This is a genomic window from Streptomyces sp. TAA204 (assembly GCF_000424965.1).
Genome location: NZ_AUKW01000009.1, coordinates 115344 through 173014 on the forward strand (window position 1 = coordinate 115344; position 57671 = coordinate 173014).

The 57671-nt window shown below is 71.4% G+C and carries 44 protein-coding genes and 1 tRNA gene (2 of these 45 cut by a window edge); 23 read left to right on the forward strand and 22 right to left on the reverse strand.

Going from position 1 to position 57671, the window contains the following annotated elements:
* From H343_RS0115165 to H343_RS30805, 6 genes are all read right to left on the reverse strand, one after another.
* On the reverse strand, nt 1-1066 hold the 5' portion of the coding sequence (locus H343_RS0115165; protein ID WP_037903942.1) for a tetratricopeptide repeat protein. The gene continues 1532 nt to the left of window position 1, outside the view; the window shows 1066 of its 2598 coding nt (coding positions 1-1066); its start codon is at nt 1064-1066; its stop codon lies off the left edge, out of view.
* A gap of 155 nt (nt 1067-1221) precedes the next feature.
* Complete coding sequence (locus H343_RS0115175) at nt 1222-2541, reverse strand: hypothetical protein (RefSeq protein WP_028431846.1); 1320 nt, start codon at nt 2539-2541, stop codon at nt 1222-1224.
* A gap of 89 nt (nt 2542-2630) precedes the next feature.
* Nucleotides 2631-3725, reverse strand: a complete 1095-nt coding sequence (locus H343_RS30800) for a glutamate ABC transporter substrate-binding protein (protein ID WP_051265287.1) — start codon at nt 3723-3725, stop codon at nt 2631-2633.
* Nucleotides 3726-3736: 11 nt separating this feature from the next.
* Nucleotides 3737-5182: an MATE family efflux transporter gene (locus H343_RS0115185; protein WP_078505669.1), complete on the reverse strand. Its 1446-nt coding sequence runs from the start codon at nt 5180-5182 to the stop codon at nt 3737-3739.
* Between the two features lie 234 nt (nt 5183-5416).
* Nucleotides 5417-6151: a sulfite exporter TauE/SafE family protein gene (locus H343_RS0115190; protein WP_028431848.1), complete on the reverse strand. Its 735-nt coding sequence runs from the start codon at nt 6149-6151 to the stop codon at nt 5417-5419.
* Between the two features lie 254 nt (nt 6152-6405).
* Nucleotides 6406-7356 carry a methyltransferase domain-containing protein gene (locus tag H343_RS30805; protein ID WP_051265290.1) on the reverse strand — a complete coding sequence of 317 codons (951 nt, stop codon included), beginning with the start codon at nt 7354-7356 and terminating at the stop codon, nt 6406-6408.
* A gap of 140 nt (nt 7357-7496) precedes the next feature.
* On the opposite strand from H343_RS30805, the gene H343_RS0115200 reads away from it, so the two are divergent.
* Complete coding sequence (locus tag H343_RS0115200; RefSeq protein WP_199778929.1) at nt 7497-7898, forward strand: globin; 402 nt, start codon at nt 7497-7499, stop codon at nt 7896-7898.
* 113 nt (nt 7899-8011) lie between these two features.
* Here the strand turns inward: H343_RS0115200 and H343_RS0115205 are convergent, their stop codons facing one another.
* From H343_RS0115205 to H343_RS30820, 7 genes are all read right to left on the reverse strand, one after another.
* The gene (locus H343_RS0115205) at nt 8012-8674 is read right to left on the reverse strand and encodes a DUF8185 domain-containing protein (protein WP_028431850.1); all 663 of its coding nucleotides are present in this window, start codon (nt 8672-8674) and stop codon (nt 8012-8014) included.
* Nucleotides 8643-9047, reverse strand: coding sequence for an acyl-CoA thioesterase (locus H343_RS0115210; RefSeq protein ID WP_051265344.1), 405 nt, complete (start codon nt 9045-9047; stop codon nt 8643-8645). Before H343_RS0115210 ends, H343_RS0115205 begins: the two co-directional genes overlap by 32 nt.
* Nucleotides 9048-9105: 58 nt before the next feature.
* Nucleotides 9106-10770 carry an energy-dependent translational throttle protein EttA gene (gene ettA / locus H343_RS0115215; RefSeq protein ID WP_028431852.1) on the reverse strand — a complete coding sequence of 555 codons (1665 nt, stop codon included), beginning with the start codon at nt 10768-10770 and terminating at the stop codon, nt 9106-9108.
* 78 nt (nt 10771-10848) lie between these two features.
* Nucleotides 10849-12393 carry a thioester domain-containing protein gene (locus H343_RS30810; protein WP_078505671.1) on the reverse strand — a complete coding sequence of 515 codons (1545 nt, stop codon included), beginning with the start codon at nt 12391-12393 and terminating at the stop codon, nt 10849-10851.
* A 219-nt stretch (nt 12394-12612) separates the two neighbouring features.
* A complete protein-coding gene (locus H343_RS0115225) occupies nt 12613-13092 on the reverse strand; it encodes a single-stranded DNA-binding protein (RefSeq protein WP_028431853.1) in 480 nt (159 codons plus the stop codon).
* A 203-nt stretch (nt 13093-13295) separates the two neighbouring features.
* Complete coding sequence (locus H343_RS30815) at nt 13296-15602, reverse strand: GTPase (RefSeq protein ID WP_199778930.1); 2307 nt, start codon at nt 15600-15602, stop codon at nt 13296-13298.
* A gap of 5 nt (nt 15603-15607) precedes the next feature.
* Nucleotides 15608-17434, reverse strand: coding sequence for a GTPase domain-containing protein (locus H343_RS30820; RefSeq protein WP_078505732.1), 1827 nt, complete (start codon nt 17432-17434; stop codon nt 15608-15610).
* A 346-nt stretch (nt 17435-17780) separates the two neighbouring features.
* Between H343_RS30820 and H343_RS0115240 the strand changes: the two genes are divergently transcribed.
* Both H343_RS0115240 and H343_RS0115245 read left to right on the forward strand, forming a co-directional pair.
* A tRNA-Arg gene (locus H343_RS0115240) sits at nt 17781-17853 on the forward strand.
* 224 nt (nt 17854-18077) lie between these two features.
* Nucleotides 18078-19121, forward strand: coding sequence for a PP2C family protein-serine/threonine phosphatase (locus tag H343_RS0115245; RefSeq protein WP_106958866.1), 1044 nt, complete (start codon nt 18078-18080; stop codon nt 19119-19121).
* Nucleotides 19122-19315: 194 nt separating this feature from the next.
* On the opposite strand, the gene H343_RS0115250 is transcribed toward H343_RS0115245, so the two are convergent.
* From H343_RS0115250 to H343_RS0115270, 5 genes are all read right to left on the reverse strand, one after another.
* Nucleotides 19316-19534, reverse strand: a complete 219-nt coding sequence (locus tag H343_RS0115250) for a hypothetical protein (RefSeq protein WP_028431855.1) — start codon at nt 19532-19534, stop codon at nt 19316-19318.
* Nucleotides 19535-19634: 100 nt separating this feature from the next.
* Nucleotides 19635-20342, reverse strand: a complete 708-nt coding sequence (locus tag H343_RS0115255; RefSeq protein WP_028431856.1) for an SDR family NAD(P)-dependent oxidoreductase — start codon at nt 20340-20342, stop codon at nt 19635-19637.
* Nucleotides 20343-21239: 897 nt separating this feature from the next.
* Nucleotides 21240-21920: a hypothetical protein gene (locus H343_RS0115260; protein WP_028431857.1), complete on the reverse strand. Its 681-nt coding sequence runs from the start codon at nt 21918-21920 to the stop codon at nt 21240-21242.
* Between the two features lie 60 nt (nt 21921-21980).
* Entirely contained in the window at nt 21981-22667 is a 687-nt protein-coding gene (locus H343_RS35585) for a DUF6114 domain-containing protein (protein WP_199778931.1), read from the reverse strand.
* On the reverse strand, nt 22658-23278 hold the full coding sequence (locus H343_RS0115270; protein WP_037903850.1) for a DUF6230 family protein: 621 nt from the start codon (nt 23276-23278) through the stop codon (nt 22658-22660). Before H343_RS0115270 ends, H343_RS35585 begins: the two co-directional genes overlap by 10 nt.
* A gap of 624 nt (nt 23279-23902) precedes the next feature.
* Between H343_RS0115270 and H343_RS0115280 the strand changes: the two genes are divergently transcribed.
* The 9 genes from H343_RS0115280 to H343_RS30830 all read left to right on the forward strand — a co-directional run bounded on the left by H343_RS0115280 (nt 23903) and on the right by H343_RS30830 (nt 36906).
* Nucleotides 23903-24988, forward strand: coding sequence for a LacI family DNA-binding transcriptional regulator (locus H343_RS0115280; protein WP_051265293.1), 1086 nt, complete (start codon nt 23903-23905; stop codon nt 24986-24988).
* Nucleotides 24989-25096: 108 nt separating this feature from the next.
* Nucleotides 25097-26344, forward strand: coding sequence for a sugar ABC transporter substrate-binding protein (locus H343_RS0115285; RefSeq protein WP_028431861.1), 1248 nt, complete (start codon nt 25097-25099; stop codon nt 26342-26344).
* Between the two features lie 4 nt (nt 26345-26348).
* A complete protein-coding gene (locus tag H343_RS0115290; protein WP_028431862.1) occupies nt 26349-27338 on the forward strand; it encodes a carbohydrate ABC transporter permease in 990 nt (329 codons plus the stop codon).
* The gene (locus H343_RS0115295) at nt 27335-28201 is read left to right on the forward strand and encodes a carbohydrate ABC transporter permease (RefSeq protein ID WP_028431863.1); all 867 of its coding nucleotides are present in this window, start codon (nt 27335-27337) and stop codon (nt 28199-28201) included. Before H343_RS0115290 ends, H343_RS0115295 begins: the two co-directional genes overlap by 4 nt.
* A 105-nt stretch (nt 28202-28306) precedes the next feature.
* The gene (locus tag H343_RS0115300; RefSeq protein ID WP_028431864.1) at nt 28307-30157 is read left to right on the forward strand and encodes a GH39 family glycosyl hydrolase; all 1851 of its coding nucleotides are present in this window, start codon (nt 28307-28309) and stop codon (nt 30155-30157) included.
* Between the two features lie 49 nt (nt 30158-30206).
* Nucleotides 30207-31631 (forward strand): glucoamylase family protein, encoded by a 1425-nt coding sequence (locus tag H343_RS0115305; protein ID WP_028431865.1) that lies wholly within the window; start codon nt 30207-30209, stop codon nt 31629-31631.
* Nucleotides 31632-31723: 92 nt separating this feature from the next.
* Nucleotides 31724-33136 carry a sulfatase-like hydrolase/transferase gene (locus tag H343_RS0115310; RefSeq protein ID WP_028431866.1) on the forward strand — a complete coding sequence of 471 codons (1413 nt, stop codon included), beginning with the start codon at nt 31724-31726 and terminating at the stop codon, nt 33134-33136.
* A gap of 216 nt (nt 33137-33352) precedes the next feature.
* Nucleotides 33353-34228 (forward strand): formylglycine-generating enzyme family protein, encoded by an 876-nt coding sequence (locus H343_RS0115315; protein WP_051265348.1) that lies wholly within the window; start codon nt 33353-33355, stop codon nt 34226-34228.
* Nucleotides 34229-34353: 125 nt separating this feature from the next.
* Nucleotides 34354-36906, forward strand: a complete 2553-nt coding sequence (locus H343_RS30830; RefSeq protein WP_051265297.1) for a beta-galactosidase — start codon at nt 34354-34356, stop codon at nt 36904-36906.
* A 53-nt stretch (nt 36907-36959) separates the two neighbouring features.
* Here the strand turns inward: H343_RS30830 and H343_RS30835 are convergent, their stop codons facing one another.
* Complete coding sequence (locus H343_RS30835; protein WP_051265299.1) at nt 36960-38087, reverse strand: glycoside hydrolase family 15 protein; 1128 nt, start codon at nt 38085-38087, stop codon at nt 36960-36962.
* Nucleotides 38088-38300: 213 nt separating this feature from the next.
* Between H343_RS30835 and H343_RS0115330 the strand changes: the two genes are divergently transcribed.
* Entirely contained in the window at nt 38301-39203 is a 903-nt protein-coding gene (locus tag H343_RS0115330; protein WP_028431868.1) for an SDR family oxidoreductase, read from the forward strand.
* Nucleotides 39204-39240: 37 nt separating this feature from the next.
* Here H343_RS0115330 and H343_RS0115335 read toward each other — a convergent pair whose 3' ends face one another.
* Nucleotides 39241-39858, reverse strand: coding sequence for an SAM-dependent methyltransferase (locus H343_RS0115335; RefSeq protein WP_028431869.1), 618 nt, complete (start codon nt 39856-39858; stop codon nt 39241-39243).
* Nucleotides 39859-40041: 183 nt separating this feature from the next.
* A complete protein-coding gene (gene gad, locus H343_RS0115340; RefSeq protein WP_028431870.1) occupies nt 40042-41466 on the reverse strand; it encodes a glutamate decarboxylase in 1425 nt (474 codons plus the stop codon).
* A gap of 187 nt (nt 41467-41653) precedes the next feature.
* Between gad and H343_RS0115345 the strand changes: the two genes are divergently transcribed.
* Genes H343_RS0115345 through H343_RS0115355 form a run of 3 tightly spaced genes read left to right on the forward strand, consistent with a single transcriptional unit; the run spans nt 41654 to nt 44819 of the window.
* Entirely contained in the window at nt 41654-42049 is a 396-nt protein-coding gene (locus H343_RS0115345; protein ID WP_028431871.1) for a helix-turn-helix transcriptional regulator, read from the forward strand.
* Nucleotides 42050-42066: 17 nt separating this feature from the next.
* A complete protein-coding gene (gene modA / locus H343_RS0115350; RefSeq protein ID WP_486586910.1) occupies nt 42067-42843 on the forward strand; it encodes a molybdate ABC transporter substrate-binding protein in 777 nt (258 codons plus the stop codon).
* A 35-nt stretch (nt 42844-42878) separates the two neighbouring features.
* On the forward strand, nt 42879-44819 hold the full coding sequence (locus H343_RS0115355) for an ABC transporter permease (protein WP_028431873.1): 1941 nt from the start codon (nt 42879-42881) through the stop codon (nt 44817-44819).
* 57 nt (nt 44820-44876) lie between these two features.
* Here H343_RS0115355 and H343_RS0115360 read toward each other — a convergent pair whose 3' ends face one another.
* Nucleotides 44877-45677 (reverse strand): SAM-dependent methyltransferase, encoded by an 801-nt coding sequence (locus H343_RS0115360; protein WP_037903852.1) that lies wholly within the window; start codon nt 45675-45677, stop codon nt 44877-44879.
* A 240-nt stretch (nt 45678-45917) separates the two neighbouring features.
* Here H343_RS0115360 and H343_RS0115365 point away from each other — a divergent pair, with 240 nt between their 5' ends.
* The 7 genes from H343_RS0115365 to H343_RS0115395 form a co-directional block, all read left to right on the forward strand.
* On the forward strand, nt 45918-46457 hold the full coding sequence (locus H343_RS0115365) for a (2Fe-2S)-binding protein (protein WP_028431875.1): 540 nt from the start codon (nt 45918-45920) through the stop codon (nt 46455-46457).
* Between the two features lie 31 nt (nt 46458-46488).
* Nucleotides 46489-47484, forward strand: a complete 996-nt coding sequence (locus tag H343_RS0115370) for an FAD binding domain-containing protein (protein WP_028431876.1) — start codon at nt 46489-46491, stop codon at nt 47482-47484.
* Entirely contained in the window at nt 47481-49763 is a 2283-nt protein-coding gene (locus tag H343_RS0115375; RefSeq protein WP_028431877.1) for a xanthine dehydrogenase family protein molybdopterin-binding subunit, read from the forward strand. The genes H343_RS0115370 and H343_RS0115375 overlap by 4 nt, the downstream gene beginning before the upstream one ends.
* 496 nt (nt 49764-50259) lie before the next feature.
* Nucleotides 50260-50862, forward strand: coding sequence for a response regulator transcription factor (locus H343_RS0115380; RefSeq protein WP_028431878.1), 603 nt, complete (start codon nt 50260-50262; stop codon nt 50860-50862).
* Between the two features lie 280 nt (nt 50863-51142).
* Nucleotides 51143-54460, forward strand: a complete 3318-nt coding sequence (locus H343_RS0115385) for a GH92 family glycosyl hydrolase (RefSeq protein ID WP_486586923.1) — start codon at nt 51143-51145, stop codon at nt 54458-54460.
* A gap of 126 nt (nt 54461-54586) precedes the next feature.
* Nucleotides 54587-55342 carry a beta-phosphoglucomutase family hydrolase gene (locus H343_RS0115390; RefSeq protein WP_028431880.1) on the forward strand — a complete coding sequence of 252 codons (756 nt, stop codon included), beginning with the start codon at nt 54587-54589 and terminating at the stop codon, nt 55340-55342.
* On the forward strand, nt 55339-57671 hold the 5' portion of the coding sequence (locus tag H343_RS0115395; protein WP_028431881.1) for a glycosyl hydrolase family 65 domain-containing protein. Its footprint extends 13 nt past the window's final position; the window shows 2333 of its 2346 coding nt (coding positions 1-2333); the start codon lies at nt 55339-55341; its stop codon lies beyond the right edge, outside the window. Before H343_RS0115390 ends, H343_RS0115395 begins: the two co-directional genes overlap by 4 nt.

Genomic DNA, 57671 nt, shown 5'->3' on the forward strand with positions numbered 1-57671 from the left:
GCGCCTCCAGACCGTACGCGCAGGCCTGCTCGACAGGGACCGGATCGCGCCGGCCGGCCGCGTTGCGGCGGCCGTTGGCGATCTGCTTCAGGGACTTCCCACCGACGTACTCCATGACGATGTAGCCGTCGAGACTGCCGGTGCGCGGGTCGAGGTGTTCCACGAAGTTGTAGATGCGGACGATGTTGGAATGCTCGATCTCCGCGAGGAAGCGCCGCTCCGAGATCGCGGCAGCCATGGCGTCCTGGTCGCCCGTGTCGAGCAGGCCCTTGAGCACGACCCAGCGGTCGGAGACGGCGTGGTCGGCGGCCAGGTAGATCCACCCGAGCCCGCCGTGTGCGAGGCAGCCGGCGACCTCGTACTGACCGTGCACCACATCCCCCGGCCGCAGCTTGGGCACGAAGGAGTACGGGTGCCCGCACCCGGTGCAGAAGCCTTCGGTCCGTCCGGGCCTCTCCCCGCGCGAACGCCCCACCGCGACGCCGCACCCACTGTTCCCGCAGAACCGCTTGCGCTCGGGCACCTCCGGATCGTCCAGCACGACGGTGCCAGGGTCGGCCTTCGGGACCGGCGGTACGGACACCAGGCCGGCACCGAGCTTCGCGCGGCTCGAACCGGTCGCGGACGAGCGGGAGCTGCGTACCGAAACGGCGCGGGCGGTGCCCGGCCGTGACCGCCCCTGGGAGAGCCGGCCGGAGACCGAACGCCGCGACGACCGCGAGCGCGCGGACGAACGGGCGGACGAACGGGCGGACGAACGGCCGGACGGACGGGCGGAGTCGGCGGCTGACGTCACTCCCGGACCCGACGCCGGGTCCGACGCCGGTCCCGACGCCGGCGCAGTCGGTGCGGAATCCCGCTCAGGCGCGGCGTCCGGTCCGGCAGTCTCTGCGGCGGCCGCTCCCGCCGTCCCGCGTATCGCGCTCGTCACCCCGGTCGGGGCGGAGCCGAGCATGCCGCCCGGTGCGACGACGGGCGCCAGCCCGCAGGTGTCACAGCACAGCTCCGCGCTGTCCGTGCCGTCGTAGCGTCCCTCGCAACCGGGGCGCTGACAGGGTTTGTTCAGGGCCGACTCCGAGGCCGGGCCGGCGGTCGGCTCCGGGGCCGGGCCGGCGGCCGAGCCGAGGGCCGGGCGGCCACCGGGAGCGGTGGCGGCGTCTGGCGGTGTGGCGACGCCGGGTGCACCTGTGCCCGGGAGCTCCGCTCGTCCCTGCGTCCCGCTCACGAGTCGGCCATTCCCTCCGCCGGCGTGCCGCTCTCCCGCGGCGCGAGGACGTCCTGTGCCGCACGCTGGTAGCGCAGCACCGCGTCCTCCGCCGCCCGCAGATCGCACGGCGCGCTCCACAGCATCCGGCGTGCCGCGTCGTACCGCTCGCTCAGCATCCGGTCCTCCGCCCTGCCGTGCTGTGCCACCTTCGCCTTGTACGCGTCCAGACGGCCGCGCAGTTCCGCCCGTACGGCCAGTGGCTCCGTCACGGCGGAGAGCTGGGCGCGCGCCCGCTGCAGTTCGTCCTCCGCGCTCTGCTCCAGGCTCTCCAGCAGCGGGGACAACCGGTGCCAGGCGGAGCGCCGCCTCAACTCGGCTGCGGCGGAGAGCTGTTCGTGCAGGGTGGTCGCCGGGCCGCTGACGGCGGGGACCTCGGACGCGGCGATCTTGGCGAGCACCTCGCCGCGCGCCTCGCGGGCCTCGGCGAGCGTACGGTCCGCGCGGGAGAGGACGTCGCGCAGCTTCATCAGGCGCTGTTCGGCGTCCTGGCGCACATTGAGCACGGCGTCGATCTCGCGCCGGATGTCCTCCAGCCCGCGCGCCGCGCTGTCGTAGCGCGAGGTGTCCGGTCGGCCGCCGCCCGGGGCGCTGCTGCCGCCCGCGGGAATCCAGAAGGCGAGCGGGTCGGCGACCACTTCGGCGCGCAGGGCGGTGAGTTCCTCGGTGGTGCGTTCCAGTTCGTCCCCGGAGGGGTGCTCACCGGGGCGCACGCCCACGGAGTGCGCGAGTGAGCGCACGCGCCGCAGTTCGGCGGCCAGCATGTCTATCCGCGCGGGCAGAGCGGACCAGACCGAGTCGGCAGCCGCGACCACGTCCAGGGCCTGCGCGTACCAGTTGTTCATCCACTCGACCAGGCCGCTCAGCGTCGTTTCCCCGGCCGGCCGCGCCCCCTCGGGACCGCTCGCGCCGCTGCCCGCGTCCGCGTCCGGGACGCTTCCCGCAACGGTGCGCGGGCCGCGCAGCAGCTGTGTGAGCTCGACGAGATCCTCACGGCTGGGCCACCGGCGCCTCTCCCGCACCTCCTGTGCCTCGGTGAGGGCCGCGCTGTAGTTCTCGAAGACGTTCCACAGCCGGGTGATCGCCGATTCGGCCTGCGCCCACCGGTGAGCAGTCGTGCCGGTGAGCCGCGCGCCTTCGAGCAGGCGGCGGCCCGCGTGGTCCTGGAGTGCGAACAGCGACGACTCGACCGCTTCGTGCTCAGCGGTCAGCCGCTCCAGCGCACGGTCGGCCTCCTCCCGGCTCATCACCGGGCCGGTGGGTCCCGCGGGCCCCATCGATCACCTCGCTGCTCTGTCGTGACTGCTGTCTCGTCTTCAGCCGGCTCGTGGTCTGCCGGCTCGTGGTCTGCTGTGCTGCCGGGCGGTCAGTCCCGGTACTTCGGCTTCGGCGGCGAGGGTTCCCTCCCGTCGTCCGTACCCATGATGTCGTCGGCGAGCCACTTGTCGTAGGACGTACGCCAGGGACTGTCGTCGCCGCCCTTCCGGTAGTCGTCCAGCACGCTGTTGACCCGGCGCACCAGATCCTCGTCGTCCAGATTCATCGCGACTCCGTACGGTTCGGCCGTCACCGGTTCGCCGATGAGTTCGACGGACGGGTCCTGCGCGGCCTGGCCGGCACCGAGAGCGCTGTCGGTCAGCGTGGCGTCCGCGCGGCCGATCTGGAGCCGCACGAGGCAGTCGAGCTGGTTGGCGACGACGACCGGCCGCGCTCCCAGCTTCCGGTACTCGCCCATCGCCATCAGCGTCTGCGCCGTCGAACCCTCCGCGTAGCACAGCCGTTTGCCGCGCATACTGCCGTCGAAACCGGTGACCCGCGCGTCCCTCTTCGGCACGAGCAGCTGCTGACCCGCCTCGAAGTACGGGGCGGAGAAGGCGACTTCCTCGATCCGTTCGCAGTTGACGGTCATGGTGCGCACGACCATGTCGACCTCGCCCTTCCTGACCGCGGGGATGCGCTGATCGGTGGGGACGGTCTTGTACGTGATCTCGGGGTTCTTCCCGAGCAGGTCCTTGGCGATGGCGCGGACCAGATCGATGTCGAAGCCGTCGATCTCTCCGGTGGAGGGATCGCGGTAGCCCCACAGATAGCTGTTCTGGTCGACGCCGACGACCAGCCGGCCGCGATCCTCGATGCGTTCGACGGCGGGCCCGGCGTCGGAGGAGGGCTTGAGGCTGCGCGCGGGGTCCTCACCGTCGGCGCAGTTCTCGGCGCCGGGGGCGGCCGCTCGGGTCGTCCGGTCCCCGGAGAGTGCGTGGCGGGCGGCTGCCGTACGTCCGTCGGCGTGCGTCCCGCTGACCGAGAGCACGGTCGAGACGAGCACCGCGACGACGAATCCGAGACCGGCTGCGGCGACAGCCAACGGCTTTGCGTGACCGGCCTGTTTGCGGGGTTCGCGGGGTTCGCGGTCCCGGCCCGCAGGTACGGCCGTACCCCGTACCGCCGCCTCGTCCCTTCCCATCCCGTCCCCCCTCACCGGTACTCCGAGAGCCTGCGCCCGATGCCCGCCAGTGCCGAGACCGCACCGAACAGCCCCAGCACGACGGAAGCGCCTGCCACGCTGCCGAGCGCTCCGCGACCGTCGACGGCTTCCGCCTCGAACTCGCCCTGTTCGTGTGCTGTGGCCGCGCGCAGACTGTCGTCGACCCTGTCGAAGGTCTCGTCGGTGCTGCCGCTGCCCCCTATGACCAACTCGACGGCCGCTTCGTGGTCCCCGTCATCGTCCAGCGCGCGGGCCTTCTCGTGCCGTTCACGCCAGAGCGCGACCGACTCCCCGGCCTCCTGCACGGGCCGCCGCGCCCGCGCGTCGTCGGCGAGCGCGGAGGCCCGCCCCAGAAAACCGCCCGCGCCCTCGCCCGTCCCCCCTCGCCGGCCGGCGACCTCGTCCATCTGCTTGCGGTAACTCTCCTCGTACGCGCTGCCCGCGCCTCTCGCGGCGAGCGTCATGTTCTCGTCGCCGCGCGCCTGGAGGGAGCCGATCCATGCCTGGTTGAGGACACGCAGCGACTGCGCGCCCCTCCGGTCGGACTCGTCCAGGGCCGACTTGCCGAGGAGGTGCGCGCCCGTCAGCCACAGCAGCGTGACGAGGCACGCCGCCGTGGCGCCCAGCAGACCGATGTTGAACACCCGGTTCGTGCGTCGGTAGTTGCGCCGCTGGGCCCACACCAGAGCACCGATGACGATGCCGCCGGCGGCGAGCGCGAGCCACGGCCGCTCCGTCGCGTCCGCGTAGTCCGTCTTGAGCCGTGCGGACTGGGCCGTGTACAGCAGCTCGGCGGCGGGCAGCAGTTCGCCGCGCATCTGTTCGTTGGCGTAGCGCAAATAGGCACCGCCGAGCGGCAGGCCCTGCCGGTTGTTGGCACGCGCGGACTCCACCAGCCCCGTGTACACGGGCAGTCCGCGGTTGAGTTCGGCGATCTGCCGCTGCGCGGACTGCGAGCCGCGCGAGTTGGCCGCCGCCGACGCCAGCAGCGAGGACGCCTTCCGCACGTCCCGGTCGTAGCGCTCCCGCATGGCACGGGGTTCGTCGCCACCGGAGAGGAAGCCGCTGGAGGCGGCCGTGTCCGCGTCGGCCAGCGCACGGTAGACGCGCGCCGCGTCCGCACTGAGCGGCTGGCTGTACTCGATGACCGCGTCCGCCGCGTCCGTACGGCCGGAGGACTGCCATGCCGTCACGGCACCGAACACCAGGATCAGCAGCGCCAGTACGGCACCGATCACCCGCAGCCGCCCCGGCTCGGTCGCCGCCCCGGCGCGCAGCCGGCGTACGCCCTCGTTCCACGCGCTGGTGCGTGGCGGCGGCCCGTGCGCGTCATGCGCGCAGTCCGCGTCACCCGCGTCACCCGCGTGATCCGCGTCATGCCCGGGCCCGGGCACGGAGCCGTGCGGCTGCGCCGGTCGCGCCAGCGACTGTGTCACGGCCCGTCCCCTCCCCCCTTGGTCACCGCGGACCCTTCCCGCGCCTACGTTGAGCGACACCCCTGTCGCAACGGGTACGGAGCCCACCGCCAGAGTATGGCCACAGGCGACGCCGGCCACACCACCGCTGCGGGGATCTTGTTCGGATCGGGATCTGTCCGCGCCCGCTCCCCGCCCTCCGCCCTCCGCCCTCCAAACACGCCGCCGGCCCTGCCGGCGGTTCCGGCGTGGCCCTCACAGCAGCAGCCACAGCCCCTTGCCCGCCGTGGCCACACCGCCCGCCAGCGCGAGACCGAGGATCACCCGCCGTGCCCCCTTCTCGGGCGTGCGGGCCGCCAGCAGCCCGCCCAGCAGGATGCCCGCCGCCATGGTCACCGCGACCAGCAGCCAGGCGGGACGGGCAAGTTGGGGAAAACCCTTGGCCATGACCGAGAGCAGGTTGACCACCAGCCCGTAGAACTGGGCGTTGGGCACGAACTCCCGCGCCGTCCACCCCGCGTTGACGGCGTACAGCGAAAGGGCCGGACCGCCCGTCCCCGCCGCGGAGTTCATGAACCCGCTTGCCGCACCCGCCGCGACGGCACCGCCCGTACCGCGCATGGCCCGCAGCCGCGCCCCGGAGATGACAAGTGTCACGGCCACCGTGATCAGTACACCGAAGCCGGTCAGCAGCACCGGCTCGGGCAGACGCAGAGCCAGCCACGCACCCAGCGGGACGGTGACAGCGGCCGCCGCGACCAGCGGCACCATGGTGCGCAGGCGCACCTGCCTCCAGGTGGCGGCGAGTCCGGCCGCACCGATGACCACCCCGGCGCAGTTGACGAGCGCCACGCCCTGCACCGGCCCCATGAGCAGCACGAGGGCGGGCGAGGCGAGCAGCCCGAAGCCGATCCCGGCCAGCCGCTGGACGGACGCGCCCAGCAGCACGATGCCGCCGAGGAGGGCGAGAAGAGGCCAGGTGCTGAGCATCCTCCGAACGTAGACGTCCGCAGGGGCGTACTGGAGGGGTCGGTTCCGGCCGGCTTCCGGCGCAGGCCACCTCCGCCCGGTACACACCACACGCGATGCGCACAATCTTCGTGATTCACCGAGCTGCCCTCGGGGTTCGGCGTGCGGAGCGGGCTCACGCTCCGCACGCGGTGCGCGACGGTCGCGGCACGCGCCCGCGTCAGGCTGCGCCCGAGGCAGGCACCCGGGTCAGTCACCCGCGTCAGGCACCCGCGTCAGGCCGCCCCGCCGAGCGGCCAGGTGTGCGGACCCTCGGGGTCGTCGAGCCAGGCCCACTGCCGCCCGGCCCGGACGGTCACCCCGTAGCGCGTCCGCTCCGGACGGCCAGCGCTGCGCCAGAGGTCGTACACCTCGTTCTGCCCCATGGACCCGGCCGTCAGCCCGAAGAGGAAGTGGAAGGAGTCGTGCCGCTGTGCGTGCCGGGGAATCCCGTGGCGTCCCGGCAACGCGGCGGGCGCCGACGCCCCGCCCCCGCGCAGCGGCACGAAGAAGGCCGGAGTGCCGAGGAAGCGGCCGGAGGCGTCCTCCTCATCCGTCACCTCCAGCGCGACCAGACCGGTGCCGATGGGCACCAGGACCAGCGCCCCCGGCACGCACTGCTCCAGCCAGGCAGCAGGCACGGACGACAGGGCGCAGGTGGCGATGACACGGTCGTAGGGCGCGAACGCGGGGACGCCGAGGGCACCGTCCCCCGTGACGACACGGGGCCGGTGGCCGGCCGCGCCCAAGTGCTCGCGTGCGGTGCCGGTGATGTCGGGATCGAGGTCGACGGTGGTCACCCGGGCATCACCCAGTCGGTGTGAGAGGAGGGCCGCGTTGTAGCCGGACCCGGCGCCGATCTCCAGCACGTTCATGCCGTCCCGCACGCGCAGCGCCTCCAGCATGCGCGCCATCAGGGACGGCTGGCTGCTGGAGGAGACAAGTTCACCGTCGCGCACCCGGGTGGCCAGTGGTACGTCGTCGTAGACGCCGGACAGCCAGCGGCTCCTGCGCGCGGGATCGGGGTCGTACCGCCAGAGCCGTTCCTGACCGCCTCCCGGCGCGGTGACGTAGTAGTAGGGCACGAACAGGGCGCGCGGCACCTCCGCGAAGGCGGCACGCCACGCGGGATCGGTGAGGGCGCCTCCCGCGACGATCTGCCGGAGGAGATCCGGGGGACCTGGCATCCCTCCACTCTCCTGCGCCGGCGCCACGGACGCGAGGCCACAGGCGCAAGAGCGGAGCCGCGAGGGGAGCCGGAGCCGGGAACCGGGGCCCGAGCAGGGACGGCGACCCCGGACGGGGCATCTGCGACCATGGAGGCGTGATGGAGATTCCGCGCGGCAGTTTGCAGACGCAGACCTTCTACGAGCAGGTCGGCGGCGAGGAGACGTTCCGACGGCTCGTGCACCGCTTCTACCAGGGTGTCGCCGAAGACCCCTTGCTGCGCCCGATGTACCCGGAAGAGGACCTCGGGCCGGCCGAGGAACGCCTGACGCTGTTCCTCATCCAGTACTGGGGCGGCCCCCGAACGTACAGCGACACCCGCGGGCACCCCCGACTGCGCATGCGGCACATGCCGTTCAAGGTCGACAGAGCGGCACACGACGCCTGGCTGAAGCACATGCGGGACGCCGTGGACAGCCTCGGACTCGCGCCCGAGCACGAGCGCCAGCTGTGGGACTACCTCGTGTACGCGGCCGGGTCCATGGTCAACTCCCCGGAGTGACGGCCGGATTGCACCGGTGGCCGGCGCCCCGTCCGCGTCCGTACGTGCGGGATCCGGAAGGTCGTACCGCCCGGTGTCATGCGGACGTGACCGCCGGTCTCACACAGGGACCTTCAGACAGGCGTGATGCTCAGCCCCGGCCCCTGGTCCCCTTCCCCCCGCACCGCCACCGACCCGCCCGGGGTGCGCAGCCGCAGCCAGGAACCGGCCTTCAGCAGCCCCAGCGGCTCGTCCCCCACCAGGAGGCCCAGCGCGTGCGCCGCATGGGCGGCACGCAGGGGCAGCTCTGTCCTGCCCAGCGGACGTGACCAGATCTCCTCCGCGATCGCATCCAGCGTCTCCCGGGTGCGCTGCCCGGACCCCAACCGCTCGGCCCGCTCCCGGAATTCGGACACGGCGGCGGCCGCGACCGCGCGGACCGCGTCCGGGGGCACCTCGGCGAACGCCTGCCAGCCCCCGCGGGGCGGCAGCACCCCGGTCCACGGCGGTCCCGTCACCGGGCCGGGCACCGTGACGGCTTCGGCCGGCTCGTCGACTCCTTCGAGGAGTTCCCCCGCGGAGACGGTGGTGTCCACCTCGGCCGGCTCCAGCAGCCGGCCGGTGCGCACCACCACCACGTCGAAACGGGCGGGCTTGGCGAAGATGCCCGCCACGCCGCCACCCGCCTGGATGCGGACGGCGGCGTTCTTCTCCCAGCGCAGCAGACGCGTCAGAAACGCGTCGAGCCCCGCCGCCTCACCGGGGTCAGCGAATACGAGGCGCTTCCGCACTGTCATCGAAATAGCCTTCCAGGAACGCCCGTTCATCAGCGGTGAGCCGCCGGGGGCGCTCCTCCTTCAGGTCGTAGGGGACGATCACGGTCGTGGCCCGTACGTAGACCGTCCCGGCGTCCTTGATCTCGTACGCGAGAGTGGTCGAGGCGGCGTTGAGCTTCGTCACCCACGTCTCGACCGTGACCGGCTCGTACCTGTGGAAGAGCGGACGCAGGTAGTCGATCTCGTGACGGGCCACCACGGAGCCGCCCTTGAAGGGCGGCTGTGACCCGGAGGACGAGACGGACCCGCCGGCCAGCCGGAACATGAAGTCGATCCGCGCCTCCTCCAGATAGCGGAGGTGGACGACGTTGTTGACGTGCCCGTAGGCATCCATGTCCGACCAGCGCAGCGGGCACTGGTATGTGTGACGCACAGTTCCGGTCCGCCCCGCCTCAGCCTCGGGTGAGCTTCTTGTAGGTCGCGCGGTGCGGCCGCGCGGCGTCCGGCCCCAGTCGCTGGACCTTGTTCTTCTCGTAGGACTCGAAGTTGCCCTCGAACCAGAACCACTTGGACTCACCCTCGTAGGCGAGGATGTGCGTCGCGACGCGGTCCAGGAACCAGCGGTCGTGGGAGACGACCACGGCGCAGCCGGGGAAGTCCAGCAGCGCGTTCTCCAGCGACGAGAGGGTCTCGACGTCGAGGTCGTTGGTCGGCTCGTCGAGGAGGAGCAGGTTGCCGCCCTGCTTCAGGGTCAGGGCCAGGTTCAGCCGGTTTCGCTCACCGCCGGAGAGCACGCCCGCGGGCTTCTGCTGGTCCGGGCCCTTGAACCCGAACGCGGAGACGTAGGCACGTGAAGGCATCTCGACCTGGCCGACGTTGATGTAGTCCAGTTCGTCGGAGACGACGGCCCACAGCGTCTTCTTCCCGTCGATGTTCTCCCGGCTCTGGTCGACGTAGGAGACCTTGACCGTGTCACCGACCTTGATGGTGCCGGAGTCCGGCTCCTCCATGCCCTGGATCATCTTGAACAGCGTGGTCTTGCCCGCTCCGTTCGGCCCGATCACTCCGACGATGCCGTTGCGCGGCAGCGAGAAGGAGAGGTCGTCGATGAGGACCTTGTCCCCGAACGCCTTGCTGAGGTGCTCGACCTCCACGACGACGTTGCCCAGACGCGGGCCCGGCGGGATCTGGATCTCCTCGAAGTCCAGCTTCCGGGTCTTCTCGGCCTCCGCGGCCATCTCCTCGTAACGCGTCAGCCTCGCCCGGGACTTGGCCTGCCGTCCCTTGGCGCTGGAGCGCACCCACTCCAGTTCGTCCTTGAGCCTCTTCTGGCGCTTGGCGTCCTTCTGGCCCTCGACCTTCAGACGGGCCTGCTTCTTCTCCAGGTAGGTGGAGTAGTTGCCCTCGTAGCCGATGGCACGGCCCCGGTCCAGCTCCATGATCCAGCCGGCGACGTTGTCAAGGAAGTACCGGTCGTGGGTGATGGCGACGACGGTTCCCGCGTACTGCGCCAGGTGCTGTTCGAGCCACTGGACGGACTCGGCGTCCAGATGGTTGGTGGGCTCGTCGAGGAGGAGCAGATCGGGCTGTTCGAGCAGGAGCTTGCACAGCGCGACGCGGCGGCGCTCACCGCCGGAGAGGGTGGTGACCGGCCAGTCGCCGGGCGGGCAGCCGAGGGCGTCCATGGCCTGTTCGAGCTGGGACTCGAGGTCCCAGGCGCCCGCATGGTCCAGCTGCTCCTGCAGCTTGCCCATCTCCTCCAGCAGTTCGTCCGAGTAGTCGGTCGCCATCTGCTCGGCGATCTCGTTGAACCGGTCGAGCTTCGCCTTCGTCTCCGCGACACCGGCCTCGACGTTCTCCAGGACGGTCTTCGACTCGTCCAGCGGCGGCTCCTGCTGCAGGATGCCGACGCTGTGGCCCGGCGTGAGCTGCGCGTCACCGTTCGAGGGCTGGTCGAGCCCGGCCATGATGCGCAGCACCGTCGACTTGCCGGCGCCGTTGGGTCCCACGACACCGATCTTCGCGCCGGGCAGGAAGCTCAGGGTGACGTCGTCGAGGATCACCTTGTCGCCGTGTGCCTTGCGCGCCTTACGAAGGGTGTAGATGTACTCAGCCAAGAGGAACCGTCCGGCAGTCAGTAGGTGTGTCGAAGTGCGGCCGCGCCGCATGGGCGGACACGACCATCTTGCCGCACGTCACCCCCGAGTCCGAAACGGGGCGGGCGGCGGCACGGATACCGCCCCGTGGCCGGGCGGGTACTCCCCGCTACCGCTCCCTCCCTCCGGAGTCGCCGGGCTCGCCCGGCCGCCCCCCCCGTCCGCATCCTTCCCCGGCCGGTTCCTGCGTACGGCGACCATGGCCAGTGCGCCGATGAGCACCAGCGCGACCGCGACCCCGAGGATCAGCGGCGTGTTGCTCGTCCCCGTCTCCGCCAGGTCACCGCCGCCGTCCACGGCGTCCGGGGCTCCCTCGCCGCCGCCCGCCGCAGCCGGGTGGGACTGCGGAGTCACCCCCTCGCTCTCCCCGCTGTCCACCGCGCTCCTGGTCGCGCAGTCCAGGACGCCGGTGAAGCTCTTGCTCAGCCCTCCCGGTCCGCTGACGGGAAGGCTGTATGCCCGGTCCTCGCCGACCGGCACGGTCACCGCACGGGTGTCTCCCGCCCCGACCTCGTACTCCTCCCCCGCGAGACGGAACCGGGACCCCCGCTCTCCGGCGTCGGTGACGGTGACGGTGACGCCTCCCCCGGCGCAGTCCTTCTCAGCCGTGACGGCGGGTATCGCCCCGCCCTTCGCCCAGTTGACCGTCGCGGTGGCCGAGACAGTGGACTGGCTGGACCCCGCGAGTATCTGAGCCTGACTCCTCCCGTGGCTGCCCAGGCCCGTGAAGGCGCGGCCCACCGAGACCTTGGTAGCGGCCTGCACGGCCAGCGAACCCGAACCGGACTCCCCGGCCTCGTCCGGTACCTCGAAGTAGAGCCGCGCCCCGTCCTTCGCCTCCGTGACCGGCTGACCGTCGGCGTCCACGATCCGCAGGCCCTGCGGTCCGGAGCCGGCGGCCGGGGCGACGGCCACGCCCGCGGCGCCGGTGCGTACGGTCACTGGGCCCAGGCGCTCACCGGGCCTCCCGGAGACCTCCGCGCGTGAGAGGGAGAGCGACGCCCTCGGCTCGGCCGCGGTCCGTGCCTCGCGGTGCAGATGGTCGGCGAGCTTCTCGGCGGCCGGGTCGAGCGCGCTGACCTCCACATCCCCCTCGCCTCCGGCGCCGTCCGAGTACCTCCAGATGGCGACCTGCGTACCGGCCGCGGCCGTCTGCGGGGAGAGCTTCCCGGCCCCGGAGGACTTCGCCAGTGCCTGCAGGTCGTTCACCTGCGGGTACGAGTGCCTGAGTATCCACAGGATCCGGCCGGCGTCCGGATTGTCGTGCAGCGAGGTGTGTTCCCAGTCCGTCTCGCCGTAGCGGGCCTGCTGCTGCGTCGGGTTGTCGACGTCGATGCCGTAGGTCTGCAGGGCACCGCCGCCGTCGACCGCCATCTCGAACAGGCCGGCGCCCGTGGTCAGTTCCTCACCGTCCTGGCGCACGACGGCCTGGCCGTAGGTCTTCAGCCCTTCCAGCGTCGCGGTGGCTCCGCCCTGCCGTGACGGCTCTCCGGCGGCAGCGGCCGGAGCGGCCACCGTGGCGGACGCCAGCAGCCCCGCGGACAGCAGGGCGACGGCGGTCGCCGCCGTGCGGACAAAGCTCATGGTCTTCCCCTCCGGGCGGACTGGTCCGACCGTGATGCGGTCTTCCGGGTCACCGCAGTGACCGGGCGGCCGGACCGGTCGTCACGCCGCAAAAGCACTGAACCCCCGTCAGCCATGCGGAGGATCGTAGGGAGCGGGCGCGACGCGATGCCCACCGATCCGGCCGCACAAGCGTTCCGACTCGTAATCGTTATCCGCGAATCCGGCGCACCGGGACGTTCACGGCGCAGGCGCCTGACCTGGAACCCCCGCTTCCGTGGGGGCGCCGTGAACGCTCTCCGAAGTGCCCGTGAAGGCGGTGTCGTTCTCCTCCGACGCGTCCCCCGGACCGGACCGGGCCACGGCCACCCGGATGAAGGCCGAGGTACCGCGGGAGAGGTCGTGCCCGATGCCCGACGCCATCAGATCGGCGGAGACGAAGCGCCGCCCGTCGCGCTCGGTCTCCTGGATGCGCATCTGCCCGGTGACGATGACCGGCTCCCCGAGCGACACCGACGAGGCGACGTTGGAGGCGAGTGCCCTCCGGGCCCAGACCGTGTAGAAGCTGGTGAAGGCGTCGGCCCAGCCCGCCGTCCTCCGGTCGAAGCGCCGCACCGTACTGGCGAGCCGGAACCGCGCCACCGGAACGCCGGAGGCCGACGTCCGGAAGTCGATCTGTGTCGCGACGTTCCCCATGACCGTCACATGTGCCTCGTTCATACGTCCCCCTCGTCTCCGCCGGTCCTCACGCACCGGCCCGCGGAGACACCCTGCACCGATTCCCGAAAAGCCGCTCCGGGCTGGGCAGTACCGGAGAGTTGTTGACAACCCCCTCACCCGCCAGGGGGATTGGGACATCCGGAAACAGGGACGCCTCGGGACCGGGGACGGGCACCCGGGCACCCGGGGCCCCGCACCGCGACCTACACCCGTGTCTCCGCCGCGACGACCACGTACTGCTCCCGCACCTCGCGATAGCGGAGCAGCTCCGCCGCGACCGGCTCCAGGACCCGTACCTGCCCGCACGCCGCCATGACCCGACGCAGCCGCCGCTCCTCCCGCTGCCCGCACTCCGCCGCGGGACCACGGGCCGCGAAACGGCACCCCCAGGCCAGCAGCGAGGAACCCAGCACTCCGCCGATGAGCAGCGCCACTCCCATCCACTCCTCGCCGAACCTGACCTCCAGCGCCGTCGCGACCACCCACACTGCGCCCAGAATCTGCAGGGCCAGCAGCCCCAGCTGCCCCACGAGGGCCAGCGCCCACCAGACCGGACGGCGCGGGGACCTGGCGTCCTCCGGCGCTCCGGCCCCTTCCGCGCCACCGGGCGCCGCCTCGCAGCGCAGGGCCTCGTCGAGCGCTTCCGGCAGCCCGTCCGCGCCACGCCACGCGGCGTCCCGTACGGACCGCCGCCACGCGTCCGGAAGGCCGGCGGCCGCCTGGTCGACCACCGTGCGTACGGCATGCGCGACGCCCGGGCGTGCCACACGCGGCAGCGGATCACCGGACGCCGCCGGCCCACCGGCCGTCCGACCGTCCACGCTGCCGCCCGCGCTGCCGTGCGTTCCCCCGTCGCCGGCCACGTAACCGGCCCCGTCGTCGGCCGCGTCACCGGCCGCGTCACCGGCCGCTTCCGAGGCGCCGCCGGCCCCGGCGGACGGACCGGAACGCCGCTCGTCGTACCAGTGCTGCAGCTGCGCCCACGGTGTGCCGCAGGCGCGCTCGGCCTTCCGCAGCCACGCACGCTCTGCCGCCTGCCCGGCCGTCACCGCACCGGCGGCGCGGGCGAGTTGGTCCGCGAAGTGCTCCCGCACCTCTTCGGTGAGGCCGGCTGGCGGGTACGCGGCCGGTCCCGGGCCGGGAATCTCGTACACCGGCCGCAGCCGCTCCACCACGGCGTCCAGGTCGGCGCCCAGCCGCAGCACCGCGGCCCTGCGGCCGGCGACGAACCCGCCGATCTCGGAGCGGAGTTCGTCGATGCCCTCCCCCACCAGCGCGGACGTCGCCAGCACACGCGCACCCGGCTCCCCGTGGTCCCCCAGCGCCATGCCGTCCTCGTCCAGCAGCCGCCGCAGGTCGTTGAGGACTGCGTCCTTGGCCTCGCCGGGCAGCCTGTCGGTCTGGTTGAGGACGATGAACGTCACCTCGGCGTACCCGGCCAGCGGGCGCAGGTAGCGCTCGTGCAGCACCGCGTCCGCGTACTTCTCCGGGTCGACCACCCACACCACCGCGTCGACCAGCCGCAGCAGCCGCTCCACCTGCTCACGGTGCCCCTCGGCAGCCGAGTCGTGGTCGGGCAGGTCGATCAGCACCAGCCCCTCCAGCTCACTGCGTGCCGAGGCGTCGATCCTGCCTCTCCAGTCCGACTCGGGGCGCATCAGCCGCCGCGTGGACGGGGGGACGGCGAGCCGGTCGAGCAGCCCGTCCGCCGGGCCGGCGCCCGGTACCTCCCACGAGCACGCGACGGGAGTCGCGGTGGTGGGCCTGCGCATGCCCGCCTGGGAGAGCCTCGTACCGGCGAGGGCGTTGAAGAGGGAGGACTTGCCGCTCCCCGTGGCCCCGGCGATCGCGACCGCCGTGTACGCGCGCGGCAGCCGCCCCCGTGCTCCCGCCGCGTCCAGCACGCGCTGGGCTTCGGCGAGGATGCCCGCGGGAATACGCGATCTCGACAGGTCGACAAGTCTCCGCAGGGCGGCCACACGCCGCTCCTGCGCGTTCTCGTCCCGGCCCTGTGCGCCGCCGTCGCCGTACGTCCCGGCCGTGCGGCCGTGGACCCCGGGCTCCCGGTCCCACGGCCACTCGGACGGCCGCTGCTCCTCATGCCCGCCACGCCCCGGGGCGTCCTGGGGGGCGCCCTGGGACTCGGACACCGCCGCACGGCGTTCTGCGGGAACGGCCGCTCCGGCAGGCTCCCACCCGCTCTCCCCGGCAGCACCGAGGGCCGCCTCAGCGCGCGAGCCGGAACCCGCGTCCCACAGCTCCTGATCGCGCGCCCACGACTGCCGCTCACCGGCCGGCGCCGCACCGCGAGCCCTTCGGGCGATGAGTCCGTCGTCCCACGCGCCGGCCTCGTCCGCGGTGCCGGCCGCGGCCTGGACCGCCTCACCGCCGCGACTGCCCTCGTCCTCTTCGCCCCTCGCGCCGAGCCGGCCGTCCGCGTGCTCCGCGTCCTCGGACGTGGCGTGCTTCTCCTCGGCCGAACCGCCTGTCCGGACACCCGCTGTGGACACTTCGGTCACCTCTCCGTCTGCGCCTGAGCCTGCGTCTCCGTCTGTGCCTGTGCCTGTGCCTGCGTCTGCTTCCGCGCGCCGGGTCCGGAGAGCACAGCGGCCTCCGCCTTGCGAAGCACCGACAGTGCGGCGATCAGGTCGACCTGTGGGTCCGGGGCCGTCTCCAGGGAGTCCAGCGGCGCGAGCCGGCGGTCGCGCTCCCCGAAGAGCGCCCTCTCGACGTACGTCGCCAGCAGCCGGATGCCGCATTCGCGCAGCCTGCGCGCGCTCGGCTCACCGAAGGCGTTCGCGAGGTTCCGGTACGCATCCGCCGCGTGCCCCCCGCCCACCAGGGCCGTGGCCAGCAGTGCGGCAGCCTCCTCGGCGTCCCGTGCGAATCCGTGGTCCACGGCGCGCGCTTCCTCCTCGGTCAGCTCTTCGAGGCAGCGCCGCCAGCGCCGTACGAGAAGGTTCATCCGCCCGCAGCCGTCGGCGTCCTCGCCGTTCCGGCCGCGCCCTCCGGCCCGGCTGCCGGCGATGATGGCGGCCATCCCCCCGTCCGGCACGGCGGGTTCGCGGCGCCACGCCTCCGCGACGCGATCGTCCGCGGCGGCGACGGCGGATGCGAGGAGGGTCGTCAGAGCGTCCTCATAGGCGTCCAGGACCTCCTCACCGCGGCTGTCGACCGGGAAGCCCCGCCAGAGCGCGCCGGCGTCACCGGCCAGGAGTTCACCGAGGGCGATGTGCCGCCGTACCCGTTCGCGCGCCGCCTCGTACGCCTCTTCGATGTGGCCCATCAGCCGGAGGGCCGCGCCGTGCTGGGCGGCCGAGGCGTTGGCGAGCAAGGTGGTGCGGGCGCGGAGCGAGGCGAGCGCGCCGGCGGCCGTGCGGCGTCCCGCGACCGCGCGCGCGGCCGGGTCCAGGGCGCGCTGCGTCAGCCAGTTGCGCAGTCCGGCGACCGCGGTGGCCGGGAGCAGTCCTGACCCTCCCGCCGACTCGGGCAGCTCCGGGACGGTGAATCGCGGTACGTCCGCAAGCCCTTCGCGGATGAGCAGCGATCCGTACTGCCGCGCCACGTCCGATGCGATCTGGTGCGGGACGCGGTCGAGGACGGTGACGAGCGTGACGTCGTACTCCCTGGCCGTACGCAGCAGATGCCAGGGCACCGCGTCCGCGTACCGTGCGGCGGTCGTCACGAGCACCCAGATGTCGGCGGCGCAGAGAAGCTCGGCGGCGAGGTCGCGGTTGCGTGCGACGAGGGAGTCGATGTCGGGGGCGTCGAGCAGAGCGAGACCGGCCGGCAGCGCCGAATCGGTCGCGATGCGCACCGCGCGCCGGCCGTCCGCCTCCTCCGGCGCCCCTTCCCCACCGATGTCCCCACCGATGTCGCCACCGATGTCGCCACCGATCTCCGCGCCGGTCAGCCCGTCGGTGGAGCAGCCCTGCGCCCTGCCGTCGAACTCGCCGGGTGGCCCGTCCTGTCGCGGCATCCACAGTCTGTCGAACCGCGGCAGGACGCGCTGTCCCGAGAACCAGTGCCGGTCGTCCGGGTGGCACACGAGCACGGGTGTACGCGTCGTGGGCCGCAGCACCCCCGCTTCGCTGACCCTGCGCCCCACGAGCGAGTTGACCAGCGTCGACTTGCCCGCGCCCGTCGAGCCGCCGACCACCGCGAGCAGCGGTGCCTGGGGGTCGCGGAGCCGCGGCATGAGGTAGTCGTCGATCTGGGCGAGCAGTTCGTCCCGCGAGCGGCAGGCACGCTCGGCGCCCGGGAGGGGAAGCGGATAGCGTGCGGCGGCGACGCCTTCGCGGAGAGCGGTGAGTGCGTCGAGCAATTCGGGCCGTACGTTCAAGATCGCCACATGCGCAGAATGCCCAAATTTGGCGTCTTTTTGAAGCCTATCCACGGCCCTGCGGGACGAAAAGAACCGCTTTCGGGCGTGAATGAAGCCATTCGCCCCATGTGGCCCACAAGGCGCGGGCTCACCGCCGGTGCACCCATAACGACTGCGCAACACCCGCCCGGCACACGGCAAAAACCGCTGCACGAATGGCACCGGCCTGCGAGTATCGGGAGCGCTTCACTGAACCTCCACATGGTGTCGCGGACGTGAAGCAAACAGCGTCAGCCACGGGGACCTCTATCCTTGACCGGGCCACGGTCTCCCGGAGGCGCGCCCGTCTCCGCGACCGAGTTCGGCCCCCGTAGCTCAGTGGATAGAGCAGGCGCCTTCTAAGCGCTTGGCCGCAGGTTCGAGTCCTGCCGGGGGCACCTGTGACGCCGTCGCTCTACGTGCGTAGAGGACGGCGTTTTTGCAGGTCAGCTCAGTGGCGGGACCTTCCGGGCGGATTGGGGTCCTCCCCGCCCCGTGCCGTCGGCAGTCATGCTTCGCAACGAATGGCTCACGACCGGCAGCCGTACGTCCGCTGCTTGGCCGGCCCGTGCCTAGAGTGTTGTAGTCCGCAACGAATTCCCCGTTCCTGTGAGATGTGCCGGTGAGACTCAGCGAGGGCAGTGTCGTCCTGTTCCTCCTGCCGTACGTGTCCATAGGACTGGCGGTCGCGGCGGACCTGGCCGCCGGCCCGTCGCTCGGTCTGCTCCCGCTGCTCGCTCTCGGCCCTGCGTTCGCCAGCCTGAAGGGCGGACTGTGGCGCGCTGCCTGTGTCGGCCTGCTCAGCATGGTCCTCTGCGTCCTGCTCAGCTTGTACGACGGTCTCTTCGGGGCGACTCGCGGCATCACGGCCCTGGTCGCCGTCCTGGGCACGAGCGTCGCGAGTCTTGTGGCGACGCACCTGCGGCAACGTCAGCAACAGCAGCTGGCCCGTGCCCGTGTGGTCGCCAAAGTGGCGCAGCAAGTCCTGCTGCCCGAAGTGCCGGAAACCCTGAACGGCCTTCAGGTCGCCGTCTCCTACAGCTCGGCGACCAGGGATGTCCAGGTCGGCGGAGACTTCTATGAGGCGGTCCGGTGCCGTGCCGGCGTGCGCGCCGTCGTGGGCGACGTTCAAGGCAAGGGCCTGAACGCCGTGGAGAGGGCCGCGGTGGTGCTCGGCGCCTACCGGGTGGCCGCCTACGACGAAGAGGATCTGGCCGACGTCGCCAGATGCCTGGAACGCGCGGCAGGGCGGCACCTGACCGACGAAGCCTTCGCGACAGTCGTCCTGGCCGAAGTGAGCGAGCAGGGAGCCGTGACGCTCATCAATCACGGACATCCGCCGCCGCTGATCGTGCGCAGCGGAGGGACCGCCTGCTTCGCGGAGCCGAAGGAACCGGCACTCCCGCTCGGTCTCACCGAGTTCGCAGCGGACCGGCCCACCTCCTACCGAGCGGTGCTCGAGCCCGGTGACCAGATGCTGCTCTACACCGACGGCACGACAGAAGCGCGGAACAGCGCCGGACAGTTCTATCCACTGGCGGAACGAGCGTCCCTCCTGCGGACGTCGGACGCCCGCGCCGCCCTCGAAGCTCTCCGGAACGACGTCGTCGCGCACGCCGGCGGTCCGCTGACGGATGACGCCGCCATGCTCCTGCTGCGCCGCTGACGAGCACCGCGGCGCGCGGCGCGAGAGAGGGACGAGCCCTACATCCACCGCTGGGCATCCTCTCCGCTCCGGCCCGGACGGACATGGCGTGGAAGGGCAGGGCGGGGCAGGGGATGGCGCTGTGATCGACAGCCGTGGCAGCGGAACGGCGCGGCGGCTCCCGGTCCGGACTGCCGTCGCGGGACCTGCGTCCGTCAGGCTCCGGCGAGTCCGGTGAGCTCACCGAGCTCCCGCGCTCCGGCCGTTGCCCGGTCGACGAGGGGCGCCGCCCGGTCGCCGAGTTCTTCGACGGCGCCGCCGAACAGCTGCACGTCGACGAGTTCCAGGGACTGCAGGTGCTGGACGTTCCGGGAGGTGATGGACGGGCCGATCGCCTGAAGGGCGAAGCTGGTCGCGGACCGATGATGAACCACAGGAAGGTCCTCGATGTGCTTCGCCTGGCCCGGGCGCTCGGTCTGCCGCTCCAGTCCCTGCTGGAAGTGCTCCGCTCCGGGGCGCCGGCCCTGGAGGCGGCTACCAGGCGATGGTTCCCCCGGTCTCGAAGAAGCCCCCTGTCGGGCCCTCGGGCCCGATCCGAGCCATCCGGACGATGATCTCGGCGCCCTCCTCCACGGTCTGGGACCCGGCGTGGCGGTTCAGGTCGGTGGCGGTGAACCCCGGGTCCACGGCATTGATCTTCACGCCGGGGAACGCCTTCGAGTACTGGACCGTGAGCATGTTGACCGCGGCCTTCGAGGACGGATAAGCGATGTCGGGGTAGAAATGCGCAGGCGAGTCCGGGTCTGCAAGGTCGCGCGTCAGCGAGGCGCCGCTGCTGACGTTGACCACCACCGGGGCGGCGGAGCGCTGCAGCAGCGGCAGGAAGGCGTGGAGCATCCGGACCTGTCCGAACACATTCGTCTCGAACACGGTGCGCACCGACTCGGCGTCGACCTCGGTGGCGGGGACGAAACCACCATCGGCTGTACGCGGCTCGATCCCGGCGTTGTTGACCAGAACGTCGAGGACGCCGTCGGCCTCGACGGCCTTGGCCGCGGCAGTGACCGAGGCGTCGTCGGTGACATCGAGCTGGATGAAACGCGCACCCGACTGCTCCGCGGCGCGGCGGCCCCGCTCGGCACTCCTGGACCCGGCGTAGACCGTGTGGCCCGCTGCCACGAGCCGTCGGGCGGCTTCGAAGCCGAGGCCCTTGTTCGCACCGGTGATGAGTGTGGTCGTCATGGCCTTGTTCTCCCGCCGTACGTCACGAAGGCCGGCGTATACGCAGCGATCGGTGTGCCTGCGGTTGGCCGGCCCAGGGCCCCTGGCTTCCGGACACAGGAGCGGATGACTGAAATGCGAAGCATACAGTTTTTTGTCTGTTTTATCGGTTGACCCGTTGCGTGGTGACGCGGCCCAGCGGGCCAAGACGACGTCCCGGTGAGGTCGCCGTGCGCAGTACGCGCTTGCTCTCGCCGCGGCCCGTCACCCTTGCCGCTGCCCGCTGCCCGCACAGCGCCGTCAACTCCCGGCCGACGCGCTCGAACCGTGCAGGCGTGTGACCGGTTCCACGCCGTGCGCTCCCGTCCTCAGGTGTAGGCGGGGGGATTCCGGTCACTCGCACTTCGCCTCGCCGCTTCGGCGAAGAGGCAGCGAGGAAGTGGCTGCATGTGGGCCGCGGACGGCATGCGGCCGCACTCCTCGCCGGGTCAGATCACTGTCGCCCCAGCTTGTCCAGCTCTGCGAGCACGGCCGCACGGATCGAGCGGCTCGTGGAATCGCCCTGGGTAGTGGATGTGACCTGTCCCGCCACCTCGTGGAGCTTGCCCGCGCTCCCCCGCCTTCAGTGTGTGGTCGCTGTCGGGCGGCCTCAGCCCTTGAGCCGTCGTCAGCCGCGGACCGCTCCGCGCCCTGACGGCAGGTCCGCGCCGACGGCCTCGCCGTCGGCGAATACATGTCCGGGTCTGCCTGGACGGGCTCGGGCGGCAACGGGTCCCGCGCCTCGGTCGGCTCCTCCAGTGCCGTCGGCCGCCCGGCACACACCCCCAGCGAAGAAGGACGGTGCGCCGCCTCGGTCCGGGGCGGGGCGGCCCTCCTGCGCGGCACGGTCACGGGACGACCGTGCCGCGCGGGAGCGGCTCAGGAGGTGACCGTCACGTCCGCGCCGGGATCGGTGGTGTCGGTGATCTCGTAGGTGGCACCGAAGTCGGAGCTGGTGGCGCTGGTCGGGCAGCCGAATCCGCCTTCCACCTGCACCGGCACCGCCACGGCGTCGAAGGACAGCGTGGAGGGCGAGCCGTTCGTCCACTCGCCCGTCGCCGTCGCCGCCTCATCGGGCGCGGCGGTCACGGTGCACTCCGCGAGACCGCTGGTCTGCAGCACGAATCCGCCCTGGGGCATGGTGAGTCCGGCGGTGCTCGGCGAACCGTTCTGCATGGAGACCGTCCAGTCCCCGGTGGTGGTCACCTCGGCCTCGACGCCCGGCAGGCTGGCGGTGCACGAGTCGTACGTCGGCGCGTTGATGCCGGAGGTGACCGGCCCGGCGTCGTTGTGGTTGTCCGGTGCGGCCGGGATCTGCCCCGTGGCTTCGGAGACGGTGCAGGTCACGGTCACCGATCCGGCGGTGAACGTGGCCTCGCCCGTCAGTGTCGCGGCGTAGTCGTGCCCCGCGGGGGTGACGGTGGTCGCCTCCGCGGCCGGTGCCGGTGCGGGCGTCCGGGCCTGCGCGGTGGCGCTCGCGGCACAGGTCAGCAGCAGTGCGGCGGCGGCGCCGGTGACAACTGCTCGCAGCGGCCGGACGTGGGGGGTGCGTGTGCTCATCATGCGGCTCCTTGTCACTTCACGGGTGAGGGGTGAGGAATGGCATGTGCACTGAGGTGTTCACTCCCGTTCCCGGGTCCGGGAGGTGTCGTCCTGCCGGGGGACGGAGAAGGCGTCGGCGAGAGCGGCGAGCGAGGTGCCGGACGCCGCCTGCTCCCCGCCCGGCGGATTCTGCCTGCCGGGGGCTTTCGCGGTGGGGAGTTGATCCGCCCAACTCTCCTCGGCGTGGGCCTGGTTGTTCCTCGGCGGCGCGGCCTCCCCGCCCTCCGGGGCCTCCTGGGGTGCCGGTGCGCTGCTCCCGTGTCCGAAGTCCCGGCCGGCGGCGACCGGTTCGGGAGAAGCGGCCGGTTCGGGAGAAGCAGCCGGTTCGGGAGCGGGGGGCTCCTCGGGAGAGGCGACCGGCACGGGCCGCCAGGCGAAGATCAGGGCACCGCCGAACACTCCGAGCAGCGTGCCGATCATGAAGCCGCCCAGGTTGGACAGTACGAGCGCCGCCGACGCCAGCACGACGGTGAGAATGCCCGCGAGCCCCCGGTACTTGGGCGCGAACCAGGCGCTGAGCCCCAGGATGACGATGATCAGGGCGAGGACCACCGTGGGGATGCCGGCGGTTCCCTGATGCAGCATCACCTCCATCGGGGCCAGCGGGATCACGCCGATCTCCACGCCCGACAGGACGGTAAGCAGGCCGCCCCAGAACGGCCGGCCACGGCGCCAGCCGCGCCAACGGCTCCGGATCAGAAGCATTCCTCGGTGCCCTTCTTCACCTTCATGCTCAGGTCGGCGAGCCTGAACTTCCCGGCGTTGGTGGCCCAGGCGGTCTGCCTCAGCTTGTCGATGTGGACGTCGTCGGCCTGCTGCCCGAAGAGGTCCTGGAGGCCGCGTCCGTCCTTGGGGCCCTTGTCGAGGGTGGAGGCGTCGCGCCCGATCTCGATGTTGTTGAAGGAGGCGCTGCCGGAGAGCTGGGTGGCGTCGACGAAGAGGTCGGTGGCCTGCACGGGCTTCTTGCCCGTACCGGCGGTGAGGTTCAGCGAAATGCTGCCGATGACCGGCAGCTTGGTGACCACGGACTGGCAGAGGCTGTTCATCTCGGCGGTCTTGATGGCGGTGACGGCCACGGGGATCAGTTCCCCCCTGGCGTTGCGGTCGACGCTGCCGTACTGCGCGAAGCCGTCGCCGTCCAGGCTGTCCGCGGACACCTTGAACTGCTGTCCCGATACGGCGAACGAGGCGGCGAGCGCGCCGTTGGCGAGGGCGATGGCCAACGCGGCTGTGGCGGCGAAGCCCGGCACGGCGAGAACGGCGAACTTCCGCCAACTCGTGCGTCCCGTCAGCTTTCTGCCGTGCGCATCCTTCATGGTGTGTCCCCTTGTGAGGAGTGGCGTGAGTGACGTCGATGCGGAGAGTGTGTGGGAACTGGCGTCGCATGAGGGGGAATTGCGCAGAAGACGCTCCCACTGTGCAGAGTTACTGGCGAGTCAGGTTATGGACACCGGCCGTGCCCTGCAAGGTTTCGCGCAGGCGACTTTTCGCCGAAGCGCGGGTGATGGGATCGAACTGACGCCCGACAGCCGGAAGTTGCACATGCCCCAGCTCGACCGCCGCACTGACCAGCCCCTTACGACCAGGAGTTACCTGGAGTAGCAGAGTGGAGCGCCCGACCCGGCGGGCAGGAACGGACGACCCGGTCGGCGAGGGCACGGTCAGCGGTTTGTTCAGATGGCCGAAAACGGCGGGGTGCGGGGTGCGCCCGCCCGCCGAACTCCCGCGAGCGGGGCCCCGGGCGGAGCCGGACATGCTGGAAGCGGCAACTGGAAAGGCTGGAAAGGCCCCCCGCGAGCACAGGAGGGCGCCCGGCACGGCCACGGGACGCCTTGCCGACTCTTTCGCAGGCGGCGTACGATGAATGCGCTTTCAGTCCATTGGCCGCCACGGCCGGAGCAAGGCAGGAGAGCGTCGGTCGCGTGAGTGCTGCCCCCACCGTGTACGACGTCGCCGGGCGGGCGGGCGTCTCGATCGCGACGGTTTCGCGAGTCTACCGCGCCCCGGATTCCGTGCGCGCCCGCACGCGGGAGCGCGTGCTGGAGGCCGCCCGCGAACTCGGCTATGTGCCCAGCGGCAACGCACGCGGCCTGGCCAGCAGGAACACCCGCGTACTGGGCCTGTGCTTCCCCGACTACGCCGACCCGGACGCCGAGGACCCGGACGGGGACTACGGCGACGCCGAGTTGATGCTCTACTCCGACGAGATAATCCGCGGGATGGAGCGTGCCGCGCGCCGCCACGGCTACGCCCTGCTCATCGCGGCCTCGCTCGCCGAGGGCCCCAAGAGCCTGGTGGCCGATGTCGCGGGCCGCGTCGACGGCTTCGCCGTCCTCGCCCGTACCGTGCCGACGGAGGAGCTGGAGGTCATCTCGCGGCGCCTGCCCGTGGTGATGCTCGCGGGCCCGCGCGAGGACGCCCCGCTGGACCACCTCGATCACGTGGAGGTGGCCAACTTCGACGGCGAACTGGCCCTGACCAGGCATCTCATCGCGGATCACGGGCTGGAGCGGCTCGCCTTCGTGGGCAGCAGCGAGTACTCGCCCGACGGCGAGGCCCGCTTCCGCGGCTTCCAGGCGGCACATCTGGAGGCCGGACTGCCGGTGCCGGAGCGCCCGGACGTACGGTCCGGGCTGACGCAGGCGGACGGGCAGCGCGCCATCGGCGAAGTGCTGGACGGCCGGGAGGAGCTGCCCGGCGGGGTGGTGTTCGCCAACGACCAGATGGCGGTCGGCGCGCTCTCCGAGCTGGGCCGCCGCGGTGTGCGCGTCCCGGAGGACCTGGCGGTGGTCGGTTTCGACGGAATTCCGCTCGGGCGCCTGGTGACGCCCGCGCTGACGACCGTGCGCCAGCCCATGCGCCGGCTCGGCGAAGAGGCCGTGGAGCTGCTGGTGGCGAGGCTGGAGGACGGGGAGCGGGAGCCGGAGTCGCGGGTGCTTCCGGTCGCGGTGATCCGGCGTTCCAGCTGTGGCTGCGCCGCACGGAACGGCGTCCCGGCGAACGGCACTTCCGTTACACAGTCGTAATCAACTTGACTCTTGCACGCCCGGGTCGGCGCTCACAGAGTATGTATGCGCTTACAAGTCACGGAAGAGCGCATCACCACGCTCCGCAAACGAGGAGGAGCCCCTCCAATGCAGCCCATTCCACGCATCGCCGCCGCCACCGCGGCCACGACCGCCCTCGCGCTGCTGCTCTCCGCCTGCGGCAGCGGCGGCGGGGAGCAGACCTCGGCCGATGACAAGCAGACACTCACCGTCTGGGGCATGGGGGAGGAGGGCAAACACCTCCAGAAGCTCGGCAAGGAGTTCAGCAAGAAGCACCCCAACATCACCGTCAAGGTCACCCCGGTCGGCTGGGACGTCGTCCACCAGAAGCTGGTCTCCGCCGTCGCCGCGGGCGAGCTTCCCGACATGGCCCAGATGGGCAGCACGATGATGGGTGAGTTCATCGAGCTCGACGCGCTGGAGCCGGTGGACGAGAAGGCGTTCAAGAAGGGCGAGTTCTTCCCCGCCGCGTGGAACAACGGCGTCAAGGACGGCAACGCCTACGGCGTCCCCTGGTACGTCGACACCCGCGCCCTGTACTACCGCACCGACCTCGCCGAGAAGGCCGGCGTCGAGGAGCCTCCCGCCACGTGGGAGGAACAGCGCGAGCTCGCCGAGGCGTACAAGGACAAGGCGAAGACCGAGTGGGGCACCTACAACCAGCCCGCCAACACCGGCACCTGGCAGACCTGGCTGCCCTTCCTGCACTCGGCCGGCGGCCAGCTGCTCGACAGCTCCGGAAAGCCCGACCTGGACTCCCCGGAGGCCGTCGAGGCCCTGAGCGAGTACGCCCACTACTTCGACGAGGGCCTGTCCCGGAAGAGCTCGCCGCCCGACTACGACGTCGTCAAGGACTTCGGCTCCGGTGACGCCCCGATGTTCATATCGGGCCCGTGGATCATCCAGAACATCAACGACCAGCAGCCCCAGCTGAAGGGCAAGTGGGCCACCGCGCCGCTGCCCGCGGGGAAGTCCAGCACCTCCTGGGTCGGCGGGTCCAGCCTGGTGACCTTCCAGGACAGCGAGCGCAAGGCCGCCGCCGAGGAGTTCACCAAGTTCCTCACCGGCACCGGCGAGCAGGCCGACTGGTACGAGATGTCCAAGTCGCTCCCGGCGAAGAAGGCCGCCTGGGACGCGCCCGCCCTCAAGGACGCCGAGGGCCTGGCCGCGTTCGAGCAGCAGCTCAAGACCGCCAAGACGGTGCCGCCGCTGGCCAAGTGGAGCGAGTTCTCCTCCAAGCTCGACGAGGGCCTGGCACGCGTCTCCCAGAAGGGCGAGTCCCCCGAGAAGGCCGCGGCCTGGATGCAGAAGGCGACCGAGGGCCTGGTGGACTGACCGTATGACCACCCCCACCGCATCCCGGAGCCCGGGCCCGGGCCGCACCGACGAGGTGCGGCCCGGGGACGGGCCGGGGAAGGAGTCCGGGCCGCCGCGCCGCCGCCGGGACCGGCTCAGCGTGCAGAACGCCCCCGGCTGGCTGTTCTCCACGCCCTTCCTGGCGCTGTTCCTGACGTTCATGGCCGTCCCCATCGTCGCCACGCTCGTCATGAGCTTCACCGACTTCGGGCTGCGGAACGTACGGGAGCCGTTCTCGGCCGAGTTCATCGGCATCGAGAACTACACGAAGCTCTTCGAGGACGAGCGGTTCCTCACGGCGCTGTTCAACACCGGCTACTTCGTCGTCGTGGGCGTGCCGCTGACCGTCGGCGCCGGTCTGGTCGCGGCGGTGCTGCTCAACTCCGGGATCGGCAGGATGCGGACGTTCTTCCGCGTCGGCTTCTACGCTCCCGTCGTCACCAGCATCGTCGCCGTCGCCGTCGTGTGGCGCTTCGTGCTGGACCCGGCAGACGGGCTCATCTCCGGACTCGCCGCCGAGGTAGGGCTGACGTCCCCGGACTTCCTCGGGTCCAGCACCCTCGCCATGCCGTCGCTGATCGTGATGGCCGTCTGGCGCAACATGGGCACGGCGATGGTCCTCTTCCTCGCGGGGCTGCAGAGCATCCCCACGGAGGTGCGGGAGGCCGCACGGCTCGACGGCACCAGCATGTGGCAGGAGTTCCGCCTGGTCACGGTGCCGCTGCTGCGGCCCACGATGCTCTACGTCTGCGTGATGACGAGCATCGGGTTCCTCAACGTCTTCGAGGAGCCGTTCGTGATGACCGAGGGCGGCCCGGACAACAGCACCCTGACCGTCTCGCTCGACATGTACCGCGAGGGCTTCGACTTCTTCCACATGGGCTACGCCAGCGCGATGGCGTACGTGCTCTTCACCGTCATCCTCGCGATCACGCTGCTCCAGCTCCGCCTGCTGAAGGACAAGACCAAATGACCGCCCACACGACCGATTCGGCGCCCCGCCGGCAGAAGGGCGAGGCCACCCGCCGCAGGCTGCTGCTGGCCGTGCTGTGGACCGGCATGATCGTGATGGTCACGCCGTTCCTGTGGATGGGGCTCTCGTCCTTCAAGACGGACCGGGACCTGGGCGCCAGCCCGACGGTGTGGCTTCCGACCGAGTGGACGCTCGTCCACTTCGAGAAGCTCGTCGAACTGCTCGACATGGGCTCCCACTTCTTCAACTCGACGCTGGTCGCGACGGTGGTGACCGCCTGCAACCTGGTCTTCTGCTCGATGCTCGGCTACGCGCTGGCGAAGCTGAACTTCGTCGGGAAGCGGCCGCTGTTCGGGCTGGTGCTGGGCGCGCTGATGGTGCCGGGCAACCTGATGCTGATGCCGATGTTCGTGATGGTCAGCAAGATGGGCCTCATCGACTCCTACGCCGCGCTCATCCTGCCGTTCGCGGCGGGCGCCTTCGGGGTCTTCCTGATGCGGCAGTTCATGACGGGCATCCCGGACGAGCTGCTGGAGGCGGCGCGCATCGACGGGGCGAGCGAGTGGTTCATCTTCTGGCGGATCGCGATGCCGCTGGTCAAGCCCGCTCTGGCGACGCTGGCCATCTTCACGTTCCTGCAGTCGTGGAACAACTTCCTGTGGCCGCTGGTCGCCACCAACGACCCGGACAAGTACACCCTGCCGGTGGCCCTGGCCACCTTCGCCATCGACCCCACCAAGACCAACGGCTCCAACGGCGTCCTGATGGCCGGCGCCTTCCTGGTCGTACTTCCCGTGCTGCTGGTCTTCATCGTCCTCCAGCGCTACTTCACCCAGGGCATCGCCACGGCCGGCCTCAAGTAGGCGGTCCCCGACCCGTCCAGCCGCACGGACCACGCATCGCGCACCACGCCGCGCACGTCATGCCATACCTCATGTATGCGCATCCATCGAGAGGTGAACCCCACCATGACCGAGAAGAACGCCGCTCGCCTGGACTGGGAGCAGCGCATCGGACTCCCCAGCGACGAACCGCTCACGGGCACCGCCGACCTGCCCGCCCCCACCGGGCTGCGCTCGGAGGACGGCACCGGCCATGTGCTGCTCGACTGGCGCCCCGTCGAGGGCGCCCTGGGGTATCTCGTCTACCGCGCGGACACCGTGGACGGCCCGTTCGAGCCGCTCGACCACCGCGGCGGTGACGTACTGGCGGTGCCGGCGCCGCCCTACGCCGACTCGCTCGTCGAGCCCGCCCAGGGCTACTGGTACAAGGTGGCCTCCTGGACGGACGCGGGGCCCGGGCCGCTCACCGCGGAGCCCGTGCGCGGCTGCCCGAAGGCGCCCGGCTCGCAGCCGGCCGCCGTCACCGTCTCGGTGGACGCCTCCGCGGCGCCCGTCGCACTCCCGCCGGTCTGGAACCGGATGATCGGCGCCGAGCACCTTTCCATGCTGATCCGGGACGAGCCGGGCCCCGGCGGCGCCGACGTCGCCAGGGAGTACGGCGACGCGCTGGGCATCGTGCGGGACGAGTTGGGGGTGCGCACCGTACGGGCGCACGGCACCTTCCTGCCGGAGTGCGTCGGCGTGGAAGCGGACGGCTCCTTCGACTTCTCCGGACTGGACGAGGTCTACGACCGCTTCCTGGCCACCGGTCTCAAGCCCGTCGTCGAACTCTCCTTCATGCCCGCCGAGTTGGCCCTCGACCCGGAATACACCATCTTCGAGTACAAGGGCATAGCCTCCGTGCCCCGCAGCTGGGAGCGGTGGGGCGAGCTGTGCCGCGAGCTGACCCTCCACCTGCGCGAGCGCTACGGCGCGGACGAGGTGGCCACCTGGGAGTTCGAGGTCTGGAACGAGGCCAACCTGGAGGTCTTCTGGAACGGCACCCAGGCCCAGTACCACCTGCTCTACGAGACCGCGGCCCGTGCCGTGAAGAGCGTGGACCCGCGCATCAGGGTCGGCGGTCCCGGCTCGGCGGCGGCGAAGTGGGTCGGCCCGCTGCTGGAGCACTGCCGTGAGAACGACGTGCCCGTCGACTTCGTCTCGACCCACACCTACGGCAACGCGCCGCTGGACTTCCGTCCGCAGACCCGCTCCTTCGCGGAGGCGACCGGCAGGCCCGAGCCGGAGATCCTGTGGACCGAGTGGGGCGTGACCCCGACCCACTTCCACCGCGTCAGCGACTCGGTCTTCTCCGCGCCGTTCGTCCTGCGCGGCATGAAGAGCGCCCTGGCCTCCACCGACTGCCTCGCGTACTGGGTGGCCAGCGACCACTTCGAGGAACTGGGCCGCCCGCCCCGGCTCTTCCACGGCGGGTTCGGGCTGCTGACCGTCGGCAATCTGCGCAAGCCGCGCTTCTGGGCGCTGTATCTGCTCTCGCAGCTCGGCGGCGGCCGCATACCGTCCGCCGTGAGCGGCGACGGCGCCGAGGCACTCGTGGAGTCGCTGGCGACTCGCGCCGAGGACGCCTCCACCGTGGACGTGCTGTGCTGGAACGGCACCCTGGACCAGACGAAGATCGACGGTGCCGCGTCGCTGGACCGCCGCGCGAGTGTCGAGGTGAACGGACTCCCGCCGAACGCCGGTTACTCCGTCTCGCTGCGCCGCGTGGACGAGAGCCACTCCAACATCAAGGCCGTCTGGGACGGACTGGACGGCGGCGACTGGCCCGACGAGGGCCAGTGGGCCCGGCTCAGGGAAGCCGACCGGCTGTCCGAGGAGGCACTGGAGACGGTGACCACCGACAGCGACGGCATCCTCTCCCTCACGCTCGACCTGCCCATGCCGGGCATCCGCGCACTGCGCCTCACCCGCGTGTGAGCGCCGGCTCCGGCTTCCCCTCTTCCCTCGAACGAAGGAGTCGCACCACATGAAACGACGGACGATTCTCACGGCCGGTGCGGGCGCCTCTGCCGCCCTGGCACTGGGCGCCCCGGCCGCGCCCGCCTCGGCACGCGGACACGCGGCACGCGGAGTCGGCAGCGGCGGCACCACCGCGCTGCTGCACCGCTGGTTCGAGGACACCTACCGCTCGATCGAGGCCATGCACACGGACTTCGGTCTCGCCGCCGACAAGATCGACGTCAGCGGCGCCGAGCCGAAGCGGAGCGTTCAGACGTCACCGACCAACATCGGCTGCGGCATGTGGTCCACGGTGGCCGCCGCCGGTCTCGGCGTGATCAGCGGCCGTACGATGCGCAAGCGGCTGGCCGGCACCGTCGCCGCTGTGGAGAAGCTGGAGCGTGCGCACGGCTTCTGGCTGAACTGGTACGACGCCCACACCGGCGCCGTGCTCACCGAATGGCCCGAGACCGGCGACCCCGTACGGCCCTTCCTCTCCTCCGTGGACAACGGGTGGCTGGTGACCGGACTGCGCATCGCGGCCCAGGCCGACCCGTCGCTGCGTCCGCGCGTCAGGAAGCTCCTGGCGGACGCCGACTGGTCCTTCTACTACACGCCCTTCGACCCGGACGACCCGGCCAACAACCCCGGTCAGATCCACGGCGGCTACTGGACCGACGACGACACCTTCACCAGCCACTGGTACGGCGCGCTCAACACCGAGCCGCGCATGGCCAGTTACCTCGGCATCGCGGACGGCAGCCTCCCCGGGGAACACTACTGGCACACCTTCCGCACCCTCGTGCCGGAGAACGAGCAGGAGCAGACACCCGACGGCGAGTACGTGACGGTCGACGGCGTACGCGTCTGGCGCGGCCACTACACCTACCGCGGCCGGAAGCTCATCCCGAGCTGGGGCGGGTCGATGTTCGAGGCGCTGATGGTGCCGCTCTTCGTGCCGGAGGACGCCTGGTCGCCCGGCTCCTGGGGTCTGACGCACAAGCGGTACGTCCGCAGCCACATCGAACACGGCATGGTGGAGGAGGACTTGGGCTACTGGGGCTTCTCCCCCGCCAACGTCCCCTCGGGCGGATACAGCGAGTACGGCGTCGACGCCATCGGCATGACGGTCGACGGCTACCACTCCAAGGGCGTGGTCACACCGCACGCGTCCGTCCTGGCGATGCCGTTCGAGCCCGGCGAGTCCGTCGCCAACCTCCGCCGGATCGCCCGTGACTTCGGCGCGTACCACGACGGACTGGGCTTCCGCGACTCCGTCGACGTACGGGAGGGGACAGTCAGCGACTTCATGCTGGCGCTGGACCAGGGCATGATCACCGCCGGGCTCGCGCAGGTGCTCCGGCCCGGACTGCTCCAGCGGGCCTTCCGCTCGGGCGGCTTCGCCAGGAACGTCAGGCCGCTCCTCGCCAAGGAGGACTTCGGCATAGCCTGATCCCGCTGCAAGACACGTTCCGTACCGTCCGGGCAGCGACGGCGTTCCTCTCCGGCGCTGCCCGGCCACAACCACGGAAGGCCCGAGACGAAGTGCGCCCGAACATCGTGCTGTTCATGACCGACGATCACGCGGTGCCGGCCATCGGCGCCTACGGGAGCGTGATCAACCGGACCCCCTCGGTCGACCGGCTCGCCGCCGAGGGGATGCGGTTCGACAACACCTTCTGCACGAACGCCATCTGCTCACCCGCCCGCGCCACCCTGCTGACCGGCACCTACAGCCACGTCAACGGAATGACCTCCCTCGAAGGGCCGGACCACACCTTCGACGCGACGCAGCCCAGCTTCCCCGAACTGCTGCAGGAAGCCGGCTACCAGACGGCCATCGTGGGCAAGTGGCACCTCGGCCACGGCGGCGACAGCGATCCCCGTGGCTTCGACCACTGGGAGATCCTCCCCGAGCACGGCGTCTACCACGACCCGACGTTCGTCACCGCCGAGGGCGAGCGCACCTACCCGGGCTACGTCACCGACATCATCACCGACCTGGCGCTGAACTGGCTGGACAAGCGCGACCCGGAACGCCCCTTCGCCCTGCTGGTCCAGCACAAGGCGCCGCACCGCGCGTTCGAGCCCGCGGAGCGGCACCGCGGCCTCTACGCGGACACGGACATCCCGCTGCCGGAGACCCTGCACGACGACTGGAGCGAGCGTGCTCCGGCGGCCGCCGAGGCGCGGCTGCGGATGGCGGACCTGGAACCGCACGACCTCAAGGAGCCCGTGCCGGAGGGACTCTCGGAACGGGAGGAGACGGAGTGGCGCTACCAGCGCTACATCAAGGAGTACCTGCGCGTCGTCGCCGCGCTGGACGAGAACGTCGGCAGGGTCCTGCACTTCCTGGAGACCGCGGGACTCTCCGAGGAGACCGCCGTCGCCTACACCTCCGACCACGGGTTCTTCCTCGGTGAACACGGCTGGTTCGACAAGCGGTTCATGTACGACCCGTCGATGCGCATCCCGCTGGTGATGCGCTGGCCGGGCACCGTCGCACCCGGTTCCGTCAACGACGACCTCGTGGCGAACGTCGACTTCGCACCGACCCTGCTCGACCTCGCCGGGGTGGAACCGCCGGCGCGCATGCAGGGCCGCAGCCTCGTGCCGCTGCTGCGCGGCGAGACCCCGCAGGACTGGCGCGACGCCGTGTACTACCGCTACTACATGCACCTGGACACCTGCCACAACGTCCAGGCCAGCTACGGAATCCGTACGCGCACGCACAAGCTGGTGCACTACCCGGGCCACGGCTCGGGCGCCTCCGGTGCCTCCTGCGAGCGGCGCGAGCCGCAGTGGGAACTCTTCGACCTCGTCGAGGACCCCGCCGAGCTGCACAACCGCTACGGCGATCCCGGATACGCGGCCCTCGTGGAGGAGTTGACGGAGCACCTGGCGCGGTTGCAGAAGGACCTCGGGGACACACCCGAGGGCGTCGTCCCGCAACACTGAGCAGGAGAGGGCCACTTCGTGAACGACGCGGAGCACGCAGAGGCGCCACGGGAGGCGTGCTGCGCGCCCGCGCGCCCGCGCGGGACGTACGGCGACGGCAACGGCAACGGCGACGGCAACGGGGACGGCAACGGGGAAGCTGACGGGGCCGCGAACGCGAAACCGGGCGCGGACACCGGCACATGCGGGAGCGGGCACGGGGACACGTACGCCGCCGTGCCGTCCGGCTCCCCCTCCGCCGGGCGTGCTCCGCACGGCGGCTGGTGCGAACTGCCCGGTGGCAGCTTCCTGATGGGGTGCGAGGACGGGCCGTACCCGCAGGACGGCGAGGGTCCGGTGCGTGAGGTGACTCTCAGCCCGTTCCGCCTGGCGGCGACCGCCGTCACCAACGCGGAGTTCGCCGAGTTCGCCGCCGCCCGCGGCCACCGCACCGACGCCGAGCGCTTCGGCTGGTCCTTCGTCTTCGGCGGCTTCCTGCCGGACGACTTCCCGCCCACCCGTGCCGCCGCCGCGGCTCCCTGGTGGCGCCAGGTGTTCGGCGCCGACTGGCGCCGCCCGGAGGGCCCGGGGTCGGACCTGGACGCGCGCTGGGACCACCCGGTCGTGCACGTCTCGCACAACGACGCGCTGGCCTACTGCCGTTGGGCCGGTACGCGGCTGCCGACGGAGACGGAATGGGAGTACGCCGCCCGCGGCGGGCTGAGCGGCAAGCCCTACCCGTGGGGTGACGAACGCGAGCCGGGAGGGGAGTACCGCATGAACATCTGGCGCGGCACCTTCCCCGGCCGCAACACCGCGGCCGACGGCTACGCCGGTACCTGCCCCGTGGACGCCTTCCCGCCGGGCGGCTGGGGCCACTTCAACATGACCGGGAACGTGTGGGAGTGGTGCGCGGACCGCTTCGGCACCGCTGACCACACCAACGGCCCGCTGACGGACCCGCGAGGGCCGGAGTCCGGAGACGCCCGGGTGCTGCGCGGCGGGTCGCACCTGTGCCACGAGTCGTACTGCCTGCGCTACCGGACCTCGGCCCGTATGGCCAACACCCCTGACAGCACAGCCGGTAACACCGGTTTCCGGGTGGCCGGCTGACCGCCGCGCCGAGCATCGCGACGGCTTCGCACACATCCCTTGTATGCGCTTCCTGTAAGCGCATACAGTCTCGGCGCACCGACGCCGGAACGCCCCCGTCCGTACGACCTCACGGAGAGCCAGCCATGACGTCACACCCGACAGCCTTCCGCCGCCGCGCCGTTCTCGGCGGAGCCGGGGCGCTCGCCGCCGCGGCAACCGGCGGCGCGGGCGCCGCACACGCAGCCGCGGCTCCCACCGCAGCCGGCACGGCCGCCGGCGCGCGGCGCGAGAGGACCGAGCCCTCCGTCACCTACGACAGGAAGCGGCTCCTGATCGACGGCGAGCCCGTCCTCGTCATGGCCGGCGAGATCCACTACTTCCGGCTCAAGCGCTCCGACTGGCAGTCCCGGCTCGACCTGGCCAAGGAGGCCGGGCTCAACACCATCGCCACCTACATCCCCTGGATGTGGCACGAGACACCCGGCGGTTCCATCGACGTCACCGGCAGGACCCGCGAGGAGCGCGACCTCGGCGCATTCCTGGACCTGTGCATCGAAGGCGGCTTCCACGTCATCGCCCGCCCCGGCCCCTTCACGATGGCCGAACTCAAGGGCGAGGGCATCCCGCACCGCATCCGCGAGGACCACCCGCAGATCGTGCCCGAGGGCTGGGACGGACAGAAGGACACCGCACAGACCGTCGACTACCTGGCGCCCGCCTTCCTCAAGGAGGTGCGGCGCTGGTACGAGGCGGTGATACCGGTGATCGCGAAGCGCAGGCACCGCAAAGGCCGGCCCGGCGTCATCGCCTGCCAGCTCGACAACGAGATCGGGATGCTCCCCTGGGTCAGCAACCACCCATGCCTCACCGACAACGCGCTCAAGGACTTCAACAGCTGGCTGGAGGAGACCTACGGGGACGGACTGGGTGAGCGCTACCCCTTCGCGGACAAGCCCGCGCCCGAACGCGACGCCGCCATCCGCAAGCCCGGGGACTCCTACTCCCCCGCCCTGATGCACGACCTGGGAGCGTTCTCGCGCGGCCGCTTCTCCCGCTACGTGAGCACTCTGCGCAAGTACGCGGAGGACGGCGGCCTCGACGGAACACCGTTCCTGATCAACATCCACGGCACGGGCGACGGCGGGGCGAAGAAGTTCCCCATCGGCATCAGCCAGTTGATGGAAAGCTACTCCGGCAAGCCCGGCATCTTCTCCGGCGCGGACTTCTACCTCGGCAGCCTCACCGTCAAGAACGTCACCGACCTCTACCTCATCAACGCCTTCATGGAGTCCGTGCAGGACGAGGACCAGCCCATCGGCGCCCTCGAGTTCGACGCCGGGCACGCCGACTACGGCAACAACCTCGACAACCAGGAGGACGCCGAGAGCGGCGACCTCAAGACGCGGCTGTGCGTCGCGCAGGGCGTCAAGATGATCAATTACTACCTCTTCGCGGGGGGCTTCAACCCGAAGCTGGACAAGCCGCTGGGCGACGGCAACGACCGCATCGGCATCACCGGCGAGCGCCACGGCTTCGCCGCGCCCGTCGATCCCGAGGGCAGGCGCAACCTCAGCTACGGGCCCCTGAAGGAGGCCGTCCACGCCGTCAACGGCCTCTCGGGCCCGCTCGCCGGGATGGTGCCGGAGTACGACGAGATCGCCCTGGGCTTCGTGCCCGACCACTACCTGACCGAGTACCACCCGCCGGGCCGCGAGAGCGTCGACGCCGTCCTCGCTGACATCGAGGACACCCGCGGCTTCGGGCCCCGCGGCGCCGTCTCCCGCGCGATGCTGCTGGGCGGGTTCCGCTACCGCGCCCTCGATCTGCAGTCGGCGGACCTCGACCCGGGGCGCACGCCCGTACTGGCCCTGGCGACGGGCGAGAATCTCGCGACCGGGCTGCAGCGCAAGCTCGTGCGCTACCTCAAGGCCGGCGGCAGACTGCTGCTGTCGGGCAAGGTGCCGGTCGCCGACATGACGGGCGCGAAGAGCACCGAACTGCGCGACGCGCTGGGGCTGAGGACCGGCAAGACCCTCACCGACGCGGACCGCTTCTGGCTGTCGGCGACGGCACACGGCTGGGCGGCGCCCCGGGCCGAAATCCGCGTGGCCCGTGCGCAGTTGTGCACTCCCGGAAGGGGCACGACGGTGCTGCGGGAGGTCTCCACCGGCAAGGGCTGCGGATTCGACATCCCCGTCGGGGCGGGCCGGGCCGTGGTCGTCACCACCGACTACCGCTGCGATGTGGACTTCTGGGTCCGGGCGCTGAAGGCCCTCGGCGCGTCACCCGCGATCACCCACAGCCCGGTCGATCCGGGACTGTTCCTGCTGACCACCCGCGACGGCGACGGCGGACGGCTGCTGCACGCCCTGAACGTCACCTCGGGGCTGGACCAGGTCTTCACCGTCGAGGAGAAGGGCAAGCCGCTCTTCGGCGGCGAGAAGCTGCGCATCGCGGGGCGCAGCGGGGCGATGCTGCCGCTCGGGCTGAAGGCGGGCGGCGGCAGGATCGCGTACGCCACGGCGGAGATCACCGGCACGGGGAAGGGCACAGTGACCTTCCGCGCGACGGGCGGCGGCGAGTCGGTCGTCGCGGTCGACGGCGCGGCCCGGTGCGAGGGCGCGAAGTCCTCGCGTGAGGGCGGACGTACGGTGCTGCGCGTGAGGCGCCGGGAGTTCACCGTCCGTATGGGGTGAACGGACGGGCCGTGGCCGCTTCGTGGAGCGGAGCAGTCCCGGCCCGTCCCGGCTCACTCCGGTTTGGCGTCGAGTTCGCCGAGTTCGTCGGCCAGGATCAGATACATCCCGTGCGACCACAGCAGCGGAGTGGCGTTGGGACCCCAGCGCTCCACCCACTCCGCCTCGCGACCGGGCGCCAACCGCTCGCCCTCGGGGGCCTGTTCGGGCAGCAGACCGTCGGCGGTGAACTGGCCGTCGATCCAGCGCAGCAGTTGCTGGGCCTCCCTGATGCGGCCGGTTCTGGCGTAGTGCCAGCCGAGCAGGGCGGAGAGCACCGGCCAGCGGCCTCCGCCGTAGAAGGTGTCGGCCAGGTAGCGGTGCACCCCGCCCTCGCGCAGCAGGTCGCGTTCGACGGCGGCGAGGGTGTTGCGGGCAAGTGAACCCCTGACCACCCCGAAGGGCGTGAGCGCGGCGAGCAGGCTCGCGTCGACGGCGTCGGGGCCCGAGAGCCACTTGACGAGGTGGCCGTCGCGCACGCCCTCCCGGCGGACGGCCGCTGCGATCTCGTCCGCGGCCGTACGGGCGCGGTCCGCGGTGTCCCCCTCGACGAGGCCGGACTCGGCGGCGGCCCGCAGCCCGGCCTCGAGCGAGGCGAGTGTCGCGCCGTGCCGCTGCTCGCTGTCCTCCTCCCACCAGTCGAAGCAGGGGGTGTTCCAGGATGCCGCGAGATATTCGCAGGCGAGCCGGGCGGCCTCGCGGTAGGGCGCGGGGTCGGCGGCGTGCCGGCGCAGGTGGGCGACGAGGAGGTGCAGCCAGGTGCCGTAGCCGTCGAGCTGGAAGTTCCACCATCCGGTGTCGCCCTCGTCCTCGCCCTGGAGGGTGTAGCGGGCGGGCAGCCAGTCGCCGGAATCGGGCGTGCCGCCCGAGCGCAGGGTGCCGGCGATGTGCTCGATACGGCCGGCCCGCGAGGTCAGCACCCTGGCGCACCACTTGTGGAAGGCGCGGGCGCTGCCGGACGCGCCCGCCCGGTCGGCGCCCTCGGCGATGAAGGCGCCGTCCCTGAACCACGAGTAGCCGTAGACCTCGAAGGAGGGGCAGGCCGGATAGCCGCCGCCGGGGTGCTGGTGGCGGAGGACGACATCCAGCGCGGCACGGCGGGTGCCCTGTGCGGACAGGGGACGGTACTGATCGGCAACCATGGTCGCCGCCTCCTATGTATGCGCATTCAGACTGCCGGACAGCGTACCCGGCCCGCCCCCTCACGAAGAAGGGAGAAGACGGAGGGTACGCGCTCGCGCCGGGGCGCCGGGCCGCCCGCGCGCCGCCCCGGGTGCACTGCCCGGCGCGCTGTTACCCCACGTCCCGTCCGGGTACCCCGTGCGCCCTCGCCCCGCACATCCCCAGGAGGCCCCGTGTCAGAGTCAGAGTCAGAGTCCGGATCCGGTACCCGGCACCCCGCACACCGTCACCCCGAGCCGCCCTTCCCCTCACAGGACGACGAACACCCCGGCTTCACAGACCGCATGGCGCCCCGGCCGGACCACGGTGAGGACTCCTACCGCGGCAGCGGCCGTCTCGAGGGCCGGGCCGCGCTCATCACCGGAGGTGACTCCGGGATCGGCCGGGCGGTGGCCCTCGCCTTCGCACGCGAGGGTGCCGACGTGCTGCTCTCCCACCTCCCGGAGGAGGAGGGCGAGGCGCGGGAAGCCGTACGCCTCGTGGAGGACGCCGGACGCCGGGCCGTGTCGATGGCGTGCGACGTCCGGGACGAGTCGGAGTGCAGGCGTCTGGTCGACCGGGCGGTGGAGGAGTTCGGCCGCATCGACGTGCTCGTCAACAACGCCGCGTACCAGATGTCGCAGCCCGACGGGATCAGCTCCATCTCCACGGAGCAGTTCGACCGGGTCGTACGCACCAACCTCTACGGCATGTTCTGGCTGTGCAAGATGGCCCTTCCGCACATCCCCGAGGGCGGCAGCATCATCAACACCACTTCGGTGCAGGCGTACAAGCCCAGCGCGCACCTGCTGGACTACGCCATGACGAAGGGCGCGATCGCCACGTTCACACAGGGCCTCGCGGGCAATCTCGCCGGCCGGGGCGTGCGCGTCAACGCCGTGGCGCCCGGACCCGTCTGGACCCCGCTCATCCCGGCGACGCTGCCCGACACCGAGGAGTTCGGCAAGCAGAGCCCGCTGGGCCGCGCGGCCCAGCCCGCCGAGATGGCACCGGCGTTCGTGTTCCTGGCCTCGCAGGAGGCCAGCTACATCACCGCCGAGATCGTCAACGCGACGGGCGGCACACCCCTGCCCTGACCGGGAGGGCGACGGCCGGGCCCGCCGCCCTCCTCCCTCACACCAGCCCCTCCTGCGCCGCCGAGGACAGCGGCTCCCGGCCGGCCACGTCCACACGTCCGAAGACGTGCAGCGTGAAATCGGGATCGCGGCAGTCGGTCAGCAGGGTCAGGCCGGGAACCGCGTTGAGCACCGGGGCCAGGGTGCGGCCGGTGCGGTGGTGTTCGGGTGCGGGGTGGTTCCAGTGGACGGTGACGAGGGTGCCGCCCGGTTCGAGGGTCTCCACGGTCCGCAGGAGCACGTCGCGCAGCGTCAGATCGTCGAAGTAGTAGAGAAGTTCGGAGAGCACGATCAGTTCGAAGGTGTCCTCGGGCCACTCCTCGGGCACGGTCATCCGGCCCACCCGCACATGGTCCAGGTGGCCGGTTCGGGCGGCGGCCAGCTCCGCCGCAGCCGCGACACGGTCGGTGGCCAGGAGGTTCTCGCAGCGCTCCGCGAGCCGGGCGGTGAGGATTCCGACCGAGCAGCCGGGTTCGAAGGCGCTGCGGTACCGCCGTTTCGGCAGCGCCGCGAGGGTGTGGTCGTACTTGCGCTGTGTGTACCACTGCTCCGTGAGGCTCCAGGGATCGGCCGAGCCGCTGTAGAGCTGCTCGAAGTAGACGTCGGGCGTGTTCATCGGTCGACCACCTCGTGTGCTCCGGCCGGTGCCCCGTGGCAGGCGCACAGCGGGACTCCCCAAAGCCTCGCATTCCGTGACAATCAACGCACTTCCGCGGTGGCGTTCCGGCGACGTGGGCCGGCACGGTCCACCCCGCCGGCCCCGCCCCTGGCCAGGTCCAAGGCCCGGGCGCGGGCCGCCTCAGTGGTGGAAGGCCGTCCCGGCATGCGCGGGGCGGCGCAGCGGGCCGTCCTGGGCCCGCAGCTCGGGCAGCAGCGCGCCCAGATCCTCCATGAACAGCTCGGCGAGGTCCGCCGAGAAGCCGTTGCGGCACACCACACGCAGTACGGACAGGTCCTGGCGGTTGGGAGGGAAGGTGTAGGCGGGCACCAGCCACCCCCGCTCGCGCATCCGCCGTGAGACGTCGAAGACGTCGTAGCGCGTGATCTCCGGTGAGGTGGTGAAGGCGAAGACCGGAAGCTGGTCGCCGCGTGTGAGCATGCGGAAGTCGCCCGTGGCCTCGATCCGTTCGGCGAGGGAGCCGGCCACGTCACGGGCCGCCTGCTGGACGGCGCGGAAGCCGTCGCGCCCCAGCCGCAGGAAGGTGTAGTACTGCGCGGCGACCTGGGCTCCCGGCCGGGAGAAGTTCAGCGCGAAGGTGGGCATGTCGCCGCCCAGGTAGTTGACGCGGAAGACCAGCTCCTCCGGCAGGGCGTCCGAGGAGCGCCACAGCGCCCAGCCGACACCGGGGTAGACCAGGCCGTACTTGTGTCCGGAGGTGTTGACGGAGGCGACGCGCGGCAGCCGGAAGTCCCAGATCAGGTCCTCGTCGAGGAACGGCGCGATCATCCCTCCGGAGGCGGCGTCCACATGCACGGGTACGTCCACTCCGGTGCTCTCCCGCAGCGCGTCCAGCTCCGCGCACACCTCGGCCACCGGCTCGTAGGAGCCGTCGAAGGTGGAGCCGAGCACGGCCACGACGCCGATGGTGTTCTCGTCGCACAGTTCCGCGGCGGCACGCGGGTCGAGGTGGAAGCGTTCACCCTCCATGGGGACCTGTCGGGCCTCGACCTCCCAGTAGTCGCAGAACTTCTCCCAGCACACCTGGACGTTGCTGCCCATCACGAGGTTGGGCCTGGCCCGCGCCGGATAGCGCTCACCCGCGCGGGCGGCCCAGCGGCGTTTGAGGGCCATCCCGGCGAGCATGCACGCCTCGCTGGAACCGGTGGTGGAGCAGCCGACGGCGGCTGCCGGGTCGGGGGCGTTCCACAGGTCGGCGAGCATCGCGACACAGCGCCGCTCCAGTTCGGCGGTGCGCGGGTACTCGTCCTTGTCGATCATGTTCTTGTCGCGGCACTCGGCCATCAGCTCACCCGCCTGCGGCTCCATCCACGTCGTGACGAAGGTCGCCAGGTTCAGCCGGGAGTTGCCATCGAGCATCAGCTCGTCGTGCACGAGCTGATACGCGGTCCCGGGCGCCATGGGGCCCTCGGGCAGCCGGTGACGGGGCGGCTCATCGGTCATTCCGGCCACGGGGTCGGCCGCGCCGTAGAAGGGATTGACCGACAGACCGGTGCGTTCGGCACCGGCCCCGGCCGGGCCGGACCGTCCTCTGTGCAACGACATCGTCCTCAGCGCCTCCCGGCCTGCTCCGCTCCGGCGGTACCTCTGCCGCGAACCTACGGCCACCGCCCCCGCCGGGCCCGCCGGACTGCTGCGGTTGGCCGCACCGACCTGGCGCGGAATCGCATCTGCCAGATGAATTCGCTCCACAGGCTGTGAATGCGAACGCAATGCGCCTATGTTGTCGCACATGCAGTCCTACACGATCGGGCAGGCGGCCCGGCTTCTGGGCGTCAGCCCCGACACCGCACGACGCTGGGCGGACGCCGGGAGAGTGGCGACCCACCGCGACGAGGCAGGCCGCCGCGTCATCGGGGGCCGGGCGCTGGCCGCGCTCTCCGTCGAGGTCGCGCACGCCGGTACGGGAGAGGAGGACACCCACGTCACCTCAGCGCGCAACGCCTTCCCCGGCATCGTCACCGCCGTGAAGCTCGGCGACGTCGCGGCGCAGGTGGAGATCCAGGCAGGCCCGCACCGCCTGGTGTCCCTGGTGACGCGTGAGGCCGTGGAGGAACTGGGCCTGGAGGTCGGCATGCGGGCCACGGCCCGGGTGAAGTCGACCAGCGTGCATCTCGACCGGACCTGAGAAGGGGGAGCAGGACCGTGCCCACCGTGCTCCACGCGATCCGCCGCCGCCCGCGTATCCGCCGCGCCGCGACCGCCGCCGCCCTGGCCGCGCTCCTCGTGCCGCTGTCCGCGTGCGGCGGGGAGTCCGGTACGCAGCTGACGGTGCTCGCCGCCTCGTCGCTCACCGATGTCTTCGGCCGGGCGGGTTCCGCCTACGAGAAGCAGCACCCGGGCACGGAGGTGAAGTTCTCCTTCGCCGGCTCCCAGGAACTGGCCGCGCAGGTCCGCCAGGGCGCCCCCGCCGACGTGCTGGTGACGGCCGACAGCGCGACCATGGACGGGCTGAGGGGCGAGAGCGGCACCCCCACGGTCATCGCGAGGAACCGCCTCGTCATCGCCGTCGGCAAGGGCAACCCGAAGAAGATCGGCGGACTGGGCGACCTGGACGACCCGGGGCTGAAGGTCGTACTGGCCGCCCCCGAGGTCCCCGCCGGCCGCTACAGCGAACAGATCCTCGACGCGCACGGCACGGACGTACGGCCCGTCTCCCGGGAGGCGAGCGTGCGCGCCGTGCTGAGCAAGGTCGAACTCGGCGAGGCCGACGCCGGGCTCGTCTACCGTACGGACACCGCCGCCGCGCCCGGCGAGGCCGACGCCGTCGCAATCCCCGACGAGGACAACGCCCTCGCCTCCTATCCCGCCGCCACGCTCGACGCCTCCCGGAACCCCGGGGCGGCGGCGGAGTTCGTGGAGTGGCTGAGCACACCCCGCGCGCGGGAACTCCTGCGCGACGCGGGCTTCCAGAAGCCGTGACCGTCTCCCCCGGCGGACAGCCGGCTCCGTCGGCAGTGAGCGCGAAAACCCGCGCGAGGGCCCGGCTCGCGCGCCTCCCGCCGCCCGCCCTGGCGGGGCCCGCGCTGCTCGCCGTCGCGTTCCTGCTGGTCCCGCTGGCGGGCGTCGTCATCCGTACGCCCTGGGGGCGGCTCGGTGCCGATCTCACCGCTCCCGGCGTCACCGAGGCGCTGAGGCTGTCCCTGCTGGTCTCCTTCTGGTCGCTGGGTCTCTCCCTCGTACTGGGTGTGCCGCTGGCCTGGCTGCTCGCCCGGGTCGACTTTCCCGGCAAGGCGCTGGTGCGTTCGCTGGTGCTGCTGCCGATGGTGCTGCCGCCGACCGTCGGCGGTGTGGCCCTGCTGCTGGGGTTCGGGCGGCGCGGACTGCTCGGGCCGTGGCTGGAGAGCACCTTCGGCCTCGTCCTGCCGTTCCACACCTCGGGTGCGGTCGTCGCGGCGACGTTCGTCTCGATGCCGTTCCTGGTCATCAGCCTGGAAGGCGCGCTCGCGGGGCTGCGCCCGTCGTACGAGGAGACCGCGTCCTCCCTCGGGGCCGCACCGGTACGGGTGTTCGGCACCGTCACGCTGCCGCTGGTCGCCCCCGGACTGGCCGCGGGCGCCGCCCTGACCTGGGCGAGGGCGCTGGGAGAGTTCGGCGCCACCATCACCTTCGCCGGCAATCTGCCCGGCGCGACCCAGACCCTGCCGCTCCAGGTCTATCTGCTCCTGCAGCAGCGGCCCGAGGCCGCCACCTCCCTCTCCCTGCTGCTGCTCGCCGTCGCCATGGCCGTCCTGGTGGCCCTGAGGGGGCGCTGGACCGGAGGGGGAGGACGGCCCGCCGAGCCGCGCACCGCTCCGGCCCCGCCCACCGACGCGCCGGCGCCCCGGGAGACGCCCGATGCGCCGCCCCCGCGCGGGCGTTGGTCCATGCAGGCCGACGTCACCGGATTCACCTCGGTCACCCTCGACGCACCGCCCGGCACCACCGTCGCCGTCGTCGGGCCCAACGGCGCCGGAAAGTCCACGCTGCTGCGTGCCCTGCTCGGCCTCACACCCCGCGCCCACGCCCGGCTCGTGCTCGGCGGCACCGACGTCACCGCGCTGCCCCCGCACCGCCGCCCGGTCGCCTGGGTTCCGCAGGACGGCGCGCTCTTCCCGCATCTGAGCGCCCTGGCGAACACGGCCTACGGACCCCGCGCACAGGGCGTGCGCCGGGCCGGGGCCCGCCGGGACGCCCAGGAGTGGCTGGACCGCCTCGGCGTGGGCGCGCTCGCCCACCGCAGACCCGCGCAGCTCTCCGGCGGCCAGGCCCAGCGGGTCGCCCTGGCAAGGGCGCTGGCCGCCCGGCCGCGTCTGCTCCTGCTGGACGAACCCCTCGCCGCCCTGGACACGACCACACGCGCCGAAGTCCGGCACACCCTGCGCGCCCACCTCCACGGCTTCGGGGGCGTGTGCCTGCTGGTCACCCACGACCCCGTCGAGGCCGTCGCCCTGGCCGACCGCGTGCTCGTCCTGGACGGGGGACGTACGGTCCAGGACGCCCCGCCCACCGAAGTCTCCCGGCATCCGCGCTCGCCGTGGGTGGCCCGCATGCTCGGCGGCAACGCGTGGACGGGCACCACCGCGGCGGACGGCCTCGACCTGGACGGAGGCGGGCACATCGTGGCCGCCGAGCTGCCCGCGCGCGGCCCCGGCACCCGCGCCCTCGCGCTCATCCCCCCGGAGTCCGTGGCCCTGCACCGGGAGCGCCCCTCCGGCAGCCCGCGCAACGTGTGGTCCGGCACCGTCCGCGAGATGACGGCGCTCGGCAGCCGTCTGCGCGTGCTGGTCGACTGCGACCGGGCGCCCGGCCTGATCGCCGAGATCACACCGGCCGCGGCCGCCGAATTGGGACTGCGCGAAGGGTCCGCCGTCCACGCGGGTGTCAAGGCGACAGAGGTGAAGCTCGTCGGCAACTGACGCCGCTTGAGGGCCCGGCACTCCGCCCTCACCGCTTGAGGGCCGGACACTCCGCCCTCAGCGCTTGAGGGCCATCCCCGCCCACAGCCCGACCTCGGAGTCGGCGGCGACGTCGCGCCCGCTGCCGACGCGCCGGCAGCCCCCTTCGTCCGGACGCCACCGGTGCGGCACCTCGATGCCCGGCCGGACGAGGTCCAGCCCGTCGAAGAACCGCGCGAACTCCTCCCTGCTGCGTGCCCGCACTCTTGTTCCGCCGCTCTCGTAGACCTGGGCGACCCGCGACATGGCCTCGGGTTCGAAGTCGCCGGTCCCGTGGGAGAGGACCAGCGCGGAGCCGGACGGCAGCGCGGAGACGAGGCGCGCGATGCTGCCGTAGGCGTCCGAGTCGTCCGGAACGAAGTGCAGCAGCGCCACCCCGCTCAGCGCGACGGGGCGGGAGAGGTCGAGCGTGCGCGTCATTTCGGGCGAGCGCAGAATGACGTCCGGCTCGGTGACTCCGGCGTGCAGACAGGCCGTACGGCCCTCGGGTGAACCGCCCATCAGAGCGCGTGCGTGGGCGAGCACGATGGGGTCGTTGTCGACGTAGAGGACGCGCGCTCGCGGATTCACGCTCTGCACGACCTGATGGAGGTTCGGCTCGGTCGGTATCCCGGTGCCGATGTCGAGGAACTGGTCCAGCCCGTACTCCCGCGCGAGCACCCGGGCGGCCCGGTGCATGAAGGCCCTGTTCGTGCGCGCGGCGACAGGCACTGCCGGCCAGACGGCCAGCACCTTCTCACCGGCCTCGCGGTCCGCCCGGTAGTTGGTCTTCCCGCCCAGGTAGAAGTCGTAGATGCGGGCGGCGTGCGGCTGGTCCATCCTCAGATCCGGCGGGCCCCCCGGCCCGGCCGTCCTTCCGTCCCCCATCGGCCCCGTCACTCCCCATCGCCCCCGTCACTCCCTCACCGGCGCCGGACGCGCCGCACCGGGAGGTTCCCCGGGCCGTACGGGCCCCACACCGCCCGTGAGGAGGATCCGGCCGCAACCCGCGATGCGCGTATGTTCCTTTTGTCGGAGTTACCTAGGATATGCAGCCCGCAGCGATCTTCGGAGGTGCGCATGTCCGCAGGCGGTTCCGCGCTCACGCAGCACGGCCCGGCCCTCGAGGAACGCGGCCCGGGCCCGGTGACCGTCACCCTCCGGGTCAACGGATCCGGGCACTCCGCACAGATCGAGCCGCGGGTGAGCCTGCTCGACACCCTGCGCGAACACCTCGGCCTGACGGGCGCGAAGAAGGGCTGCGACCAGGGCGCCTGCGGAGCGTGCACCGTACTGGTGGACTCCCGTCGCGTACTGGCGTGCCTGACCCTCGCCCTCACCTGCGAGGGCAAGGAGATCACCACCGTCGAAGGGCTCGCCCCGGACGGCGTACTGCACCCCGTGCAGCAGGCGTTCATCGCCGAGGACGCCTTCCAGTGCGGCTTCTGCACACCCGGCCAGATCATGTCCGCCGTGGCGCTCTTGGAGGAGGGCCACGCCGATGACGACGACGGCATCAAGGAGTGGATGAGCGGCAACCTCTGCCGCTGCGCCGCCTATCCGCACATCCGGTCCGCGATCCGCGCGGTCCGCGACGAAGCCCGGCACCGCGAGCCCTGAAGCCCCGAACCCCCCAGCCAGGAGGTACCCCGTGCGGCCCCTCACCTACGCGCGCGCCACCGACGCCGCCGGCGCCGTCGCGGCCGTCAGCGCCGACCCCACGAGCGACTTCCTCGCCGGCGGCACCACCGAGGTCGACCTGCTGCGCCGGGACGTCCTCACCCCGCGCCGCCTCGTCGACATCAACGACCTGCCGCTGACCGGCGTCGGCCACGCGCCGGACGGCGGGCTGCGCATCGGGGCGCTGACCCGGATGAGCGACGCGGCCGCCTCTCCCCTCGTTCGGGAAGAGTTCCCGGTGATCTCCCAGGCCCTGGAGTCGGGCGCCTCCCCCCAGCTGCGCAACATGGCCACCATCGGCGGGAACCTGCTGCAGCGCGTGCGCTGCTCCTACTTCCGCGACACGGCCTCCCCCTGCAACAAGCGGGAACCGGGCAGCGGTTGCTCCGCCCTGACCGGGTACAGCCGCGGCCACGCCGTGCTGGGCACCAGCGAGCACTGCATCGCGGCGCACCCCTCCGATCTCGCCGTTGCCCTGGCGGCCCTCGACGCGCGCGTCCACACCTTCGGCCCGCGCGGCGAGGTCACCTACGGCATCGACGACTTCTTCCTCACGCCGGGCCACACGCCGCACCGCGAACACCCCCTGGAGCACGGCGAACTGGTCACCGCGGTCGAGGTGCCCCACGCGCCCGTCGCGCGCCGGTCGCTCTACCTGAAGGTCCGGGACCGGGAGAGCTACGAGTTCTCCCTGGTCTCGGTCGCGGCGGCGCTCTCCCTGGTGGACAGCACGATCGCGGACGTACGGCTCGCCCTGGGCGGCGCGGGCACCAAGCCCTGGCGGGCGCACCGCGCCGAGGGCGTCCTGCTCGGGGCGCGCACCGAGGCGGAGAACTTCGCCTCGGCGGCGCGTACGGAGCTGGCCGACGCACGGACCACCGCCGACAACGCCTTCAAGGTCGACCTCGCACAGCGCGCGATCGTACGAGTCCTGCACACCCTCACGGCGAACGGGAGCCCGTCATGACCGCCGGCAGCACTGCCGCCGCGGCCCCCGGGGCCGTCGGAGCACCGCTCGACCGGGTCGACGGCCCCGCCAAGGTCACCGGCGCCGCCCGCTTCACCTGCGACGTCACCGCTCCGGACATGGCCTACGGCTTCCTCGTCGGAGCGCGCGTCGCCGCCGGCCGCGTCACCGGCATCGACGCCTCGGCCGCCCGGGAGGAGCCGGGCGTACTGGCCGTCCTCACCCACGAGAACCTGCCCCGGATCTCCGTGCAGCCGCCCCTGCTGCCCTCACTCGCCGGCGGCCCCGCACCCGGGGAGACCTTCTTCCCCATGCAGGACGCCACCGTCCACTACGCGGGCCAGCACATCGCCCTCGTCGTCGCCGACACGCACGAGCGCGCCCGGCACGCGGCGGCGCTGCTGCGCGTCACCTACGAGGAGTCGCCCTCCCTTACCACCGTCGAGCAGGGCCGCGACCAGGCCTGGGAACCCGAGGCGATCTTCGCCGGGTTCCTCCCGGGCCGGACGGAGCGGGGCGACCTCGAAGCGGGGCTCGCACAGGCCGACGTGCGGCTGGAGACCACCTGGACGTACGCCGCCAACCATCACAACTCCCTCGAACCCTCGGCGACGACCGCCCTGTGGGAGGGCGACGAACTGGTCCTCCACGACGCCACCCAGGGGGTCAACGCCACGCAGCTCACCGTCTGCGCGCTGCTGGGCCTCCCGCTGTCCAAGGTCCGCGTCATCAGCCACTACGTCGGCGGCAGCTTCGGCGGCAAGGCCATGGTCTGGCACCATCCGGCACTCGCCGCGCTGGCCGCCCGCGAGGTGGGCCGGCCGGTCAAGCTGGCGCTCACCCGCGAGCAGACGTTCACCTCCCACGGCCACCGGGAGGAGCAGGAGCAGCACCTCACGCTCGCCGCCACCGGCGAGGGCAGGCTCACGGCACTGCGCCACCACAAGCTCTCGCCCACCTCCCCGTTCGACGAGTGGGCCGAGCCGTCGCTGAACGCGGCGTCGCAGATGTACGCCTGCCCGAACTACGAGGGCCTCTACCGCCTCGTCCGCGCCAACACCATGACGCCGACCTTCATGCGGGCGCCCGGTGACGCGACCGGCATGTTCGCCCTCGAGTGCGCCATGGACGAACTCGCCGAACGCCTCGGCCTGGACCCGCTGGAGATGCGGCGCGTCAACTTCGCCTTCGTCGACCCCGCCTCGGGCAACCCGTGGTCCAGCAACGGCCTGGAGGAGTGCTACGAGCGCGGGGCGACCCGCTTCGGCTGGTACGACCGTGATCCCCGGCCCCGCTCCCGCCGCGAGGGGAACTGGCTGATCGGCACCGGCATGGCCGCCGCCTGCTACCCGGTCGTCCCGCCGCACACGCCGCAGCGCGCCCGCGCCCGCCTGTACGCGGACGGCAGCGTCGTCGTGCAGGCCGCCACACCGGAGTTCGGCACGGGCGTGGCCACCGTGATGGCGCAGGTCGCCGCCGACGCGCTGGCCGTACCGGTCGGGCGCTGCAGGTTCGAGAAGGGCGACAGCGACTTCCCGCACATCGCCGCCGCGGTCGCATCCGCCGGAGCGGGCATGATCAGCGCCGCCGTGCACCTTGCCGCGACCGCTCTGCGCGACCAGCTCGTCGCCCAGGCCGTCCGCGACAGCACCTCGCCGCTGCACGGCGCGGACCCCGCGGACGTCGTCGTACGGGACGGTGTGATGACGGCGGGCTCCTCCTCGGAGTCGTACACGGATCTGCTGCGGCGCCACCAGCAGCCGGACGCCGAGGCTCCGGGCGCGTGGAACCCTCCCGGGCCGGAGACCCCGTACGGGCTGCTCACCTTCGGGGCCCAGTTCGCGGAGGTGGCCGTCGATCCGGAGCTGGGGCTGGTCCGCGTACGGCGGATGACGGGCGCGTTCGCTCCGGGGCGGGTGCTCAACGCCAAGACGGTGCGCAGCCAGCTCATGGGCGGAATGCTCTGGGGGCTGGGGCAGGCGCTGCTGGAGTCCAATCACATGGACCCGGGCACGGGACGCTGGGTCAACTCGGACCTCACCGGCTATCTGGTCGCGGTCAACGCGGACGTGCCCGATGTGGAGGTCGAGCTCGTCGAGGTGGAGGACCGGATCGTCAACCCGCTCGGGGTCAAAGGCGTGGGCGAGATCGGCCAGGTGGGCGCGAACGCGGCCATCGCCAACGCGGTGCACCATGCGACGGGCACGCGCTTCCGGAAGATGCCGATCACCGTCGAGGACATCCTGCGGTCGGAGGCAGGCACCGGAACCGGTGCCTGAACCGGAATCGGAACCGGAACCAACCGGCTTGCACCGTAAGGGACTTGTTCCACCGGACGATGTCCGGTTTCCGCGCCTGAAGGCGCCCGGAAGCCCTTGACCGGCGGTGCCCGGAGCCGTCGCGGGCGGCCACGGAGGCGAGGGCGAACATACCGCCGGTCACCCCCTCCGACCCTCCGGCACCGCCTCCACCAGCGGTTTCACGGGTCCCGAACACCTGCATTCACCATTACCGGCATTGCGGCAGCGACCTGCAAATGAACCGCGCCTGCCCGCATTTTCCGGAGTTTTGATCTTCACAAGAAATTGCAATTGGTATCGACAACTGAAAGCGTTCAACGGCCGCAGAATGTCCGCTTCAAACCGGACATAGCCATATATCCAAGCCCAGTCCGGAGGAAAGAAGCCGACACATGCTTGACCGGTCTTGTTTCAATATGGAACTGTACGACCGCGCAGGGCTACTGACCTGAGAGCCTGACGGGGGCCTTTACAAGTGAGTACTCGTATCGTGATCGGCGAAGAGAGACGTCTTTTTTCGGAAGCTATCGCCGAAACACTCAAGCAGGTCCGCGACTTCGAAGTCGTCGAGATCGTCAATGACAGCAAAGACCTGATTCCTACCGTTCTGCGGGTACTGCCCTCCGTCACCCTTCTGGGCTCGGGCACGGGCGGCGAGGACGACCTCTCCCTCGCGGACGAACTGCGCGCCGCCGCCCCCGGATGCGGGGTCGCCATCATCGGCGCGGACCCGACCCGCAGCACCAGGGACCACGCTCCGGCCAGCGGAGTCTTCCGCTTCGTGCCGGACGACGCGAGCCTGACCCAGCTCGTACGCGCGATACGCGGTCTGGACACCGGCCCCGAGTCCTCCTCCGCACTGACGGACGAGCCCTCCGCCCAGGAGCGGCCCCTCAGCGACAGGGAGCGCGAAGTGCTCCGCCTGACCGCGGACGGCTCCCCCATCAGGGAGATAGCGGCCGAGCTGTTCCTCTCCCCGGGGACCGTACGCAATCTGACCTCCAGCGCGATAAAGAAGATGGGCGGCCGCAACCGTTTCGACGCGGCCTGCATCGCCGGCAAGCGCGGCTGGCTCTGAATCTCCGGGTGGTCCGTCCGTGCAGCCTTCCGGCCGGGCCACCCGGGCTCCAGCAGGCGGCACCCGCCCACGAGGCGCTCTTGACACCACACGGCTCACGGACATTACTGGGGCTCTGCGCCATCAGGGGACAACGATGTCAACCTCGGGGAGAGGGTCACACGTGCGGCACAGACACCCACACGGCAGACGGTCCGGACCGGGCGGAACGGCGCACCGCACCCTCCGCCGTCCGCGAACCGCCCGCAACCTGGCGCTTCTCGCCGCCGCGCTGCTCGTCATGACCGCCCAGGGCGCCGCGGTCGCCGCACCGCCGCAGCCCGGCCCCGCCCACAGCTTCAGCTCCTCCTTCGAACCGGACGACCCCGCCCCCGACTGGTCGGACAGCGTCGAGACCACCCCTGACGGCGAGAAGAAGACCTCCGGCGTCGAGTCCGGTGCCGGCGCGGCCGGAATGAGCAGCAGCACCGGCACCGGCCCCACCGACACCCCCACCGCCAAGGACGGCGCGGGCTTCACCGGCAAGCGCTCCCTGCGCTACGCGGGCACCCACACCGCGAGCGGCCGCGGCTACTCCTACAACCGGGTCTTCGACGTCAACATCGAGGTCGGCGCCCGTACTTCCCTCGCGTACAGACTCTTCCCCGAACTGCCGGAGACCGACCCCGACTACCCGGCCACACACGCCTCCCTGGATCTCGCCTTCACCGACGGCACCTACCTCAGCGACCTCGGCGCCACCGACCAGCACGGCGCGGAGCTGACGCCGCAGGGCCAGGCCGCCGCAAAGACACTCTCCGCGAACCAGTGGAACCACCGCGAGTCGCGGATCGGCGCTGTCGCCGCGGGCAAGACGGTCGAGAGGATTCTCCTCGCCTACGACTCCCCGAAGGGCGGCAGCGACTTCCGCGGCTGGGTCGACGACGTCTCGCTGGCTCCCGAGCCCCCGGAGAAGCGCCCGGCGCACCTGTCCGACTACGTGGAGACCACCCGCGGCACCAACTCCAGCGGCGAGTTCTCGCGCGGCAACACCTTCCCGGCGACCGCGGTCCCCGGAGGCTTCAACTTCTGGACGCCGGTGACCGACGCCGGCTCCACGGACTGGCTCTACGAGTACGCGCGCAAGAACAACGAGGACAACCGCCCCACCCTGCAGGCGTTCAGCGCCAGCCACGAGCCCAGCCCCTGGATGGGCGACCGGCAGACCTTCCAGGTCATGCCGTCGGCCGCCCAGGGCGAACCGGACGCCTCACGCTCCGCCCGTGAACTCCCCTTCCGCCACGAGAACGAGACGGCCCGGCCGCACCAGTACGGCGTCGAGTTCGACAACGGCATCGAGACCCGGATCACCCCGACCGACCACGCCGCGATGATGCGCTTCACCTTTCCCGGTGACGACGCGAGCCTCATCTTCGACAACGTCGACAACCGGGGCGGGCTCACCCTCGACGAGAAGAAGGGCACGGTCACCGGTTTCTCCGACGTCAGGAGCAAGCTGTCGACGGGCGCCACCCGCATGTTCGTCCACGCCGAGTTCGACTCCTCGGTGACCGGCGGCGGCAGGCTCGGCGGTGGAGGCGGCAAGGACGTCACGGGCTATCTGCGCTTCGACCCCGGGTCCGACCGCACCGTCACCATGCGCATCGCCACCTCCCTGATCAGCGTCGATCAGGCGAAGGCGAATCTGGCACGGGAGATACCCGCCGGCGCCTCGTTCGGCGAGGTGCGCGACCGCGCCCGGAGCCAGTGGGACGACCTGCTGGGCCGCATCGAGGTGGAGGGTGCGAGCCGAGACCGGCTCACCACCCTCTACTCCAGCCTCTACCGCCTCTACCTCTACCCCAACTCCGGTTCGGAGAAGGTCGGTTCACGTACGCGCTACGCCAGTCCGTTCGCCGAGCCCACGGGCGAGGACACCCCGACGCACACCGGCTCGAAGATCGTCGACGGCGACGTCTACGTCAACAACGGCTTCTGGGACACCTTCCGTACCACCTGGCCCGCCTACTCACTGCTCACACCCGGGCGGGCGGGGAAGATGGCCGACGGGTTCGTACAGCAGTACAAGGACGGCGGCTGGATCTCACGGTGGTCCTCACCGGGGTACGCGGACCTGATGACCGGCACGAGTTCCGACGTCGCCTTCGCCGACGCGTACCGGAAAGGGGTGAAGTTCGACGCCCGCGCCGCCTACGACGCCGCGGTGAAGAACGCCACCGTCGCACCGCCGGACCCGGGCGTGGGCCGGAAGGGCATGAGCACCTCCCCGTTCCTGGGCTGGACCAGCACCGGGACCAAGGAAGGCATGTCATGGGCGCTGGAGGGATATCTCAACGACTTCGGCATCGCCCGTATGGGCAGTTCCCTGTACGAGAAGACCGGTGAGCGCCGCTACAAGGAGGAATCGGAATACTTCCTCGGCCGGGCCCGCAACTACGTGAAGCATTTCGACGACAATGTCGGATTCTTCCAGGGCAAGAACGCCGACGGCCGGTGGCGGCTTCCGCCGGGCGAATTCGACCCGCGTGTGTGGGGGCACGACTACACCGAGACGAATGCCTGGAGTTTCGCCTTCACCGCCCCGCAGGACACCAAGGGACTCGCCAACCTCTACGGCGGCCGGAAAGGTCTCGCGAAGAAGCTGGACACCTACTTCTCCACGCCGGAGACGGCCACGAAGGAGTTCGCCGGCTCCTACGGCGACGTGATCCACGAGATGACCGAGGCCCGTGACGTACGGATGGGGATGTACGGGCACAGCAACCAGCCCTCCCACCACATCGCCTACACCTACGACGCGGCCGGACAGCCCTGGAAGACCCAGGAGAAGGTCCGTGACGTGCTCTCCCGCCTCTATCTCGGCAGCGAGATCGGCCAGGGGTACCCCGGCGACGAGGACAACGGCGAGATGTCCGCGTGGTACGTCTTCAGCGCGCTGGGCTTCTACCCCCTGGTGATGGGGTCGCCCGAATACGCCGTGGGCTCACCGCTGTTCACCAAGGCGACCGTCCACCTGGAGAACGGGAAGGACCTGGTGGTGAAGGCTCCCCGCAACAGCGCCCGCAACGTGTACGTGCAGGGGCTGCGGGTCAACGGCAAGCCGTGGAAGTCCACTTCACTGCCCCACAAGCTCCTGGCCCGCGGCGGCACCCTGGAGTTCGACATGGGCCCGGAGCCGTCCGGGTGGGGCACGGGCGAGAAGAACGCCCCGTCCTCGATCACGAAGGACGGCCGGGTGCCCTCACCGCCCGGCGACCTGACCGTGCCGGACAAGGACGATCCTCTGCTGGACAACACTTCCGCGACTGAATCCTCCTTCTCCCGGGCCGCGTTGGAGATCGAACGCGACTCGCGGAGCAAGCGCGTCACCTCCTACACGCTCACCTCGGCGGACAAGGACGACGCACCGCGGGGCTGGGTCCTGGAGGGCTCCCGCGACGGGGAGAAGTGGCGGGAGGTGGACCGGCGCAGGGGTGAGTCCTTCAAGTGGGACAGACAGACCCGCGTCTTCGAGGTCCGCGACCCCGGCGCGTACAGGCAGTACCGGCTCGTGCCCGCCGGCGGTGCCACGCTCGCCCAGATCGAACTGCTCGGCTGAGACCGGCCCCCCCGGGGGCGGGCACGCGCCCCCGGGGCACGCGCTGCTGCATATGGCCGATACCGCGGCAGCGAATCGCACGCGCGGGAGGCATGCGGACAGCACGGGACGGGGACTCGGCCTCCCATGACGAAGCTGGGTCTGCCCCACGGCGTCCGCGCCTGCCTTTTCGACCTCGACGGTGTGCTCACCAGGACGGCCGTGGTGCACGCGGCCGCCTGGAAGGAGATGTTCGACGACTTCCTGCGGCGCCGGGACGGTGACGGCTACCGCCCGTTCGAGCGCGGCGACTACGACGAGTACGTCGACGGACGGCCACGGGCCGACGGCGTACGCACCTTCCTCGCCTCCCGCGGCATCGAGCTGCCCGAGGGCTCACCGGAGGACTCCCCCGGCGCACAGACCGTGCACGGGCTGGGCAACCGGAAGAACGAACTGCTCCTGTCGAAGATCCACAAGGACGGCGTCGAGGCGTACCCCGGCTCGCTGCGCTATCTGGACGCGGTGCGCGAGGCGGGCCTGCGTACGGCCGTGGTCTCCTCCAGCGCCAACTGCCGAGACATCCTCGCCGCGGTCGGCATCGAGCAGCTGTTCGAAGTTCGGATCGACGGTGTGGTGGCGTCCGAACGCGAGCTCCCCGGCAAACCCGCACCGGACACCTTCCTCGCCGCGGCACACGACCTCGGCGTGGAGGCCGCGGCCTGCGCCGTCTTCGAGGACGCCCTGGCCGGCATGGAGGCAGGCCGCGCGGGCCGCTTCGGACACGTCGTGGGCGTCGACCGCGCCGGCCAGGCCGACGCGCTCCGCCGGCACGGCGCCGACACCGTCGTCGACGACCTCGCCGAACTGATCGGACGCCGAGAGCCGGAGGACCGCACATGATCACCCAGCGCACCTACGCCTGCGAACCCTGGACGCTGCGCGAGACGGGCCTGAACCTGAACATGCTGCCGCAGAGCGAATCGGTCTTCGCCCTGTCCAACGGGCACGTCGGCTGGCGGGGCAACCTCGACGAGGGCGAACCGCACGGCCTGCCCGGCTCCTACCTCAACGGCGTGCACGAACTGCACCCGCTGCCGTACGCGGAGGCAGGCTACGGCTACCCCGAGTCCGGCCAGACGGTCATCAACGTCACCAACGGCAAAGTGATCCGCCTCCTCGTCGACGACGAGCCCTTCGACGTGCGCTACGGGCGGCTGCGCTCCCACGAACGCGTACTGGACCTGCGCAACGGTGTGCTGCGGCGCACCTGCGAGTGGACCTCGCCCGCCGGCAGCACCGTACGCGTGCACTCCACACGGCTGGTCTCCTTCACCCAGCGCTCCATCGCCGCCGTCGCCTTCGAGGTCGAGCCGCTGGACGACGAGGTCCGGGTCGTCATCCAGTCCGAACTCGTCGCCAACGAGCAACTGCCGCACGTCCCCGGCGACCCGCGCACCGCCGCCGCGCTCGAATCACCGCTCGACCCGGAGGAGGACCTCGCCTCGGGCGGACGGCTGCGCCTGATCCACTGCACGCGCCGCAGCGGACTGCGGGTGGCGGCGGCCGCCGACCACGTCGTCGACGGACCCGCCACGACCCGTACTTCGAGCGAGAGCGGCGAGAACGTCAGCCGGTTCACGATCACTTCCGTGCTGAAGCCCGGCGAACCGCTGCGGCTGGAGAAGATCGTCTCCTACGGCTGGTCGAGTGTCCGCTCCCTGCCCGCCGTCCGCGACCAGGTGGACGCGGCACTCGCCGGCGCCCGCAGCACGGGCTGGGACGGGCTGGCCGACCAGCAAACCTCCTACCTCGACGACTTCTGGGGCCGTTCCGACGTCGAGGTGGACGGCGACGCCGAGATCCAGCAGGCGGTGCGCTTCGGCCTCTTCCACGTCCTGCAGGCCGGGGCGCGCGCCGAGCATCGCGCGATCCCCGCGAAAGGACTGACCGGCTCCGGCTACGACGGCCACTCCTTCTGGGACACCGAGACGTTCGTACTGGGGCTGCTGACCTACACCTCCCCCCGCGCCGTCGCCGAAGCGCTGCGCTGGCGGCACGACACACTGCCCGCGGCGCGCGCCCGGGCGGAGCAACTCGGCCTGCACGGAGCCGCGTTCCCCTGGCGGACCATCGACGGCTCGGAGTGCTCCGCGTACTGGCCGGCCGGCACCGCCGCCTTCCACGTCAACGCGGACATCGCCGACGCGGTCGTGCGGTACGTCGCGGCCACGGGGGACGAGGAGTTCGAGCGGGAGACCGGCGTGCCGATCCTGGTGGAGACCGCACGGCTGTGGCACTCGCTCGGCCACCACGACCACCAGGGCGCGTTCCACTTCGACGGCGTCACCGGGCCGGACGAGTACAGCGCCGTCGCCGACGACAACATCTACACCAACCTGATGGCGCGGGAGAACCTGCGGGAGGCGGCGAACGCCATCGAGCGGCACCCCGATGCCGCAGCCGCCTTCGGCGTCGACGACGAGGAGGCCGCCGCCTGGCGGGACGCCGCGGACGCCGTCGCCATGCCGTTCGACGAGGACCTCGGCGTCCACGAGCAGTCGGCGGGCTTCACCGGCCACCAGATGTGGGACTTCAACGGGACGAAGCCCGAGCAGTACCCCCTGATGATGCACTTCCCCTACTTCGAGCTGTACCGCAAGCAGGTGGTCAAGCAGGCCGACCTGGTGCTGGCCATGTGCCGGCACGGGGACATGTTCGACGCCGAGCAGAAGGCCCGGAACTTCGAGTACTACGAGCAGTTGACGGTGCGGGACTCCTCCCTCTCGGCGTGCTGGCAGTCCGTCATGGCCGCCGAGGTCGGCCATCTGCGCCTGGCCTACGACTACTTGGGCGAAGCTGCCCTGATGGACCTCGCCGACCTGGAGCACAACACCCGCGACGGCCTGCACATCGCCTCCCTCGCGGGTACCTGGATGGCACTGGTCGCCGGCTTCGGCGGAATGCGCCACCACGACGGCCTCCTCGAGTTCGCGCCCAAACTGCCGGAACGGCTCAGCCGGCTCGCCTTCACCGTGCAGGTGAAGGGGCAGCGGCTGCGCGTGGAGATCAGCGACTCGGTCGCCACGTACACCTTGGTCGAAGGGCCGCCGATGCAGATCTGCCATTACGGCGAGCGGTTCACGGTGATCGCCGAGGAGCCCCGCGAACGAAAGGTGACCCGACCGCCCCGCCGCCCCGAACCGAAGCAGCCTCCGGGACGAAGGCCGGC

Coding starts and splice junctions, on each gene's coding strand:
- H343_RS0115385 (WP_486586923.1), top strand. CDS start 51,143: ATGACCGCCCAGGGCGCCGCGGTCGCCGCACCGCCGCAGCCCGGCCCC.
- H343_RS0115260 (WP_028431857.1), bottom strand. CDS start 21,920: ATGAGCACACGCACCCCCCACGTCCGGCCGCTGCGAGCAGTTGTCACC.
- H343_RS30830 (WP_051265297.1), top strand. CDS start 34,354: ATGACGTCACACCCGACAGCCTTCCGCCGCCGCGCCGTTCTCGGCGGA.
- H343_RS0115305 (WP_028431865.1), top strand. CDS start 30,207: ATGAAACGACGGACGATTCTCACGGCCGGTGCGGGCGCCTCTGCCGCC.
- H343_RS30805 (WP_051265290.1), bottom strand. CDS start 7,356: ATGCCAGGTCCCCCGGATCTCCTCCGGCAGATCGTCGCGGGAGGCGCC.
- H343_RS30835 (WP_051265299.1), bottom strand. CDS start 38,087: ATGGTTGCCGATCAGTACCGTCCCCTGTCCGCACAGGGCACCCGCCGT.
- H343_RS0115295 (WP_028431863.1), top strand. CDS start 27,335: ATGACCGCCCACACGACCGATTCGGCGCCCCGCCGGCAGAAGGGCGAG.
- H343_RS0115335 (WP_028431869.1), bottom strand. CDS start 39,858: ATGAACACGCCCGACGTCTACTTCGAGCAGCTCTACAGCGGCTCGGCC.
- H343_RS35585 (WP_199778931.1), bottom strand. CDS start 22,667: ATGCTTCTGATCCGGAGCCGTTGGCGCGGCTGGCGCCGTGGCCGGCCG.
- H343_RS30800 (WP_051265287.1), bottom strand. CDS start 3,725: ATGGGAAGGGACGAGGCGGCGGTACGGGGTACGGCCGTACCTGCGGGC.
- gad (WP_028431870.1), bottom strand. CDS start 41,466: ATGTCGTTGCACAGAGGACGGTCCGGCCCGGCCGGGGCCGGTGCCGAA.
- H343_RS0115210 (WP_051265344.1), bottom strand. CDS start 9,047: ATGGATGCCTACGGGCACGTCAACAACGTCGTCCACCTCCGCTATCTG.
- H343_RS0115290 (WP_028431862.1), top strand. CDS start 26,349: ATGACCACCCCCACCGCATCCCGGAGCCCGGGCCCGGGCCGCACCGAC.
- H343_RS0115345 (WP_028431871.1), top strand. CDS start 41,654: ATGCAGTCCTACACGATCGGGCAGGCGGCCCGGCTTCTGGGCGTCAGC.
- H343_RS0115270 (WP_037903850.1), bottom strand. CDS start 23,278: ATGAAGGATGCGCACGGCAGAAAGCTGACGGGACGCACGAGTTGGCGG.
- H343_RS0115190 (WP_028431848.1), bottom strand. CDS start 6,151: ATGCTCAGCACCTGGCCTCTTCTCGCCCTCCTCGGCGGCATCGTGCTG.
- H343_RS0115285 (WP_028431861.1), top strand. CDS start 25,097: ATGCAGCCCATTCCACGCATCGCCGCCGCCACCGCGGCCACGACCGCC.
- H343_RS0115205 (WP_028431850.1), bottom strand. CDS start 8,674: ATGACAGTGCGGAAGCGCCTCGTATTCGCTGACCCCGGTGAGGCGGCG.
- H343_RS0115390 (WP_028431880.1), top strand. CDS start 54,587: ATGACGAAGCTGGGTCTGCCCCACGGCGTCCGCGCCTGCCTTTTCGAC.
- H343_RS0115255 (WP_028431856.1), bottom strand. CDS start 20,342: ATGACGACCACACTCATCACCGGTGCGAACAAGGGCCTCGGCTTCGAA.
- H343_RS30810 (WP_078505671.1), bottom strand. CDS start 12,393: ATGAGCTTTGTCCGCACGGCGGCGACCGCCGTCGCCCTGCTGTCCGCG.
- H343_RS0115225 (WP_028431853.1), bottom strand. CDS start 13,092: ATGAACGAGGCACATGTGACGGTCATGGGGAACGTCGCGACACAGATC.
- H343_RS0115365 (WP_028431875.1), top strand. CDS start 45,918: ATGTCCGCAGGCGGTTCCGCGCTCACGCAGCACGGCCCGGCCCTCGAG.
- H343_RS0115300 (WP_028431864.1), top strand. CDS start 28,307: ATGACCGAGAAGAACGCCGCTCGCCTGGACTGGGAGCAGCGCATCGGA.
- H343_RS0115175 (WP_028431846.1), bottom strand. CDS start 2,541: ATGGGGCCCGCGGGACCCACCGGCCCGGTGATGAGCCGGGAGGAGGCC.
- H343_RS0115375 (WP_028431877.1), top strand. CDS start 47,481: ATGACCGCCGGCAGCACTGCCGCCGCGGCCCCCGGGGCCGTCGGAGCA.
- H343_RS0115360 (WP_037903852.1), bottom strand. CDS start 45,677: ATGGACCAGCCGCACGCCGCCCGCATCTACGACTTCTACCTGGGCGGG.
- H343_RS0115200 (WP_199778929.1), top strand. CDS start 7,497: ATGGAGATTCCGCGCGGCAGTTTGCAGACGCAGACCTTCTACGAGCAG.